General features: G+C 42.0%; 36 protein-coding genes, 2 tRNA genes, 3 pseudogenes and 1 riboswitch (1 of these 42 cut by a window edge). Of the genes and pseudogenes, 28 read left to right on the top strand and 13 right to left on the bottom strand.

Translation table 11 applies throughout. The features are described from left to right. On the top strand, positions 1-199 hold the end of the coding sequence (locus Bealeia2_RS08045; RefSeq protein WP_331256529.1) for a shikimate kinase. It extends 359 nt beyond the left edge of the window; 199 of the gene's 558 nt are visible here — the last part of the coding sequence; its start codon lies off the left edge, out of view; it ends in the stop codon at positions 197-199. Positions 200-202: 3 nt separating this feature from the next. Beyond that, entirely contained in the window at positions 203-1,483 is a 1,281-nt protein-coding gene (locus tag Bealeia2_RS08050) for an HlyC/CorC family transporter (protein ID WP_331256530.1), read from the top strand. 61 nt (positions 1,484-1,544) lie between these two features. Here Bealeia2_RS08050 and Bealeia2_RS08055 read toward each other — a convergent pair whose 3' ends face one another. After that, positions 1,545-3,809, bottom strand: a complete 2,265-nt coding sequence (locus tag Bealeia2_RS08055; protein ID WP_331256573.1) for an Rne/Rng family ribonuclease — start codon at positions 3,807-3,809, stop codon at positions 1,545-1,547. A gap of 569 nt (positions 3,810-4,378) precedes the next feature. On the opposite strand from Bealeia2_RS08055, the gene Bealeia2_RS08060 reads away from it, so the two are divergent. Then, a tRNA-Ser gene (locus tag Bealeia2_RS08060) sits at positions 4,379-4,468 on the top strand. Positions 4,469-4,599: 131 nt separating this feature from the next. Here Bealeia2_RS08060 and acnA read toward each other — a convergent pair. The 3 genes from acnA to Bealeia2_RS08075 form a co-directional block, all read right to left on the bottom strand. Then, positions 4,600-7,311 carry an aconitate hydratase AcnA gene (gene acnA / locus Bealeia2_RS08065; RefSeq protein WP_331256531.1) on the bottom strand — a complete coding sequence of 904 codons (2,712 nt, stop codon included), beginning with the start codon at positions 7,309-7,311 and terminating at the stop codon, positions 4,600-4,602. Between the two features lie 42 nt (positions 7,312-7,353). Then, complete coding sequence (locus Bealeia2_RS08070; RefSeq protein ID WP_331256532.1) at positions 7,354-7,968, bottom strand: energy transducer TonB; 615 nt, start codon at positions 7,966-7,968, stop codon at positions 7,354-7,356. A gap of 197 nt (positions 7,969-8,165) precedes the next feature. After that, complete coding sequence (locus tag Bealeia2_RS08075) at positions 8,166-10,040, bottom strand: TonB-dependent receptor plug domain-containing protein (RefSeq protein WP_331256533.1); 1,875 nt, start codon at positions 10,038-10,040, stop codon at positions 8,166-8,168. A gap of 189 nt (positions 10,041-10,229) precedes the next feature. Next, positions 10,230-10,421, bottom strand: a riboswitch (cobalamin riboswitch). Between the two features lie 123 nt (positions 10,422-10,544). Here Bealeia2_RS08075 and Bealeia2_RS08080 point away from each other — a divergent pair. From Bealeia2_RS08080 to Bealeia2_RS08090, 3 genes are all read left to right on the top strand, one after another. Next, entirely contained in the window at positions 10,545-10,838 is a 294-nt protein-coding gene (locus Bealeia2_RS08080; RefSeq protein ID WP_331256534.1) for a hypothetical protein, read from the top strand. Positions 10,839-11,114: 276 nt separating this feature from the next. Continuing rightward, on the top strand, positions 11,115-15,950 hold the full coding sequence (locus Bealeia2_RS08085) for an NAD-glutamate dehydrogenase (protein WP_331256535.1): 4,836 nt from the start codon (positions 11,115-11,117) through the stop codon (positions 15,948-15,950). A gap of 37 nt (positions 15,951-15,987) precedes the next feature. Beyond that, entirely contained in the window at positions 15,988-16,203 is a 216-nt protein-coding gene (locus Bealeia2_RS08090) for a hypothetical protein (protein ID WP_331256536.1), read from the top strand. Here Bealeia2_RS08090 and Bealeia2_RS10600 read toward each other — a convergent pair. Both Bealeia2_RS10600 and Bealeia2_RS10605 read right to left on the bottom strand, forming a co-directional pair. Further along, positions 16,112-16,405 (bottom strand): transposase, encoded by a 294-nt coding sequence (locus Bealeia2_RS10600; protein WP_414437859.1) that lies wholly within the window; start codon positions 16,403-16,405, stop codon positions 16,112-16,114. The two genes, Bealeia2_RS08090 and Bealeia2_RS10600, sit on opposite strands and share 92 nt — an antisense overlap. 92 nt (positions 16,406-16,497) lie before the next feature. Further along, the gene (locus Bealeia2_RS10605; protein WP_414437871.1) at positions 16,498-16,866 is read right to left on the bottom strand and encodes a winged helix-turn-helix domain-containing protein; all 369 of its coding nucleotides are present in this window, start codon (positions 16,864-16,866) and stop codon (positions 16,498-16,500) included. 315 nt (positions 16,867-17,181) lie between these two features. On the opposite strand from Bealeia2_RS10605, the gene Bealeia2_RS08095 reads away from it, so the two are divergent. The 5 genes from Bealeia2_RS08095 to rsmD all read left to right on the top strand — a co-directional run bounded on the left by Bealeia2_RS08095 (position 17,182) and on the right by rsmD (position 21,131). Beyond that, positions 17,182-18,111: a peptidylprolyl isomerase gene (locus tag Bealeia2_RS08095; RefSeq protein ID WP_331256537.1), complete on the top strand. Its 930-nt coding sequence runs from the start codon at positions 17,182-17,184 to the stop codon at positions 18,109-18,111. Between the two features lie 166 nt (positions 18,112-18,277). After that, positions 18,278-19,150: a BUD32 family EKC/KEOPS complex subunit gene (locus tag Bealeia2_RS08100; RefSeq protein WP_331256538.1), complete on the top strand. Its 873-nt coding sequence runs from the start codon at positions 18,278-18,280 to the stop codon at positions 19,148-19,150. Continuing rightward, positions 19,129-19,845: a gamma-glutamyl-gamma-aminobutyrate hydrolase family protein gene (locus tag Bealeia2_RS08105; RefSeq protein WP_331256539.1), complete on the top strand. Its 717-nt coding sequence runs from the start codon at positions 19,129-19,131 to the stop codon at positions 19,843-19,845. The genes Bealeia2_RS08100 and Bealeia2_RS08105 overlap by 22 nt, the downstream gene beginning before the upstream one ends. 3 nt (positions 19,846-19,848) lie before the next feature. After that, positions 19,849-20,580, top strand: a complete 732-nt coding sequence (locus Bealeia2_RS08110) for a pseudouridine synthase (RefSeq protein WP_331256540.1) — start codon at positions 19,849-19,851, stop codon at positions 20,578-20,580. Beyond that, positions 20,577-21,131 carry a 16S rRNA (guanine(966)-N(2))-methyltransferase RsmD gene (gene rsmD / locus Bealeia2_RS08115; RefSeq protein ID WP_331256541.1) on the top strand — a complete coding sequence of 185 codons (555 nt, stop codon included), beginning with the start codon at positions 20,577-20,579 and terminating at the stop codon, positions 21,129-21,131. Before Bealeia2_RS08110 ends, rsmD begins: the two co-directional genes overlap by 4 nt. A gap of 376 nt (positions 21,132-21,507) precedes the next feature. Here rsmD and Bealeia2_RS08120 read toward each other — a convergent pair whose 3' ends face one another. The 3 genes and pseudogenes from Bealeia2_RS08120 to Bealeia2_RS08130 all read right to left on the bottom strand — a co-directional run bounded on the left by Bealeia2_RS08120 (position 21,508) and on the right by Bealeia2_RS08130 (position 23,543). Next, the gene (locus Bealeia2_RS08120) at positions 21,508-22,491 is read right to left on the bottom strand and encodes an IS5 family transposase (protein WP_331255236.1); all 984 of its coding nucleotides are present in this window, start codon (positions 22,489-22,491) and stop codon (positions 21,508-21,510) included. A 190-nt stretch (positions 22,492-22,681) separates the two neighbouring features. Further along, positions 22,682-23,146, bottom strand: a pseudogene (locus tag Bealeia2_RS08125) (IS630 family transposase). Positions 23,147-23,204: 58 nt separating this feature from the next. Further along, complete coding sequence (locus Bealeia2_RS08130; RefSeq protein WP_331255365.1) at positions 23,205-23,543, bottom strand: IS630 transposase-related protein; 339 nt, start codon at positions 23,541-23,543, stop codon at positions 23,205-23,207. 192 nt (positions 23,544-23,735) lie between these two features. On the opposite strand from Bealeia2_RS08130, the gene Bealeia2_RS08135 reads away from it, so the two are divergent. The 4 genes and pseudogenes from Bealeia2_RS08135 to Bealeia2_RS08150 all read left to right on the top strand — a co-directional run. Next, positions 23,736-24,011, top strand: a complete 276-nt coding sequence (locus Bealeia2_RS08135) for a helix-turn-helix domain-containing protein (RefSeq protein ID WP_331256542.1) — start codon at positions 23,736-23,738, stop codon at positions 24,009-24,011. Between the two features lie 146 nt (positions 24,012-24,157). Next, complete coding sequence (locus Bealeia2_RS08140) at positions 24,158-24,313, top strand: hypothetical protein (RefSeq protein ID WP_331256543.1); 156 nt, start codon at positions 24,158-24,160, stop codon at positions 24,311-24,313. 76 nt (positions 24,314-24,389) lie between these two features. Further along, positions 24,390-24,548, top strand: coding sequence for a hypothetical protein (locus tag Bealeia2_RS08145; RefSeq protein WP_414437873.1), 159 nt, complete (start codon positions 24,390-24,392; stop codon positions 24,546-24,548). A gap of 822 nt (positions 24,549-25,370) precedes the next feature. After that, a pseudogene (locus tag Bealeia2_RS08150) lies at positions 25,371-25,733 on the top strand (tetratricopeptide repeat protein); the annotation flags it as partial. Between the two features lie 63 nt (positions 25,734-25,796). Here the strand turns inward: Bealeia2_RS08150 and Bealeia2_RS08155 are convergent. Then, positions 25,797-26,768 carry an IS701 family transposase gene (locus tag Bealeia2_RS08155; RefSeq protein ID WP_422388038.1) on the bottom strand — a complete coding sequence of 324 codons (972 nt, stop codon included), beginning with the start codon at positions 26,766-26,768 and terminating at the stop codon, positions 25,797-25,799. Between the two features lie 74 nt (positions 26,769-26,842). On the opposite strand from Bealeia2_RS08155, the gene pgaA reads away from it, so the two are divergent. The 4 genes from pgaA to Bealeia2_RS08175 are packed head-to-tail and all read left to right on the top strand — an operon-like array spanning position 26,843 to position 32,237. Beyond that, complete coding sequence (gene pgaA / locus Bealeia2_RS08160; RefSeq protein WP_331256544.1) at positions 26,843-28,654, top strand: poly-beta-1,6 N-acetyl-D-glucosamine export porin PgaA; 1,812 nt, start codon at positions 26,843-26,845, stop codon at positions 28,652-28,654. Between the two features lie 23 nt (positions 28,655-28,677). Beyond that, positions 28,678-30,621, top strand: a complete 1,944-nt coding sequence (gene pgaB / locus Bealeia2_RS08165; RefSeq protein ID WP_331256545.1) for a poly-beta-1,6-N-acetyl-D-glucosamine N-deacetylase PgaB — start codon at positions 28,678-28,680, stop codon at positions 30,619-30,621. A gap of 7 nt (positions 30,622-30,628) precedes the next feature. Next, positions 30,629-31,015 carry a hypothetical protein gene (locus tag Bealeia2_RS08170; protein WP_331256546.1) on the top strand — a complete coding sequence of 129 codons (387 nt, stop codon included), beginning with the start codon at positions 30,629-30,631 and terminating at the stop codon, positions 31,013-31,015. Continuing rightward, positions 31,008-32,237 carry a glycosyltransferase gene (locus Bealeia2_RS08175; protein ID WP_331256547.1) on the top strand — a complete coding sequence of 410 codons (1,230 nt, stop codon included), beginning with the start codon at positions 31,008-31,010 and terminating at the stop codon, positions 32,235-32,237. Before Bealeia2_RS08170 ends, Bealeia2_RS08175 begins: the two co-directional genes overlap by 8 nt. On the opposite strand, the gene Bealeia2_RS08180 is transcribed toward Bealeia2_RS08175, so the two are convergent. Then, positions 32,238-32,313: transfer RNA gene (locus Bealeia2_RS08180), tRNA-Lys, on the bottom strand. A gap of 70 nt (positions 32,314-32,383) precedes the next feature. Continuing rightward, a complete protein-coding gene (locus Bealeia2_RS08185) occupies positions 32,384-33,262 on the bottom strand; it encodes a DMT family transporter (protein ID WP_331256548.1) in 879 nt (292 codons plus the stop codon). A gap of 46 nt (positions 33,263-33,308) precedes the next feature. Here Bealeia2_RS08185 and Bealeia2_RS08190 point away from each other — a divergent pair, with 46 nt between their 5' ends. The 3 genes from Bealeia2_RS08190 (at position 33,309) to Bealeia2_RS08200 (ending at position 36,711) form a co-directional block, all read left to right on the top strand. Next, the gene (locus tag Bealeia2_RS08190) at positions 33,309-33,608 is read left to right on the top strand and encodes a hypothetical protein (protein WP_331256549.1); all 300 of its coding nucleotides are present in this window, start codon (positions 33,309-33,311) and stop codon (positions 33,606-33,608) included. A 154-nt stretch (positions 33,609-33,762) separates the two neighbouring features. After that, the gene (locus Bealeia2_RS08195; protein ID WP_331256550.1) at positions 33,763-36,000 is read left to right on the top strand and encodes an FtsK/SpoIIIE family DNA translocase; all 2,238 of its coding nucleotides are present in this window, start codon (positions 33,763-33,765) and stop codon (positions 35,998-36,000) included. A 24-nt stretch (positions 36,001-36,024) separates the two neighbouring features. Further along, complete coding sequence (locus Bealeia2_RS08200) at positions 36,025-36,711, top strand: LolA family protein (protein WP_331256551.1); 687 nt, start codon at positions 36,025-36,027, stop codon at positions 36,709-36,711. Here Bealeia2_RS08200 and Bealeia2_RS08205 read toward each other — a convergent pair. Continuing rightward, on the bottom strand, positions 36,708-37,235 hold the full coding sequence (locus Bealeia2_RS08205; RefSeq protein WP_331256552.1) for a winged helix-turn-helix domain-containing protein: 528 nt from the start codon (positions 37,233-37,235) through the stop codon (positions 36,708-36,710). The two genes, Bealeia2_RS08200 and Bealeia2_RS08205, sit on opposite strands and share 4 nt — an antisense overlap. 200 nt (positions 37,236-37,435) lie before the next feature. Between Bealeia2_RS08205 and Bealeia2_RS08210 the strand changes: the two genes are divergently transcribed. The 6 genes and pseudogenes from Bealeia2_RS08210 to Bealeia2_RS08230 form a co-directional block, all read left to right on the top strand. Beyond that, a complete protein-coding gene (locus tag Bealeia2_RS08210; protein ID WP_331256553.1) occupies positions 37,436-38,863 on the top strand; it encodes a porin in 1,428 nt (475 codons plus the stop codon). Positions 38,864-39,036: 173 nt separating this feature from the next. After that, positions 39,037-40,515: a porin gene (locus Bealeia2_RS08215; protein ID WP_331256554.1), complete on the top strand. Its 1,479-nt coding sequence runs from the start codon at positions 39,037-39,039 to the stop codon at positions 40,513-40,515. A 160-nt stretch (positions 40,516-40,675) separates the two neighbouring features. Further along, positions 40,676-41,077, top strand: a pseudogene (gene tnpA / locus Bealeia2_RS08220) (IS200/IS605 family transposase); the annotation flags it as partial. A gap of 34 nt (positions 41,078-41,111) precedes the next feature. Then, entirely contained in the window at positions 41,112-41,219 is a 108-nt protein-coding gene (locus Bealeia2_RS10610) for a transposase (RefSeq protein WP_414437872.1), read from the top strand. Between the two features lie 47 nt (positions 41,220-41,266). Beyond that, positions 41,267-42,268, top strand: a complete 1,002-nt coding sequence (locus tag Bealeia2_RS08225; protein WP_331256555.1) for a methyltransferase domain-containing protein — start codon at positions 41,267-41,269, stop codon at positions 42,266-42,268. A 6-nt stretch (positions 42,269-42,274) separates the two neighbouring features. Next, positions 42,275-42,838: hypothetical protein (locus Bealeia2_RS08230; protein ID WP_331256556.1), on the top strand; the 564-nt coding region annotated here is incomplete at its 3' end.

Consider the following 42,838-nt stretch of genomic DNA (forward strand, 5'->3'; position numbering starts at 1 on the left):
TTTACTCGAGCGCGTTGTCAGACGTGATACACGCCCCCTTCTTCATGAAGGGGATCCCAAAGAAATTCTCGAGGGGATGATTGAAAAACGCTATCCCATTTATAGTGAGGCCAATATTATTGTTGATAGTAACGACGATGCCCATGACGCCACTGTTGAGCGCGTAATGGAATCGCTTAAGGACTATGTATACGATTAAGCGATGAGCATTATATCCCTCATTCTCACTTTCATTATTGTTCTGCTCCTCGTCGGCCTTTCGGGTGTCTGCGCAGGATCGGAAGCTGCGATTTTATCGGCCTCCCGAATTCGCCTTCATCATTTAGCGAAAAAAGGAAACCCTCGGGCGTCCATTATTCTTGAAATTCAAAAAAGTTTAGGGGCTTTTATCAGCGCCCTTCTTTTTGTCAATACCTGGCTAAACATTGCGGTCACAGCACTTGTGACAAGCATTATGACCGAGGCTTTTGGTCCTGTGGGTGCGGTTTATGTCATTCCCATCATGGGATTTTTAATTACGATTTATGCAGAAGTTCTACCAAAAATTTATATCTATAATGATCCCGAACGATCCGTGATGGCATTGGCGCCCATCTTCAAACCCTTTTATATGATTTTTTCTCCCATTACCCAATTTATAGATAAAATCGCAAGACTCTCACTGCGACTTGTGGGAATGAATGGCGCTTCTGAAAACCAAGAGGACTCCTCCCAAGAGGATCTTCGCGGCGCCATTGATCTTTATGGCGGCCCCAATGTGCAAACGCGCCATGAACGCGCCATGCTCAGAAGCATCTTGGATTTAGCTGATGTTGAAGCGTCTGAAATTATGACTCACCGCAAAAAAATGCTCATGTTGGATGCGAGCCTTCCGCCGGATCAAATTGTCGACAAAGTCTTAAGTGCACCGTACACACGGATTCCCATTTGGAAAGATCAAATGGATAACATCATTGGAGTTCTTCACACGAAGGATCTTTTGCGGGCTGTAAGATCCCTAAAAGGTGATCTCACTAAATTTGATATTACAAAAATTGCAAGTCCCGCTTGGTTTATTCCTGCAACAACAACTCTTTTTGCCCAGCTTGAGGCCTTTCGTGAGCGTCGAGAGCACTTTGCACTCGTAGTTGATGAATATGGGGATCTGGAGGGCATGCTCACACTTGAAGATATTCTTGAGGAAATTGTGGGTGAGATCGTTGATGAACACGATGTGGAACTTCCAGGAGTCCGACTCACACCAGAGGGCTCCTATCTTGTGGACGGATCAGTCACCATTCGAGATCTAAATCGCCTTTTTGATTGGAATTTATCCGATGAGCATGCCTCCACCATTGCAGGACTGATTTTGCAAGAAACCAAGCAAATCCCAGAGGTCGGACAGACATTTATGATCCATGGATTTAGGGTAGATATTTTAAGGCGCCAACGTCATCAAATCACCCAAGTAAAATTAACCCCTCCTATTCATACCGCAGAATAAGATCCACAGGGGAAAAACCCCTGCGGAATGTTTATTATACACCTAAGGATTCAATGATCGCTTATTCTCCACCTTCAATAAGGCGCTGCCACCACCCTTTACGAGAAGCAGCCTGTTGAGCTGCCTTTGGAGTTTTCGGCTTTTCAGAAGACACAGCTGGACTTTGAGGTGCATTTTCCCTTGATTTGGTGGGCGCTGAAGGCATCACAGGTTTTGGAACGTCTGAAGAGGCTGCGCGGATTTTAAAATCTTGTGTGGGAGCACTAACCGTATTTTGAGGACTGGTTGATTCCAAAGAAGCGGGAGCGCCCTCTCCTTGAGCCGCAACAGCCCCGTCACGACGCGGCCCTTTACGACCGCGCCTTCCATAGCGGGACTTTCTAGGCCGCTGAAAATCACGCTGGCCCTCTGTCATTGGTTCAAATGGAGACGTTTCTGAAGTTTCAGAAGTCACAACAGGGGAAGACTCTACGGGCTGCGCAACAGTTGGAGAAGGCGTTGCCGGAGGCAGGGGCCTTTGATTCTCAGGACGACGGGGCTGAGGAGGTCTGTTATGCGGACGTCGTTGAGGATTTCTGTGACTTGGCTGCTGGAAAACTTCTGGAGCAAGAACTTCCTCATCCTCTTTTTCGTCCTTTAGAATCGAAGCCACTTCAGGAACGGCCGTAGTTATGGGTTGAAGCGTTCGGAGCCTCTCAATTCTAAAGTCTGGAGGAATTAAACTATCGTCACGGGAAAGCATCACTCGCAATCCCATTCGATTTTCAAGCTCGAGTAAATTCGCACGTTTTTGGTTCAAGACATAAAGGGCAATTGCAGTTGGAACAAAAACATTCACTTCTTGAGAACGTTTTGAAGTGGCCTCTTCCTCAAGGCTGCGCAAAAGATGAAGGGCTGAGGATTCCACAGAGCGCACCATTCCGGTTCCGCGACAATGATAACAGGGTGTACTCGTTGATTCCAAAATATTGGGACGCAGGCGCTGACGCGAGAGCTCCAAAAGTCCAAAAGGACTAATCCGACCCACTTGAACACGGGCTCGATCAAAACGCATCGCGTCTTTGAGTTTGCGCTCAACTGCCTCATTATTACGGTTTTCGTCCATATCAATAAAGTCAATGATGACAAGGCCGGCCAAATCCCGAAGGCGCAATTGACGGGCCACTTCTTCAGCGGCTTCTAAGTTGGTTTTGTAAGCAGTTTCTTCAATGTGACGCTCACGGGTGGCTTTTCCAGAGTTCACGTCAATGGCGACAAGAGCTTCCGTTGTTCCAAAAACCAAATAACCTCCGGATTTCAAGGTGACGATGGGGTTATAAATCGCATCAATCTGGCGCTCGATTCCAAATTTTGTAAAAAGAGGCACATTGTTTTGTTCATAGTGCTGTATTTTTTTGACATGACTTGGCATCAACGCCTTCATGAGAGATTTGGCCATTTTGTGACCTTCATCACCTTCGATGATAACTTCATCGATATCCCGCGTGTATTGATCACGGAGCGCTTTTTTAATGATGTCGCCTTCTTCATGGACCAAGCACGGCGCAATGGAGCTGAGAGTTTTCTCACGAATTTCTTGCCACAATTTCACCAGATAATCGCAATCGCGTTTAATCTCAGGTTTTGTCCGCTCAATCCCTGCAGTTCTTACAATAAGAGCCATATTGGGAGCTAAATTCAGCTCTTCAATAATACTCTTTAAGCGTTTTCGATCTTTGACATTCGTGATCTTACGAGAGATTCCACCGCCACGCAATGCATTGGGCATTAAAACGCAATAACGACCGGCCAAGGAAAGATAACTCGTAAGTGCAGCACCTTTGCCGCCCCGTTCTTCTTTTACGACTTGGACCAACATAATTTGGCGACGCTTGATGACTTCTTGGATTTTATATTGGCGAAGGGGTTTTGCGCGCTTGGGTTGTGTTTCAACTTCTTCGATATCCTCACCCCCCAAAACCTCGACTTGTCCAGGTTGAGGTTGGGAGATTTCAGGCTCTTCTTTTTCGTCCTCAACGTCAATCTCAATCGTATTTTCGGGCGCAAGGGCGGCCTCAAGAAGGGCATCACGATCTTCAATGGGGATACGGTAATAATCAGGATGGATTTCAGAAAATGGTAAAAATCCATGACGATTTCCGCCAAATTCCACAAAGGCTGCCTGCAATGAAGGCTCAATACGGATAACCTTTGCAAGGTAAATATTGCCTTTTAATTGTTTTTTTGTGGTGGTCTCAAAATCATATTCATCAAGACGGTCACCTTCTAAAATTGCCACGCGTATTTCTTCTTTATGCGCAGCATCGATTAGCATTTTCCGCGACATCAAACGTAACTCCATAGTTGCCCTTCTTGGATTTGCCAAAAAAGGAGTGTTAGGCGTTTGATTCTAAAGAGATGAACAATATAAGAGAGAAGACCTAGGTGATCTCCCTACTTGCACGCGCGGAAAATAGGGGGGCGAACACTCGAAAAGAAAGGCCTCTCCTCAAGGAAAGATCATTTTTCAAGGTGTCGCAAGGACAGATGTCATTTTTAATATCGCGGCGCATTTTTCTTTTGTTCACAAAACTCTAGTTTCAAAACGCAATTCTTGAATCATCCTTTGGTCCGGGAAGAAAGACAAGGGAGCCACTGCTCCACCAAAGCTTCGCCACACCAAAAGGTTTATGTTCAGTTGGCATCATAGCCTGATTGAAAAAAAATAACAATTCAATTTTGTGTAGTGTAGGAGTTCATATAAAATGAGATTTAAGAGATCTCACGCCTTTGCAGCATATTCACAACCATATTCTTCAGCCCTCCTGAATCTCATTTTATATGAACTCTTACAAAGTTGAGAAAACCCATTGCCTTTTTTGCGAGATTTGAGTTAAGTTGCCCCAATTGATTTGCGGAGAGGTGGCCGAGCGGTCGAAGGCGCACGATTGGAAATCGTGTATACGGTAAAACGTATCGAGGGTTCGAATCCCTCTCTCTCCGCCAGACCCTTTAGCCCTCCTGCTTTTTTTTTGCATTCGGCGAATTTTAAATTAACAGAAATTTGTCATCCTGAAAGAGCCACTCCCAAATGCAAGGGGACTCGTTTCTCAGGATTCTTTAAAATATTAACGCCCTTAAGCTAATGCTCTCTTTTTTTCTGAATTTCCAGATTTCAGCAAATTCCTCATCACATAAGGCAGGATTCCGCCGTGACTATAGTAAGAAACCTCATTTTCCGTATCAATGCGGCAAACAAGCGGAATTGTCTCCTTGCGACCGTCTTTTCGGGTAATGGTGCAGTTCAAAATCATCTTTGGCGTGATTCCGGCTTCAACACCTTGAATATCAAAAGTCTCTGTCCCCTCAAGACCCAAAGACCTATGTGTCATACCTTTTGTGAAAACAAGAGGCAAAATTCCCATACCCACAAGATTAGATCTGTGAATGCGCTCAAAACTTTCCGCAATCACCGCCTTAACGCCCAAAAGAGCGGTACCTTTGGCTGCCCAATCGCGAGAAGAGCCTGTGCCATATTCTTTTCCAGCAATAATTACAAGGGGGATTCCTGCCTCTTGATAGCGCATAGATGCGTCATAAATGGGAAGAATTTCGTCGTCCAAAACATTGCGCGTAAAACCGCCAGTAATATCATGCAGCATTTCATTTTTAAGGCGAATATTAGCAAACGTTCCTCGCATCATCACCTCATGGTTCCCACGACGGGATCCATAGGAGTTAAAGTCCACACTCTGAACATCATGAGACAAAAGATAAAGTCCGGCAGGGCTGTCTTTTTTAATACTCCCTGCAGGTGAAATGTGGTCCGTTGTGACACTGTCTCCCAAAATTGCAAGAACACGTGCGCTCTTGATATCTTGAGGATCTGTGGGTGTTTGTGCCATATTTGTAAAATAAGGCGGATTTTTAACATAAGTGCTTTTGGGTTCCCAATTAAATGTCAGGCCAGCCTCAACGGATAAGCTTTTCCATTCTGTATCACCTTCAAAAACATTCTTATATCGATCGGCATACATCTTTGGTGTTAAAGAAGATTTCATAACGGATTGAATTTCTAGAGAAGAAGGCCAGATGTCTTTTAAATAAACGGGCTTTCCATCTTTATCCGTTCCCAAAGGCTCCACAGTCAGGTCAACGAGAGTCGACCCCGCTAAAGCATAGGCCACAACCAAAGGCGGAGAGGCTAAATAATTGAGTTTGACTTGAGGATGAATTCTACCTTCAAAATTTCGGTTTCCGGACAAAACGGCTGCCACGGTGAGCTCATGATAATCAATCGTTTGGGCAATGGCCAAAGGAAGAGGTCCTGAGTTTCCAATACATGTCGTGCAACCGTATCCCACAAGTTCAAATCCCAAAGCATCGAGATCTTTTTGCAATCCTGCCGCTTTTAAATAATCGGTAACGACTTGGCTTCCTGGTGCTAAAGACGTCTTGACCCAGGGTTTGCGGGTGAGTCCTTTTTCTCTGGCTTTTTTCGCCAAAAGCCCTGCCCCAATCATGACAGCCGGATTGGAGGTGTTGGTACAGCTTGTAATTGCTGCAATCACAACATCCCCATGACCAATGGTATATTCCCCTTCTTCGACTTCATAGCGTTTTTGAGGATCTGACTTTTTATTATCGTTCATAAGCGCTGAGAGAATGGAGGCGGGAACATCATCTAATTTGACTTTATCTTGGGGACGCTTGGGTCCGGCAAGACTTGAGTCAACATCTTCAAGATTGAGAAAAACCGTATCTGTAAATATAGGGTCTACTTTTGCGTCTCGCCAGAGACCTTGCTCCTTGGCATAAGCTTCCACCAAAGCAATCCGATCGCGATTCCGTCCTGTAAAGGCCAAATAATCGAGAGTTTCTTGATCTATGGGGAAAATACCACAGGTGGCCCCATATTCAGGTGCCATATTGGCAATGGTAGCTCTATCGGCAAGGCTTAAATGCGCAAGTCCTGGCCCATAAAATTCAACAAATTTACCAACTACGCCCTTTTCACGCAGCATTTGTGTGACGGTCAAAACCAAATCTGTTGCAGTGCGACCTTCGAGAAGTTGTCCTTCCAAACGAAATCCTACAACTTCGGGAATCAGCATGGAGACAGGTTGACCAAGCATTGCAGCCTCAGCTTCAATCCCACCCACACCCCATCCCAAAACACCCAATCCATTGACCATAGTGGTATGGCTGTCTGTTCCTACAAGCGTATCCGGGTAGGCAAATGTTTCTCCGTTTTGGCTTGAGGTCCAAACAACTTGGGCCAAATACTCAAGGTTCACCTGATGACAAATCCCCGTTCCAGGAGGCACCACGCGGAAATTATTAAAGGCCTTTTGACCCCATTTTAGAAATTTATATCGTTCTTGGTTGCGTTGGAATTCCAGTTCCACATTGCGTTTGAATGAATCTGCACGGCCAAAACTATCGACCATGACCGAGTGATCAATGACAAGATCTACGGGCGCTAAAGGATTGATGAGAGAGGGATCCCCACCCATGGATTTCATGGCTTCCCGCATCGCGGCCAAATCCACAACTGCCGGAACACCTGTAAAATCTTGCATCAAAACGCGGGCGGGATTATAGGCGATTTCGTGATTTGAGGATTGAGCTTTGAGCCAACCTGCCAAGGCTTTTATGTCTTCGATTTTTACAGTAACACCATCCTCATAGCGTAAAAGATTTTCGAGAAGAACTTTCAAACTATAAGGAAGGTGGGAAATATCTCCCAAGGTTTTTGAAGCTTCTTGAAGGGAGTAGTAGATGTACTTTTTCCCTCCAACTTCAAGTGTTTTTCGCGTTCTCAGTGAATCCAGAGCCTTGGCGGTCATTGACTAGTTCTCCCCAATAGAAAAATATTTTCACAAAGCTTATCAGATCTTAACCCCCTCTGTAAGACGAAAGGTGATAGAAATCTCAAGAAATCCATAAATTTTTTCAAAATCCTTTTGGGCCGGTTCAAAAACCCAAGAAGAAAGTACATTTTGTGCAGCCTGATCTAATCTTTCGTGCCCCGAACTTTCTCTGATCTCAACCTGTTCTGGAAGACCCTCAGGGCTAACTTTGACAGAGCAGGTGACTTTACCCTCCTCACCACGTCGTCTTGAGACATAAGGATAATCTGGCAAAGGATTCTCGCGGCTACCTGCGTGGTACCGGGGGGAAGAAATGTTTAGTTCCCCGCCATGCTGGGCCGGTTGCAAGTTCTTTTTTTGAGGCTCTGAATACTCTCGGACCAAACCCGGGAAAGTTTCGGGGTGACTGTTGTTGGAAATAGCTTTTACGGCATTGTCCTTCTGAGATTGCTTTGACAGTTTTTTTTGAGATCCTGACCGATCTGAAGTTAAGGGAACCCCCTTTTCCCTATTTTTCTCCGCTTTTAAAATAGTGTAATTTTTTTCTGAGTGTTTGATGAAAATTTCTTTTGCTTGAATGGGACTCCTTACAAACGAAACTGCAATAAGGGAAGGTTCTGGAGCTGCCGGCATTAATGAGGGGTCCCTCAAAAACAAAACAAGCGCCCCCCCATGAATGAGGAGTGAGAAGAAGAGGCCGAAAGAGGCAGATAAAAATCTTGAAATTATCTCCAACACTTTCATCCCAGACAATGATCGAACGACAAGACTTGTCTTGTATTTCAAAATCATCTGATCCAGGGATGACGATGCGTGATGGAAAACTCTGCTCACGTCCGCACCTCAAGACCCATGAGGAAAAGACGTCCCCGCACGCTATATCCAAAGACTTCCTCGTACTGTCTGTTTGTTATATTATCAATGCGACCAAAGAGAGAAACGTGCTCATAAAAATGATACTTCCCCCCTACATTTACCTTAGTAAATGGCTTGAGAATTTTGGACGTCACAGCATCGATTTGTGAGCTTTTGCAAAGTGTTGTTACAAAAAGCTCAACCTTCTGAAAAGGCTTCCAGAAGGCCTCAAGGGTACCTTTTAGAACTGAAATATTGGGGGCACGTTTTTGAAGATGGTGATCATAGGCACGGGTTAGCGTTGCGGAAGTCCTCAATTTTAAAGTCTCAAAAGGTTTATGTGCTAAAGTCCCTTCAAGGCCGCGTGCCGTTCTTCGTCCCCCATTCACACGTTGAAATTGATTACCCACGCGCTGGCTTATGACGATATTTTCAATGCGATTATAAAATACAGTAAAGCTCCCCTCAAATTTTTCATTGAGTTTATGATCAAATCCCATATCAAAACTGTGATTGGTTTCGGCTTTTAGCTGAGGATTAGGTAATGCAAAAGGTCCTATATTAAACATATCAGAAAGAACAGGGGGTTTGAATCCCGTGCCAAAACTCGACCGGAGCCTTGAATTTCCAAATGTGTGGGAAGCTCCCAAACGATAATTCACACGACGTCCCCCAAATGAATAATGATCATACCGAATGCCGCTTGTGAGCTCAGTAGATTTCCACGGCTTAAATTTTTCCTGGAAGAAAAGGGCATGTTGATCTCGATCATGCTTTCCTGAAAATGAGTCTTGTACTTTTTCATGCCCCAAATCGAAGCCCAACGTAGAAGTTGTCCACGACGCCCAATTGAGATCTTCATAGTATTTAAGGTGAGAATTCTGGCCTTGCGTAAGAGATGAAAAACCAGGCGTCGTCGTTTCTCGTTTTGTACGTGCTGCTCCCAATATAAGATGATGTTCCCAAAAATTATCGAAAGAATTTAGGTCGCCATGAATCCCCCCTAATGTTGTTCGCGTATGGGAAAAGGAATCGGAGGCAAAGGGAAGATAAGCATTTTCCAATGGCACAAACTGAGAATTATCAAATTGTACATTCGCATCCATTGACCGAACGAATCCCCCAATTTCCGTATTATCATTGGGAGTCATCCCTAAACTTGAGGAGACTGTGGAATTCCTATAATAATCACTCTCAATATTATTGTGGACCTTATTGCGAAAATCACCCTTTCCTGATTTATATCCTGTACCACTCCCATAAAAATTGAGATTATGAAATTCTCCTTGGGCCTCAATATGACCTTGTTGAGTTTTAAAATTTCCCGCCCCACCTTTAGCAAGGCCACGTGGTTTTCCACGTCCCTTTTTAGTTTTGAGATGAATAACACCCCCCAAAGCATTCGCCCCATAAATCACACTATTGGCGCCAGGTAAGACCTCAATTTCCTCTAAATCCTCAACGAGCAAATCTGCAAAATCAAATTTTCCGCCTGATGCAGGATTATTCACAAGAACACCATCCAAAAAGACGGCATTTTGAGAGGATTTGGCACCTCGCAATGTATATTCGATCGTACGTCCTTGAGGCCCCGTTGGCGTTATATTGAGGGAGGGCAACCTCTCTAATTGTTTTTGCGCAAAAGGCTCTTGAATAGATTCCAAATCTTTAAGATTAAGATTTTGAGTGTCCCCTCCTGTATTCTTTTCCGAAAAAAGAGAGGTAGAGATGACTTCATAGGATTCGGTGGCAGAAAGGGACGTCGCCAGAAAAAACCCAAGAACTGTAATTTTGATTATTTTAAGCAGATACTTTTTTTGGTCATGCTGAACTTGTTTGGCTCGCGCCATTGTTCCGGTTAGCATCTTTTTTATGAAATCCTGAAACACATTCACGATGACAAGAATTGGAGAAAAACATAAAAATAAGGCGTACAGCAGCATCAGGAGCTCCATAAAGTTAGCGATAACGACAAAGCGTCACCACTAACGAAGTCGCCCGAAAGCATATCCGTGACCTTTGAGCCCACCGCTCAGAAGGACTGATGACTCATCGTGGCAGGTCTCCTGACTTCGCGGGTCTTTATGATTCCTTCACCTTCCCAGATTTCACTCCAGTGGCATCCGAAAGATCACTCGCCGCCTACAGTTACGGGGGTAGTCACGGGATTGGACCGTGTTCCCTTTTCAGTCGAATTTTGAAATTCAACAACCTCGATTCGATTTTAGAAAAACAGATACCGCCCTCTCCGTCAAGGGGGAGAAAAATTCCTTAATATTTTCTCTTTGCAGTTGAGTTTATATCGGGTAGAATTGAATTCTAACAATAACAATAAAATAAAGGGAGATATTTTAATGTCAAAATTCATGCAAGCTGCAATCCTGACTTTATGTTTCAGCGCGCTGTCTCAACCCGTCTTTGCCGTGGAAAAAGAAGGTGCCGACGACAATGAAAAGACCACCACAGTTCCTCAGAAGGTGACAGAAAATCCCCATCCTGAAACGAATACAACAACACCTACAAGTACGATTTCAAACGTAACGTCAACTAATCCTACCACGACAAATACAACGTTAAATACAGTTCCAATTGATAATTCGACAACGTCTACGGACAAAAAAAAGAAAACCTGCTGCAATATAATTTAACCGTTCCTTCCATTAAAGTAGGAAAATGTTTTTACATGTCTATCCCGGAAATCTTCTGAGCCTCAGATAGTCCTGGCATTAAGGAAGATTATCCGGGTCGAAGTGAGTGTTTGTTTTTTTTATGAGCACTCACCAGGGGCAAATTTTCCATGAAACGTTTCTAGCGTTTTCTCACACCCCTCTTCTCTTAACGAAAAATTTATTCTATGGCTTCATACTATTCTCGGTTATCCTTGATGCAGAAAAATTTAATACATTTTCAGAAGGTCGAATTCTATGGAACTGGCTCAAAAACAAACGTATAAAAACGAAACCATACAAGATGTGATTGCAGGTGTGAACGCCGGGATTAAATCCAATCTCAAGACTTTTTCAACCTTTTTTATCGAACGTTATTTTTCGAACGTGGCCCCTGATGATCTTTTGGGAATGCACGCTAATGAATTAACCCTATCCCTTTTGGGATATCTTGAGTTCATTGAAACACGTGAGAAAGGCAAAGCCAAAATTCGGCTGGTTCACGAAAAGGTCGAAATCCATACGGGAGCCACCAACCACACCGTTGTTGAAATCGTGAATGATGATATGCCGTTTCTTGTGGATTCACTATCGGCCGCCATTAATAATTTGGGATATACTCTTGATTTTGTAGTCCATCCGGTTTTGAAAGTAAAACGCAATTCGAAAGGCGGACTCGAGGGGCTTTATCCCAAGGATCAAGACGTTGAAGGTGCTTATTATGAGTCCTTTATTCGGTGTCAAATTTCTGAGCGGTTATCTCAAAAACAACTCAAAGCGCTTGAAACCGAACTTATTAATGTCTTTAATGATGTTCGATTGGCGGTGCGCGATTGGCGCCAAATGATGGTTGAATTGGATAAATCCATTGTGGATCTCAAATCCAACAGGCCTAAAAAAACAACAAATGAAACCATCGATGAATCCTTAGAATTTTTAGAATGGCTCAAGCAAAATAATTTTACGTTTTTGGGCTATTGTCAGTATGATTTAGGCGGAAATCCAGAGCACTCCACAGGACGTTTGAATGCGGGGGAAGGACTCGGCGTTCTTCATGACATTGAAACCCACAAAGTGGCACGCCTTTTCCAAGGCATTGAGATTACTCCGCAAAACATTCGTTTCCTGCTTGAAGCTGAGCCCATCATTATCACGAAAACTTCTGATGTTTCCCTGGTGCATAGGCGAGATCCAATGGATTCCATTAATATCAAGCGCTATGATGACAATGGTAACGTCATTGGGATCACACAATTTTTGGGACTTTTTACTTCTGTTGTGTATAAAAAAAGTGCCCGTGAAATCCCCATTTTAAGGCGCAAAATTCAAAAAATCATCGAACAATCCGGATTTTCTCAAGAATGGCATGACGGCAAAGCCCTAATCCATATCCTTGAATCTTTCCCGAGAGATGAACTTTTTCAAGGATCTTTGGAGTGGCTCTCAGAAACCAGCATTTCCATTCTTCAACTTCAAAATCGCCAAAGGCCAACGCTCTTTTTAAGATCAGATAAATTTGGGCGAACAATTTCTTGTTTGGTTTATGTCCCCCGGGATAGGTATGACACAGAACTACGTCTGAAAATCGAATCCATTTTAAAAAGAGAACTCAATGCAACCACGCGCTCTTGGAATACAGAGTTAGGCGAGCTTGCTTTTGCGCGCGCCCATTTTGTGATGCTTTTACAAGACAAGGCCCCTGAGGCTTTCAACAAAGATAAAATCGAAATCGAACTTATTGAGGCCACATTAACTTGGAAAGACCGCTTGAGAACAGCGCTCAACATGTCTCATGGCGAAGTAGCTGGCATCGAAATTCTTGAGGAATTTGGGCAAGCCTTTTCCAAAGGCTATCAAGAAAATGTAGCACCTGAAGAATCCGTTCTCGATATCGAAGAAATTCAAAAAACGGTAGAAGAAAATAAAATCCGCATTCGACTTTTCTTGGACACAGATCATCCGATCCGTTTTAAAATTTACAGCCCGCAAGAGGCTATCCCCTTGTCCCAGATTTTGCCAGTGCTGGAAAAACTTGATTTTCATGTAATAAGCGAGAGGCCCTATAAAGTTTCTTTGGATCAGAATCAAAAAGTCATCTGGGTTCAAGAATTTGAAATTGTTCCTTGCGAAAAACCTGCATTTGATATGGAAACACTGACCGAGAATTTCCTCGATGCATTTCAAAAAATATGGCGGGATGAAGTTGAAAATGACGGATTCAATCGTCTCATTATTCGCGCAGGGCTGACCTGGAAAGAGGCGCAAATTTTGCGCGCTTACTCCAAATATCTTTGGCAATTACGTGTGAATTTCAGCCAATCGGTTATGGAAGAAACTCTTTTGAATCATGGTGCAATTGTCAGGCATTTCATTCAACTTTTTTATGTGCGCTTTGATCCCTGCCTTTCGGGCGATCGTAAAAAACAATCTGATGAGATTTTGGGCATCATCCTTAAAGAAATTGATGAGGTCTCAAATCCAGATGAAGATAGGCTTTTAAGGCGCTTTTTAAACCTCCTCACCTCAACCATTCGTACAAACTATTTCCTAGAGGCTGAGGGCCAAAACAAGCCCTACTTTTCTTTTAAAGTACAATGCGCTGCCATTGAAGAAATGCCTTTGCCTCGCCCACTTTATGAAATCTTTGTTTATTCACCACGCTTTGAAGCGGTGCACCTGAGAGGCGGAAAAATTGCCCGTGGGGGGCTTCGTTGGTCTGATCGTCGGGAAGATTTCAGAACAGAAGTCTTGGGGTTGGTTAAAGCTCAAATGGTCAAAAATGCAGTCATTGTGCCGACTGGATCTAAAGGTGGATTTATCTTAAAAAAGGCACCTCAAGGAGATCGCGAAGCTTTTATGAAGGAAGGAGTTGCTTGCTATCAAAACTTCATTCGCGGTCTTTTGGATATCACAGATAATTTGGTAAAAGGAAAAGTTGTCTCTCCTGCAAATGTTGTGCGCTGGGACGAAGATGATACTTATCTCGTGGTGGCTGCCGATAAAGGGACTGCAACCTTTTCCGATTTTGCGAATGGGGTTTCTCAAGAGTACGGATTTTGGCTTGGGGATGCTTTTGCATCTGGTGGATCTCAAGGATATGATCACAAAAAAATGGGCATCACCGCCAAAGGCGCCTGGGAATCCGTGCGGCGTCATTTTCGAGAGATGGGAATGAATGCCGATGAAGATCCCATTACTGTTGTAGGCATTGGTGATATGGCAGGAGATGTTTTTGGAAATGGTATGCTTTGCTCCTCTCATATGAAGTTAGTCGCAGCCTTCAATCATATGCATATTTTCATCGATCCAACCCCAAATCCTGAAATTAGTTTTCAAGAACGCAAACGCCTTTTTGAACTGCCTCGCTCTTCATGGGCAGATTATAACGGAAGTCTGATTTCTAAAGGCGGTGGCATTTTTGAACGGCGTTCAAAATCGGTCACATTAACGCACGAAATTAAACATCTTTTAGGACTTACCCAAGATTCCATCCATCCTGATGAATTGGTGCGCACCATCATGAAAGCTCAAGTTGATCTGATATGGTTTGGTGGAATTGGAACTTTCATTAAAGCCCGTGAAGAAAGCAATGCAGATGTGGGAGACCGAGCTAACGATAATTTACGCGTCAATGGACGAGAGATCCGAGCCAAAGTTATTGCAGAAGGTGCAAATTTGGGCGTCACACAATTGGGGCGTATTGAATATGCCAAGTCCGGTGGACGCCTCAATACTGACGCTATTGATAACTCGGCCGGAGTCGATTGTTCTGACCACGAAGTCAACATCAAAATCTTGCTCGGGCTTTTGAGAGAATCTGGCAAAATTAATCTTGAAAAACGAAATGAAATATTGGTCGAAATGACTGATAATGTTTCAAAACTCGTTTTAAAAGATAATTTTTTTCAAAACCAAACCATCAGTTTGGCCCAGTCTCAAGGCGTTCACCTTTTGGACGAGCAAGCTCGCCTTATGCGGGATTTAGAACAACAAGGGCTTCTCGATCGCACAATGGAAAATCTTCCAGATGATATCGAAATCTCAAGGCGACTTGCGGATAAACATGGCCTGACGCGTCCTGAACTTTCCGTCCTTTTGGCATATGCTAAAATCGCGTTGAATAAAGCTCTTGGGAATGCGGATATTTTGGAATCATCCCTTCTGGAAGAACGCGTTCAACAGTATTTTCCAGCCTATATTCAACAACATTACCCTGAGGCGATTCCCCTTCATCCTTTGAAGCGAGGGATTATCAATATGCGAATCACCAATGCTGTCGTAAATCGTATGGGCATGACGTTTGTCAATGAAATGCACAATGAGACGGGTCGTGAGATTCCCCAAATTGTTCAAGCCTATTTAGTCGTGCGAAAACTTTTGAACTTAAGCCAATTGTGGCGAGATATTGAGTCCCTTGAAGCACTCTCAACAACCACACAAAATGAGCTCATGCTTTATGTCTATAAAGTTGTGAAACGCTTTACAGGATGGTTTTTGCGCGGCGAAATTCTCAATGATAATCCAGAACGTCAACTTCAAGACTTTGAAAAAGGCTTTGTATTTTTAGAGGCAGATCCTTTTTCATATCTCCCCATTCGTCATCGCGATAAACTGAAAAAGAAATTGGCAATCTATGCTGATTATGGACTTCCTGAGGCTTTAGCAATGAAACTCATTTCATTGGATCCTTTAATTTCAGCACCTGATATTAGTGTTCTGACCCAAAAAACAGGGCAGGATATGAAATGGGTCGCTCAAATTTATTTTGCCATTGGGGAGTCTTATGGCTTTGATTGGGTCCGCGCCATTGCAGGTGAAATTCCAGGGGAAAACCGTTGGCAGAAGAGTGCGGTTGCAACGATTATTGACGAGCTTTACTTAAGCCAAAAATCACTTACGCTCAAAATCATTTCCTCCCACAGCCCTCAAGACTGTCTCTTGACGACTTCCGGACATTTCAAAGAAGAGTTCTTGAAATCACCCAATGTTGAAAAATTATTGGCAGATCTCATGAGTGCCCCTTCCGTGGATTTGGCCATGTTAACAGTAGCCAACCGCGAGCTTGGGCGGTTTGCCGAGGGAGGATTAGTTTAGGTCTCTATACCCATCGCGAATAAAAAATTATAGATAAATGTTTGAAAAACATTTGGAAATGTGTCAGCAAAGAAAGGTGAAGAATTTTTTGACACCAAAAGAAAGAGCCAGTCTAAAAGTCCAACATCGTCGTGAAAGGGACAGACGCATCTGTGACCAAATCAGGGCTGTAATTTTAGCAGATGAAGGATTGAAATGCTTGCAGGGATCTTTATTTTTTGTGTTGCATGCCAGCCGGCTCGATCCATTATAACAACAGCATGCCTCCCTTCGGGAATATGATGAGCTATCTCTTTTAAATGTTCTTCAAGAACGAATCCGTTGGCACAAGGAGCAATAATAGCAGCACTTTTCTTTTGTGAGGGACATACAGCGCCAAAAATATACCTGAATAAAAACTGCTGTTGCCTAACAGCTCGAGGACGAGTTCCCTTTATAGCCCAAATCCGTGTCAAAGAACCTTGTTGACCTATGCGACTTTCATCTTGAAACCATAAGTCTACTTTATCTAAAGAAACATCTTCTGGAAGAATATCTGTTATTGTTTTCAGAAGTTTTTTTTAAAGTCTTCTTGTGCTTGTGGATCTCTTTTTGGGTGTTGAGAACGAGAGGTAATCCATGAGAATACAAGCCGATGCAAGAGATGATACATGCCAGATGTGCTATAGATGACATTATATTTTTGGGCAACCATATCAACAATATTTTGACATTTAATCCGACCTCCTGAGCAATTGCTATGAAGGGATAGAATATCCTCCCGTAGAGTTTCTAGGTTTGCTATACGAGCTTTTTTTCCTCGTCCCTTACGAATACTTAAGAGAGACTCTAACCCGCCAGATTCGTAGGATCGTCTCCAGATAAGAATTATTTTATGGTTTTTTTCAATGAAAGCGCAAACCACCTCTTCACTCATTCCTGATTGAATTTTCCAAAGCGCTAACAAACGAATGCCGTACTTTTGTTATCCGTGTTGTTTGTATACTTCTTCAAAGTTGTCTGGCCAGTTAACTTGCATCCCTTACTCCTATCATATTTTAGGGAAGGTCAGCATATTTTTGTAAAATTTGTTACTTATTTATAATAAATGGTATAAGTTGCATTTCGATTTTGAATTCAGCCCACTTGTCCTTCATTGAAAATTATGTTTTATTTTTGAATCAAAGGTGTCGCTAGGATGGCGCGATACTCTGAACTCAGCCCAGCCATCATAAGAAAGAGAATTAAGACTATGAAACTTCATTTATTAGCTTCAACAGCTCTCATTGCGGGTTTTGTTTTGGGTGCGCCTTTAAATGCCGCTGATCCAGCTTCCGATACAATCGTTGCCAAAGTTGATGGTAAAGATATTACTTATTCCCAAGTCATGGCTGAAAAAGACAAGCTTCCTAAAAAAGCTCAAGAGCTCCCTGCGGAAACACTTTTCCCCGTGCTGCAAAATCAAGTGGTTGATGTCAAGTTGATTGAAAAAGCAGCAGCAGGATCTGGCCTTGCTAATGATCCAAAAGTCAAAGAGGCTGTTCAAAAAATGACGCAACAGCTCATTGATCAGGCTTATTTGGCCAAGCAAATTGAAGGTGCCGTGACAGACGCAGCCATTAAAGCGAAATATGACGAAATCGTCAAAAATTTCCCTAAAGAAAAAGAAATCAAAGTGCGCCACATTTTGGTTAAAGATGAAGCTACAGCTAAACAAATCGTCAAAGCCCTTAAAGGTGGATCTGACTTTGCGAAACTCGCCAAAGAAAAATCTACAGATGGTACAGCCAAAGACGGCGGTGAATTGGGTTACATCACAAAAGACGCTGTTGTGAAAGAATTCAGTGATGTGGCTTTTGCTCTTGAAGTTGGTGCTTACAATGAAACACCTGTAAAAACTGACTTTGGATGGCATGTTATTAAAGTTGAAGACAAGCGTGACGCTAAAGCCCCTACATTTGAAGAAGCCAAAGAAGAGCTCAAAGCGCTTATGGCGGAAGAAGCGATTTTGAAGCTTTTGAAAGATTTGCGTGCTACGGCTAAAATTGAACTTTTTGATAAAGACGGCAAGCCTTTACCAACGGCTCCTGCACCTGCAGCACCTGCTGCGGTTCCTGCGCCTGCGGTTCCTGCATCTGCAGCTCCGGCAGCTCCAACTCCAGCTGAAGCGCCAAAAAAATAATAAGTCACTCAGTTTAATAAAAAAAGCCTCGGGGAATCTTTCCTTGGGGCTTTTGCTTTTAAAATGAATTTAATCTGTCTCAGTGTAGATAGAAGTGAGTGTTAGGGGAAAGGTGATACCAGCCTATCTCACTTTTATTTGAACTCAGACAGAAACCTTTTGATAAATGAGGGCGCATGCTATAAGCAAAGTCATCATGAGACTTGATCATTTTTATTCCGTTTTGAAATTCGTTTTTTTCCTGAGTGCTGGACTTCAGGGAAATGCAATTGCAAATCCAGTGTCTCTTGAGACATTTCGAGGAGAGCACATTGTCTCCATCGATTTTAATGCTCAAAAAGCCTGGGCCAAACGACCTGATCCCTCAAAATCAGGTCTGAAAGGGTGCCTAAAAAAAGCCCTGGTGGATTTGATACCCATTCCTTTTTTTCGTCCGACTTTTTCGTGTTCGCCTGCTCAAACTTTAAAAGCAGAAGTTGATCGAATTCATCACCTTCATGCGCAGGATGTTTTTGTTCCCAATATTTTAGAGAAAACGTCCCAGTGGATTGTCTTAAGTGATTTGGGACCAACGCTTGACTCTTTAATGGCACTCGCGTCTTTGGAAGATAAAAAGAAGTTGGGAATTCAAGCCGCTGGTGCGCTTGCCGCACTCCATCAAAAAGGGCAATGGCATGGACGTGGTGAAATTCGTGATATGACACTTACCACTTCGCGCGAAATTGGATTTATTGATTTTGAAGAAAATCCAAATGGACCATTGTCTGTGAAGCAAGCCCGAGATTTTTTATTATTTCTTTTTTCGCTCAGTGAGTTTTTTGAGGACCCTCAGGACATGGTTGCCATCGTTCAAAATTATAAAAACCAGGGACCGCGTTGGTCATATCGCATTGCGCGGGTAATCTTTCAAATTGTCTCCCCTTTTGTTAAAGTCTTAAAAATTGTACCCTTGGGTCGAGATGGCGTAAGACTACTTAAAGCCATAACCCTTATTGAAAGCACGTTAAAGGTGATCGAATGTCCCAAAAACCCATCATAGGAATTACCGTTGATTCTCAAGGACCCGGGAGTTACTCAAAATTTCCCTGGTATGCTCTTAGGGAAAATTATGTGAGTTCCGTTCAGCAGTTGGGCGCAATTCCACTTCTTCTTCCTCATGAACCTGATCATGTGACTGATTATTTGAATCTTGTACAAGGTCTTATTATCACCGGTGGAAACTTTGATGTGGACCCCTCATATTATGGGGAAGAGACGAAATCGGAGACCGTTCAGCCCAATCCAAAACGCACAGCTTTTGAATTTTCACTTGGGAAAATAGCCTTAGAGAAAAACATCCCCATTTTAGGAATTTGCGGGGGGATGCAACTTTTAAATGTGGTTTTAGGGGGAACCCTCATTCAACATATTCCAGATGCTATATCTACTGAGATTCCTCACGAACAACCCAATCCTCGCAATGAAGTCAGCCATACGGTGACAGTTTTGGAAGACTCAATCCTTCATAAAATCACCAAGGCTTCCGAAATTTACGTTAATAGCGCCCACCATCAAGCCATTAAAAATCCAGGTCGAGGAATTGTTTTTAATGCTCATGCACCTGACGGCGTTGTCGAGGGATTTGAAGTGCCTGAAACCCGTTTTTGTTTAGGTCTGCAATGGCATCCCGAGTTTTTCATCACCCCGCAAGACAGAGCCATTTTTGAAGCTTTCCTTGCTGCAGCGCAAAGTTAAATTATGACCAAAGAACGCATCGCTAAAGCCATCGCTCACGCAGGGCTGTGTTCGCGACGAGACGCCGAAAAACTCATCCTGGAAGGTCAGGTCATTTTAAATGGTGCGCTTGTCACAACACCTGCAACTTTGGTTTCGGCCGAGGATAAAATTGTGGTCAAAGGCATGCCTTTGGCCAAGCCAGAGGCTCTTCGTGTGTGGCGTTATTATAAACCCGTGGGACTTGTGGTCAGTCATCGAGATGAAAAAAATCGTCCTACCATTTTTGATGCCCTTCCCTCAGATCTTCCCCGCGTGATTTCTGTGGGCCGTCTTGATCTCAGTTCTGAAGGACTCATTCTCCTCACGACAAGTGGTGCTCTTTCTCGCAAGCTCGAACTGCCTTCAACGGGGTGGAAACGCCGCTATCGCGTGCGTATTTATGGAACGCCTACGCCGGATCAGCTCTCAAGTTTGAAATCTGGAATTACTGTTGAGGGCATTCACTATGGCCCTATTGAAGCCCAACTCGACCGTCAACAAGGCCACAATGCCTGGATTACAATGACCTTAACAGAGGGAAAAAATCGTGAGATCCGAAAAATTATGCAGCATTTTGGATGGAGCGTGAGTCGTCTAATTCGCCTCAGTTACGGCCCCTTTTTATTGGGCAACTTAACGCCAGGGGAAATTTCTGAAGTTTCTAAAAAAATGCTGCGAGAATCTTTGGGCAAAATGCTTGAGGGTGTTCAATGAGAGTTGTAGGGGGTACACTTCGGGGCAAAAAATTAATCGCCCCTGAGTCGCTCCAAGCTCGTCCCACCTCAGATCGTTTGAGGGAAACTCTCTTTAATATTTTAGCGCATAATCCTGAAATGGGACGACTGCCAGGACCTAATACGCGGGTTTTAGATGCTTTTGCAGGCACAGGAGCTCTCGGACTTGAGGCGCTCTCAAGAGGGGCCCTTGAGGTCACATTTGTGGATTACAATTCAGATTTGGTGCGCAACAATGTTCTCCAATGTCATATGGACAAGAAAGCAACGATTATCTCAGGTGATTTCCTTAAAACGCCCCTCAAAGGCTCATTTGATCTTATATTTCTGGATCCACCTTATGGACAAGGGCTCATTGAAAGTGCCCTTTCCCATTTGATTTCTGCGCATGTGGTGACGGAAAAAACAATCCTTGTTCTTGAATTTCAAAAAGATGAGAAAATTGAAATTCCAGATCTATTTGAAATTATTGCAGAAAGAAATGTGAGCATTTCAAATGTTTTATTTTTAAAAATGTCCGAGTTCAGATAGAAGTGAGACAAAATTGGGAGGGATGGAGATGAGCTGAGCGCGCCCCCAAATTGCGCTGTAGCGAGGCTCATCTCCATTGCCATACCCAAACCAGGCCTCAAGAATAGGAAATGTAAAAAACCTATTGATGGAGGACTGGATGAGGATCCACGGATTACTGAAAATACACCTAGTCGCCCCTGAAATATTTCCTAACACGTTGAATCAAATTGATTTTATGCTGAAAATTTGATAGTAAAGGCCATTGCATAATTAATAAAAATTCCAACTGAGGTCCTGAAAAGCTAATTTTTGAGTTTTTTAAATTGAGGGGGATGATATTTTTCTTCGTCTCTTTGTTCTTTTTTTGCTCAAATACTCACTTAACTCGCCTGATTTATCCATAAGCAACCTTATTTGTGGCCTTTAAGAGGTTAAAGGCTATGGCTTTTAGGGCCATTTGTCCTTGAACTTTGGGTGTTGTAAAATAGGATGCTCTCGTGAATTTGAATTTTCGTTTTAAGGTTCCAAATCCTTGTTCCACCCTATATCGAATCTTCGAAATCATCCGGTTAAATACTTTTTGCCAATGGGTTAAGGGCTTATTTCTTTTCGCTTTCTCCATCAACCCGTTCTTAATCCCCTTAGACCTCAGCAAGTCTTTGTTTCCTTGGGAAGCATACCCTTTGTCTCCATAAAGCCTCTTATCTCGACGCTTCTTCACAACCTCTTCCAACTCTCTCACTTCAGAGACATGCGCAGGCGTCACGTGAACCTGATCAATATATCCGTCCTCCTGGTCAATGACCATAAAGCCTTTGTACCCAAAATAGCTCCGTTTCCCCTTCTTAAGCCATGTGGCATCTGGATCTTTGGAAAGGGTTACCTGCTCTTCAACAGCATATTCCTTGTCTTCTTCACGATCAACAGCCATCCCCTCCATTTCTTTCCGAGGACGTGCCGCTGATTCGATAAGCGTCGCATCTATAATCGCTCCTTGGGATTCTTTCACTTTTAATCCCTTTTGTTCTAGTTGATAATTGATCATTGCAAGGAGGTATTCCCAAAGGTTTTGACTGATCAACAAGTTGCGAAATCGACAGAGCGTCGTATGATCAGGCACCTTTTCCAACCCCGTGATGACCATAAAGTCCAACCGAACCCTCAAGGCTTCTTCCAACCCCTCATCGCTTAAGCTATGCCAAGCCTGCAAAATCAACGCCTTCAGTAAATTGACTGGTACGTACCCATTGGGGCCATAGCCAGATCTTCCTAGTTTCCCCATATTTTGCTTTACACTCTCCCAGTCGATAAGGCTAAAAGCTTGGATAAGTTGACTGTTCTTTAAACGCTCTCTGGCTTCACGATTTAAAAAGGACATTTTCGATCACTCCTGCTTTTCGGACTTTCCTCAGTATATCCTTTCTCTCCTCATCCCTCAATTATGCAATGGTCTTTAGTATAATTGCAAGAAATGAGGATCAACGGATCGAAAGCTTGCAATATGAAACCGTCAAAAACAGATACATCTTAAACTGAACTTGTACGAGTTCATATATAGTACTTCTCCATTATATTGATAGAGATTGGCTGAGGAGTTTATCAAGGAGTTGATGAAGGTTTTCTGGGTTTTGCTGGACGAGGGGGCGGAGGATGGATTTGATTTTGTGCCACCAATGTTCGATAGGATTGAGGTCAGGAGAGTCAGTTGGGAGAAAGAGGAGATGGCAGCCAAATTTCTCAATCAAATCTTTCGTTTTTGGCGATTTGTGAAAGGCGGCATTGTCCATAATCAGGGTGGTATTTTTTGATAAACCCGGCAATAAAACCTACTCAAGCCAAGCATTAAAAAGATCTGCATGACATCCACCTTGAAAGGTGAAAGGCGCCACGAACGCACCCTTCATGAGACCGCCAATGATACTGACACGCTCTCTTTTTTGGCCCGGGATCTCCGCGTAAACCTTTTGCCCGCGCGGCGCCCAGGCATGCTCTCGATAAAGGCGATTATCAATCCCAGCTTCATCAATCCACACGATTGTTTCAGGATCTATTTTCTCAAGCTGTTTTATAAATTCGGCCCGCTTGTCTTCGTTACGTTCTTTGTAAAGCGTCGTCTTTTTTTCGTGTAATGTTTAAACGTTTAAGCCATTTACTCACGTTTTGGAATCTCAACCCCAAAGCTTCGGCGATTTGTTTGAGCGTATGATCCGGATTTTGAGCGACGTAGTCTCTGAGTTTTTGCTCATCGACTTTACGCGGATAAGAAGTGCGTTTTTTCGGTTTAATATCCCCTTGTTTATGAAGACATATCCATCGATAGATCGTGGCTTCTCCAACGTTAAAAACCTTTGCAGCCTCCCGCTTACGGCCGCCGCTCGTAATGGAGGAGATGACCTTTTTTCGCAGCTCTTCCGAATATGCTTTTGCCATACGCTCCTTATACCTAAACTTTTCCTAAAAATCTATCTATTTATAGGGGAAGGACTATAAAACTCTGACATTTTAAAGTCATCCTGTATTATAATAAAATTATCTCGCCTTTGCTATATACCGCTCGGCAATGAAGAAGCCTTGTTAATCAGAGGAATGAACGAAACAACCGTTGTAATTCAATAAAATTTTATGTATAAATGGGGCATGAGAATTGAACTGACAAATAAAGAAAAACAAGATCTAGAATTTCAGCACAGTAAAGAAAGAGATCGTCGCGTGGCTGATCGCATCAAAGCCGTTTTGTTAAATGCGGAAGGATGGACTCAAAAGCAAATCGCTCAGGCTTTGCGTATTCGCTATGAAACTGTTCAAAATCACCTCAACGATTACAAGAATAGCAAAAGCTTAATCCTGAAAATGGTGGCTCTGAAAGCCATCTTACCCCGCATCAAACTTTGCAGCTGATCAGCCATCTTGAGGGCAACGAATGAACAAATAGCTCATTCGCAACAATTTTTCTTTCAAAAAACTAAGGGCACACCTTCGAAAGCTGATCCAGTAAAACAAGCTGAGTTTATCCAAATCTCTTGGGTTCCATTAATTTGGAAACGATGGATGTGACTATTGCAGCCCCTAAAACCATTGATAGCAAGGCCATGGAAAAGCATTTTGCCGCCTTGCGAAAGAAATATCCCAAGGCCCCAAAAATTCACCAGATTTTAGATAGGGGCCCTTATAACATCAGCAAAGACACAAAGCGCCGCTGAAAAATATGGGATCGTTCTTCATTATTTGCCGCCATACAGTCCAAACTTGAATCCAATTGAGCGATTATGGAAAGTGATGAACGAGTACGTACGCAACAATCGTGTCTTTCAAAGTGCTGCTGAATTTAGGGATGCCATTGACGCATTCTTTGCTACGTGGCCTCAAATCGCCAGCTCTATGGTTGACCGCATTAATGATAACTTTCAGATCCTTAATAAGGCATCTTCAAGTTAAAGGAGTATATCTCAAAAAAAAAATGACTTTACCACCGCTGTAAAATACTTTTTTGACAAAACTGTTCATGAAATTAAAGACGTGATTCAAAGCCGTGTCACAGACAGCTTCGAACGACTTAACACCCAATTTTCATTTTGATTGGATGTAAAATTAAAAAAGACTCGCCTTATTTGTTTCCTCGAAATATAATTTTTTCAAAGGATAATAAACAGGGAAGGTTAAAATTTAGGGATGTTGCTTCAATTTTCGTTTCTTTTATTGATCACCGTCAGTTTTTGCTTTGGGGCTCAAGCGCGCCTTCCCGAACATGATAAGGCTGTTGATCTTGCGCGAAATAACAAATCATCAGAAGCACTTCAGATTCTTGAAAAATTGCATAAAGACAATCCAAAAGATACAGAAATTACTCACGACTTAGTGACTGTTGCGCTCTGGGCGGGTCAAAACAAAAAAGCACGGGACACTTTTTTTTCTGAATTGAATCCGCAGAATGTGCCTCTTTATGCTTTAGAATCTGCCGCAAAAGCTTCCCGTAATTTAGGCCGTTATGAAGAAGCCAGACGGCTTTATGAAATTGGGCAACAACGCGATCCCAAAGCTGAAGTTTTTCAAAAAGGCCTTCAGGCGGTTCTTGAAGACGAAAAATCTAAAAAACACAAAAATCCCGCAAAGAAAAAAAGTGATCTTCATCCCGAACATGAAGAGGCCCTCGCTCTGGCCAAGGCCGGGAAAGTTGAGGAGGCTGTAGATATTCTTGGTCTTTTACATGCGAGATTGCCAGAAGATAAAAAAATAACGAATGATCTTGTCGTTTTGGCTATGTGGGCCAATCAAAATGAGTTGGCGCGAGACGTTTTTTTTCAAGAGCTTTCTCCTAATACGGCTCCACTCTATGTTTTATCGGCAGCAGCAAAGGTCTTACAAAATTTAGGGCAGCAGGAAGAGGCGGCACGCCTTTATCGTCTAGGCCTTCAAAGAGAGCCACATAACAAAAATCTCATCATTAACTATATCTATTTTTTATCAAAATCAGAAAAATATAATGACGCCCTTACTCTTTTGAAGTCTTTGAGAAGACAATTTTCCAAAGATACAGAAGTGCTTTTTGCCATAGCCTATGCTTATGAAAAAGGGAATTCCTTTTTAGAGGCGATGGGAACGTACGATAAAATTCTTGAAATTCAGCCTGAGAATAAAAAAGCTATGAGGCACGAGTTACGCAGTTTGCAGCAAAAGGGTGGGAATCTAAGCGAAAGACATGAGTTTTGTTATTTCTCTAGAGATATCATGCTTAATAACATCCCACTGCTGCTGATAAAAAGAGAAGCCTCCAGCAAGTCGTCTTTTAAATCTTTGAATCCAAGCCGAAATGGCAAGAAATATATGATTTCTTTGGGCTCGTCCCGTGCGAGACTGACAGCGTTCAAGACCGCATGTTTGCTTTAATTCCCGATGATAAACTTCGATTTTCCAACGCGATTTCATGACCAGTTCAATATGATCACGAGAGGGATTATCCCTATTGGTTCCGATATAATCCGTGCGACCGTTTTTGGCAACAAACCGGAAAACAGTAATCCATCCATATCCGCGTAAGTGAACTTTCAGTCCTTCATCTGGAATGTCCAGCTTTTCAAGAGTTTCTCCACGATTCACTTTCCTGTTTTTCTTCAACCCCATCACCCATGTCCAGCCTATGGATTCAATGGCCTTCAGATTATTCAAGCTCGAGTACCAAGCGTCTGCAACCACGTCATCCGGATTTATCCCTCTGTCTTGAGCCAGCTTTAACATTTCCCTGAAATGGTCATTCTTGCTTTTGCCATCGCTGGCTTTATCATAAATACGATAATCAACAGGAATAGAGTCATGACTCCTCAGGCCATGCCATACCAAATTGACAAGACCTATCCCCGCAATAACATCATGGGCATTCCCAGAATACTGATAATGCACAAGCTCTATCTTCTCGCTCCGATTTTTATCCAAAATTGTATCGTCACATACTAAAAAACAAGGTTCTTTCTTGTTAATAAGAGATTGAGTAAGATTCCACACTCCGCTCGGACGCAATGCACTAGAACTCAACCATCGATTGACGCTGTCATGCGACAATGGAATCGGTGACACCTCCGAAAGTGCCAACCCTGAATAGCGCACACTGCTGGCTTGTAAAAATGAACGATAAAGTGATTTTGTGCATTTGTGTCGAGACATCATTTCTTCTCATTTAATAAATATTCCCTCTCACCTTATCTCTTCTCTCTTCTCCTGCAAACTGCGTAACTCGTGTGAGGGCCAGAATTGAAGCGTTACGCCAATCGGGTGCGCCTTACCGCGCTCATGAGTTGGCGCTTCAATCTCCCGAGCTTTTTCAAAAACAAGACTTAGAAAAATATGAAGGGGACAAAACAGCGGTTAGAATCAGATGGGGAGAGGATGGAGGTCCAGAGCCCTTAAAACGATATGACCATACAGATCAAGCGATTCGGGATCTTTTGAGGCATAAAAAAGAAAATCTTTCTGCGCCTGAGAAAGAGCGCGCCCAATCAGATCTCATTCAAGCCTTTCATAATCGATTAGAAATGAAGAGAGCAATAATCGAGTTTGAAAATTACAAGGGCAAAGGGAAATCCATCAATGCTATTCCATCCTATGTTTTAATTGCCGCGGGTGAAGCTTATTTACAATTACGGGAACCCCAAAAAGCAAGAGAGATTTTGGAAGAAGTTCATCGAAAAAGTCCGTTAAATTATAAAAACAACGTTCTTCTTTATTATGCGCACGAAGAAACAGAAGATCATGATAAAGCTCTTGCATTTATTAGAAATTCTATTTTGTATGAACCTAAGTGGATCTTAGGAAAAACGGAAAACTCTTCTCGAAAAGAACTTGAGCAAACGTTAGCAGCCTCACCTTTTTATTCTAACTTAAACAATGAAGGACAAAAAACTCTAGAAGATTTCAATAATACGGCGCCAGCCAATCTTGAAATATTAAGGCTTTTGAGTGACCTTTATAATGCAAGAGGGCTTCCTCGTGCATCTCTCGAAAAGGCAGAGCTCGGCCTTGCCCTTGAACCTCAAAATATTGAATTACAAGTTGCTAAAATTAAAGCGCTTATCAGTCTCAATCGTATAGAGGAAGCTAGGTATGAAAAAGAGCAACTTGTGAGGCTTTATCCAGAACAATCTAACGTTCAGGACTTAGAAAAAGAATGGAAAGTATTTGATAAATGGGAAATTATAAGTGACTTTCAAAATGAAAAAAGTTCGGGAACGACTTTTGGATCTAAATCCTCTCAACTTGACACCAAACTCTATTCCCCCCCTATTTATAATCACTATCGTGTCTTTGCACATGATGTCATAGGACGGGCCTTGTTTCCCGAAGGCATGGAGCGTCTTTATCGTCAAGGCGCGGGGGTAGAATATCGAGGGCCCGATTGGGAGATTGAAGGTGAAGTTGATCATAATGCCTATCCCACACAACGGCCCTCCTTTCGTTTAAGCACAACGTGGAATCCGCAAGACGAATGGTTGTATTCTGCTCAGGGTGAATATTTTTCACTGGATACTCCGATGAGGGCCTTAAAAAATCATATTTTTTCAAATAAATTTAAAAGCGGTGTGACCTATCAAAAAAATGAAGATTTTTCAGCTGGGATCCAAAGTTACATTCAAAATTTTAGTGATAGAAATTTGTGGGGGGGTGTTTCTGGATTTATGAAGAAGGATATTCTCGTGCATCCCAAGCGAAAGATTGATTTGCGTGCAGATGTAGGAACTGATTTTTCTCGTTTAACCAATGTCATTTATTTTAGCCCTAAGCGAACTCTGAGTTATTCTTTGACAACGTCTGCTGTGGATCAACTTTGGAGACAATATGAAAATGAATTTCATCATCGTGTCACTATGAGTGGTGGGTTCTATTCTCAAAAAGGTTTTAAAACTGAGTTTGTGGGTAAAATTGGATACCAGCATGAGATCAAACTTAATAAACTTTATGAATTGATTTATGGGGTCGAGCGAGGTCGCAATGTCTATGACGGAGGTCTTGAGTATTCAAACACCGTATTTATCAAACTTAATGCGAGATTTTAAAAATGTTGAAAAAAATATTCATATTGATTTTTCTATGTATTAACAACGAAACAGCTTTAAAAGCCTTTGAAAATAATAATTTTATTATTCTTTCTTATCACAACATTACAGATCAGGTAACTACTGATAATTTTCAACAAAGTGGGGAAGACTATTCTCTTCCCGCTCAACAACTAACGGCACAATTCCAATGGCTTTCTGAAAATGGATATACAGTCATTTCCATGGATGATGTCCTTCAAGCCAAAAGGGGTGAAAAAACGCTTCCTGAAAAGGCCGTTCTTTTGTCATTTGACGATGGTTATCAAAGTTTTTATCAAGAAGCCTTTCCACTGCTGAAAGCTTTCAATTATCCTGCAGTTCTTGGAATTGTTGGAAGCTGGATTGAGGTTCCTGAAGGTCAAGATGTCAAATATGAAGAAAAGAAAAAAATTCCGCGGGACAAATTGATGACTTGGGAAGAGATCAAAGAAGTTCAAGATTCGGGACTCATTGAAATTGCCAATCATAGCTATGCACTTCATAAAGGAATTCCTGGAAATCCTCAGAAAAACCTTGAACCTGCGATTGCAACACATCAATATTTACCTAACCTAGGAAAATATGAAAGCGATCATGCCTACCTCAAAAGAGTTCATGAGGATCTTAAAAAAAATTCAGATTTATTTCATCAAAGACTTGGGAAAAAACCACGTATTATGATTTGGCCTTATGGAGCCACAAACATGAAAGTTGTTAAAATAGCTCATGATTTGGAGATGCCCATTACTTTTACCCTTGAGGATAAAATCAACACTGTTGATAATCTTACGCTTTGCGGTCGAAAACTTGCTATGTCGTTCACTACTTTAGGTGATTTTATTATAGATATTTACGACCTGTCTCACCCTCCTTTAGATCCTTTCCGAACAGTTCGGGTGGATCTTGATTATGTGTATGATCCTGATCCAAAAATTCAAGAAGAGAATCTGTCCAAACTTGTTCAACGGATTTATGAGATGCAAATTTCAGCCGTCATTCTTCAAGCTTATGCTGATCCAGATGGCAGCGGGAATATTAAAGAAGTTTATTTTCCAAACCGCCATTTGCCAATGCGGACAGATTTATTAAATCGATTAACCTGGCAACTTCGTACACGTGCTGGAGTTGAAGTCTTTGTTTGGATACCCATGTTGGCGTTTGATATAAATCGCGAGGACCTTCTTGTGAAATCGTATGATCCTCAATCAGCTAAGCTTTATGTAGATAAAGAAAGATATCGTAGACTTTCACCTTTCCATCCGAAATCCCAAAAAATCATTCATGAGATTTATGAAGATCTCTCTAAAAGCAGCTTTTTTGCAGGTATTGCTTATCATGATGATGGTGTGCTGTCAGATTTTGAGGATGCCAATGACTTTGCATTTCAAGAATTTTTGAGGGACTCTCACCTTGAAATCACACTCTCTGAAGCTATTCAAAATCCTGAATATCGAAAGGCATGGGCGTCTTGGAAAACTCAAAAGCTGATTGATTTTACAAAATCCCTGACGGAAACCGTCAAAATTTACAATCCCTTTGTCAAAACGATGAGAAGCCTTTTTGCACTTCCTATTTTAAATCCGGATAGCGAAGAATGGTTTTCTCAAAATTTCGATTCATTCCTAAAAACGTATGATTATACGGCCATTATGGCGATGCCCTATATGGAAGGGGCCGATGATCCTGAAGGCTGGATGAATGATCTTGTGGAAAAAGTGAAAAATCACCCTGAAGGCCTGAAAAAATCACTTTTTGAACTTCAATCAGTCAATTGGCGCACAAAAAAACTAATTTCTACAGAGGAGATTGTCAAATGGATGCAAAACCTTCAAGTCCGTAAGGCCATTAATTTTGGGTACTATCCCGATGATTTTCATCAAGATCATCCTCAAGCCGATATTGTTCACAGAGGAATTTCAAAACAAAATTATCCTTTTAGGTTATAGGAAAAAAATGTCAGAACGCCCTCCTCTTAAGACATATCAAGTTATCATTCACACTGTGATGATCATCATAGGGTGGTTGCTTTATATTTTTGCATGGATTTATGTTTTTAAATATTATCCAGAGCATCTCAATATAGGTGGAATTTTAATTCTGATCAGTTTTTGTTTGGGGCTTTCCGTAACTGCCTTTTGGGTTTACCATAATATAGGTATCCATAAACGCAAGGGCTCCCGAAAATCCATAAATGTCACGACTTACCAATATGCTCAAGATTGGAACGAACATAAAATTCATGCCATTTGGGATGAGGTCAAAAAAGCAAGCCAAATTCACATCCATATTGACCCTGAGAAAAAAGAGAAACATTTTCTAATAAGAAAATTATATGGTTAACTTCTTTATAGACATTTTTGGACCTATTTATCTAGGAGTTGTGCTTTATGTCGCCATTTATCCAGTAACAACATCAATCATTTGGATTTTAACTGCGCTCATTTATCGCTATCATTGGGAAGATAAAAAATTAGAATCCAGTTTAGAGTTCTACCAACCTTTTGTTTCTGTGATGATTCCAGCCCACAATGAAGCACAAATTCTCCCCCATTCTTTGCCCGCGATTACATCTATGGACTATCCTCACTATGAAGTCTTACTTTTAGATGATGGGTCCACAGACAACACACTGGAGATTGCGCGAGAATTTGTTGAATCTGGAAAACTAAGGATTCTTCATAAATCCAAAAATCAAGGTAAAGCTCTGGCGTTGAATGATGGATTTCCCTGCACAAATGGAGAAATCATCGTCATTTTTGATGCGGATGCGGAACCTCATCCTCAATTTTTAAACCATATGATTAAACATTTTCAACATCCGCGTGTGGGGGCGGTCACAGGACATCCCAGAGTCAAGAATACAAATACATTTTTGGCAAGACTTCAATTGGTCGAATTCACATCAATTATTGGACTTTTGAGAAGGTCCCAACGGATTTGGGGACGGATTGTGACAATTTCAGGGATTGCCTCTGCGTTCCGACGGGAAGCACTTCACGATATGGGTGGATTTAGTCCTAATGCTTACACCGAAGATATCGAAATCACCTGGCGTCTTCAAAAACACTTTTGGGACGTCCGATATGAACCGAAAGCCACCGTTTGGATGCATGTTCCTGAGACATTTACAACATTTTTCAGGCAACGTTTGAGATGGACGCATGGACTCATGCAAGTTCTCAAATGGAATGCGGATGTGATGACGCATTTGAAATGGCGGCGCATGTGGCCTGTATTTATTGAAGCGGTGCTTTCGACATCTTGGGTTGTGGCATTTGCCCTTGTTCTTATTTTTGAACTTCTGACGTGTAAACTGGAGGGGGATTATAGTCCTTATTTTTTGAAGTGGGGAATCGTAGTTGCAACCGTTTCATTAGTACAACTTTTTACAGGCCTGATGGTTGACTCTCGCTATGACAAAGATGTTCTCAAATTTTTCCCGTATGCGATATATTATCCCCTCATTTACTGGATTACAATGGTGGCTGTAACACTTTGGGCATTGCCAGTTCTTTTTAAAAATTCAAAAGAATCGATTCGTTGGAAAACGGGAAGAAAATAATGGTGGGCGCTGCAGGATTCGAACCTGCGACCCTCTGATTAAAAGTCAGATGCTCTACCGACTGAGCTAAGCGCCCGGAAACACACTGTGTGTGAGTCCGTATGGCCGCCAACATACGACCAAAGACTCAAGAGGTCAATATTTTCTTACACACTTTTTATCTGAGGGGCCTTAAGTTCCCGATAAACAATGAAAAGACCGCTTGAAATGACGACTGCACATCCCAAAAGAAGGTGCGGGGTGGGGTAATTTCCGTAAAGAAAAATATCCAAAACGGCACTCCAAAGCATAGAGGTATAAATTATGGGGGCCACAGTGCCGGCGGAAGCATTTAAATACGCATGACTAATGCACAGTTGTCCAATGCCACCACCAATCCCGAGCATCATGAGTGAAATCCACCCTCCAAGGTCCGGCTCTACCCAATAAAAAGGCAACACAAATAATGTGAAAAGCCCTGGAATTAAGGATCCCCAAAAGGTTAAGGACAAGGGATCAATGGAAAGGCTCAGTTTGCGTCCAAAAAGATTATAGGCCTCCTCAAGGCCGGCGCCTGCAATAATTCCTAAGGCCGCCCAATGCATCACATCCCCAGAGGGCTTTGCAATAATCAAAACGCCTATGAATCCGATCGCTACCGCTCCCCACTGTAATGATTCGACCTTTTCTTTCAAAATCGGGTAAGACAAAATCACGAGGAAAAACGTTGAGGAAAAATAAAGAGCAATGGAGTTGGCTAAAGGCAAGGGCCCGATTCCCCAAAATAAACTTGTCAGGGCCACTGCCAACAAGATTCCACGAAAAAGATGAAGTTTTCCGGATACAAGAGGAGATGAAATACGCCTGCCTTTGAAAAACATAAGTCCCACACAAAAAAGTGCGGCAAATAAGCAACGGAATGTCACAAGTTGAATGGGAGGGTAAAGTGTCGTTGTGTCTTTGACAATAGCGTTCAAAATAGAGAAAACCAACATCGCAAGACACATATAAAACATTCCCCAAAGGGGTGATTGAATTTTGGGCATACATTTCCCTGTCTGTGAATGCATTTATAAATACAGTGAATTACTTATGTTGCAAAAATTACCTACGTCAAGAAAAATCCCTCTTGCATTTTCAAAAGACTCTGATCATATTGCCTTGCCCCTGATGTGGGGGTGTTTTTATTTAATGGAGAATATACAAATGAAAAATATCGCTTTGGCTCTCGCCCTCGTTGCTGGTTTCGCTTCTGCTGCAGTTGCTACAGAAGAAAAAGCTACAACTTCCACAACTGAAGTTGCTGTTGATTCCACAAAAGCTGCTACTGAAGGTACAGTTGATTCTTCTAAAAAAGAAGCTTCTTCTGAAGAGACAACAAAAGCTAACTAATCTCTTTGAGATTTAGCTTTTTGAAAAAGAGTGTAGGTTATCTGCCTACACTCTTTTTCTTTTTTAAAGATCCCTCTAAGATACGTTAAATTATTTTTTTGGAAGTTTTGAAACGACAATGGCCCCATCCGCCCGAGAATTCTGGAAATCTTTTGTGTACGAACGCTTTCAAGAGGGATTTGGACTTTTGCTCTTAAGTTTTTCGGCTTGGGTTTTTATTGTTCTTTTTTCTCACAATCCCTTGGATCCTTCCGCTAATGTCGCAATTAACGCCGACATTCAAAACTGGGGTGGAGAAGGCGGGGCAAATGTAAGCGATATGTTATTGCAACTTTTGGGTCGCAGTGCTTATGCAGTTCCTTTAGGGTTGGTGCTTTTGGCCTTGGGCACAATGAAAAAAACGTCTTTCTTAAAATTGGTGTCTTTGAGTACACTTTTTCTTCTCTCCTTTCTTCTTTTAAGTCCAGGTCTTCTCGTCATTCATTGGGGAGGTGCATTGGGACATATGATGATCTCGGTCATTTTGCCTTTAAGCGCTTATCTCATTTCTCTCAACATCACCATTTTGATATTCAGTCTTTTGGGAAGTCTAGGTCTTGTGATTGGATTTTCACTCATTGGTTTGCATCCCGTTCAAAGAACGAAAGAGATTTTGTCGGGTCTTTACGAATTTGGGATAAAAATTATTTCGTTTTTCAACTGGGTCCGTTTAAAATTTCCCCATTCCCGTGGCAAAAAACGGATTGATCCCGAATTTGAGGAAGAGATGGCACTTCCGGTGCCAGACGATAAATCCTTAAGGCTTCAAGACTACATTCGCCCCGCTTCTGAAAAGCCAATGCCGTCTAAATCACCAAAAGTAAAAAAGGAAATGCCTGCGCCCCTTCTCGATTTGGCTCAGGATGATGATTATCAATTGCCACCTTTAAATCTTTTGACGCCGCCTGAAAAAGTCTCCCGCGTCCATGAAGTTTCAACAGAACAGCTCGAGGAAAATGCAAGACTTCTTGAGGAAGTTCTCAATGATTTTGGAGTCCGTGGCGAAATTGTTAAAGTTCGCCCGGGCCCTGTTGTGACATTATATGAACTCGAGCCAGCACCTGGAATTAAATCCTCACGGGTCATTAGTTTAGCTGATGATATTGCTCGGTCTATGAGTGCTTTGGCCGCTCGTGTGGCAGTAATTCCTGGCAAAAATGTTATAGGTATTGAACTTCCCAATAAGACACGTGAGATCGTTCATTTGCGTGATCTTCTTGAAAGTCAAGAATATGAACACACCAAAACTCACTTGACTCTGGCTCTTGGAAAAGACATCGGAGGCACACCTGTTATTGCAGATCTTACCCGCATGCCTCATCTTTTGGTCGCGGGTACGACGGGGTCTGGTAAATCTGTGGCCGTCAATGCGATGATTTTATCCCTTCTTTATCGATTGCCACCTGAAAAATGCAAATTCATTATGGTCGATCCCAAAATGTTGGAGCTTTCCATTTATGACGGAATTCCTCATCTTTTGGCGCCTGTGGTCACTGATCCTAAAAAAGCGGTAGTGGCTTTGCGTTGGGTTGTTCGTGAGATGGAAAGCCGATACCAAGCGATGTCGAAACTCAACGTGCGTAATATCGAGGGTTATAACATCCGCATTCAAGAAGCCATTGAAAGTGGGGAATCCATTACAAGGCGTGTTCAGACGGGATTTGATCCCGAGACGGGAAAACCACTTTTTGAAAATCAACCGCTCGCCATGGAGCAAATTCCCTTTATCGTAGTTGTCGTCGATGAAATGGCTGATTTGATGTTGGTTGCCGGAAAAGAAATTGAAAGTACCGTCCAGCGTCTTGCCCAAATGGCGCGTGCGGCGGGAATTCACCTCATTATGGCCACCCAAAGACCCTCAGTTGATGTGATCACAGGAACCATTAAAGCGAACTTCCCAACACGTATCAGCTTCCAAGTAACCTCTAAAATTGATAGTCGTACAATTTTAGGGGAACAAGGCGGTGAACAACTTTTGGGTCAAGGTGATATGCTTTACATGGCGGCAGGTGGTCGAATTTCTCGTGTGCATGGGCCCTTTGTGTCTGACAGTGATGTCGAGCGCATTGTGAAATATCTCAAAATGCAAAAAGAACCGGATTATATCCAAGACATCACCGCTTCCGAAGATGGACCGGGGTTGCCCGGATTTGAGAATGACAATGAGGGCGATCAGCTATATCAGCAAGCGCTTGATTTGGTGATGCGGGAAAAAAAGGCCTCCACAAGTTTTATACAACGCCATCTTCAAATTGGATATAATAGAGCCGCACGGATTATGGACCAAATGGAATCTGAAGGTATTGTAAGCCCCGCCAATCACGTGGGCAAACGCGAAGTTCTCGTCAGTTAGAGATTTTTTGAAAGGAAAAAAGTGGTGGAAACATCTTTAGAACAAGGCCGTTATCCTAAATTTATTTCAAGATCATTTTTTAAGATTCAGCATGGCAATGGGGAAAGAATGCTTTCCTACATAAGAATAACCCTTCTCACACTTCTTCTTTCAACCTTTCCCCTTTCTGCCGAGGAGGCCCACGACTATAGCCGTTATGAAACATACTTGAATGGCCTCAAAACATTTCAAGGCAATTTCTCCCATATCTCAAACGGAAAAGAAGCTTCAGGTACACTCAAAATGTCGCGGCCTTGGAAAATGCGTTTAGATTACAATCCCCCACAAGCGCTCATTGTGGTTACAAATGAGAAGTGGCTTTTGACTTATGATAAGGATTTGGAGGAATCAAATTATCTCTCTCTTTCTTCAACACCTGCAGAATTTATTTTGCGACCCCACATTCAATTTTCAGGTGATGTTGAAGTTACCAATATTGTGCGCCGCAGAGATGATACGACAGAAATCACCCTTGTTAAACGCGAAGAGCACGATGCTGGACACATTACCCTTATCTTTAAAGAAAACCCCTTGTCTTTGAAGGAATGGACCATTGTGGATGCGCAAGGCTCAAAAACCACTGTAAGTTTGGAAAATGTCAAAACAGACGTCACATTTCCCGATAAGCTTTTTAAATTCCCTAAACCTAACGTTGTTCAACAAATTTTTTAGGGTTGAAGAGTATACCCCCCCGGAGTGGTGATTAAAATCTCCGGGGATTTGGGATCTTCTTCAATTTTTTGTCGCAAGCGATAAATATGAGTTTCAAGGGTATGGGAATCGACGCCTTCTTTATAGCCCCAAACATCTTTAATGAGTGTTTCACGTGAAACCTCTTCCCCTTTGTATTTCAAAAAATACAAAAGAAGCGCACCTTCTTTTTCCGTCAGAAGTGTCAGCTTTTGAGAAACTTCATTATGAAGATGCCTCAGGCGCGGGTTGTAGAGAAAATGAGAAAATGTCACCAAACTTGCTGTCATCTTCTTCTGTATGCTTTGAAGCAAAAGATCAAAATTAAGGGGGGCGGATGTGTCAACAACACAGATCTTAGGGTTGGAATAATCTTTCCCCTGGTCGGTCAGAATAATTTCCGCCTCATCTTCTGTTTGCACCAAAGAATACGTTTCAATTTGGGTCATCACTTCTTTGAAGCTTTCCAGAAGGAGGGTGTCGTGAATATCGAGAAAAAGCTTCATTTTACAAATCTTTCAATAAGTTAAATAGCTTAAACTGTGGCAATGGTGTCACAACTCTTATGAAAAGGACCTTAATTTTTTGAGTCCTCATTGTTTCATGAATCGAGGTGTGGTTTCAATAATGCGTGTGATTCATTTCAAATCACTATTTTGTATCAATCTGTAGGAACACTTATATCCTACACCTGGAGGAACGATAAATGAAAAAATTTCTTTTAGGCTCTACGGCTCTTCTCGGTGCTGCGCTTTTCGTAGGCGAAGCGAAAGCTGCTGAAGCTGTAGCCCCAGCAATGTCAACGCCAAAATTGACAATTTCTGGACAATCCACTTTCAACGCTTGGTGGTTCACCAATAAGCAACAAAAATTCCGGAATGACGGTGACATTGGTAACGGTTCTGCCCTCGCTGATGTTGTTAACGGAGTCGTTCCTGGAACAACACCTCTTACAGGTGATGATAGCCGTGGTTATGGTCGTGGATATCTTTTCACGATGGACGACAGTCGCTTGAAATTTGATGTCAGTGGAAAAACAGATCCAGGAATGGATTACGGTTTTGCCGTTCTTGTGAATACAAGCACAGAGCAAACATCTTATGATAAAACTATCAAAGAAAGCTATATCTGGGCTGGTGGTTCATGGGGTCGCCTCACATTCGGTAACACCGATGGCGTTGAAGACATCATGGCTTTCGGTGGATTTGATCCATTGGGCGGTACAGGCGGTTTTGACGGTAACTTCGACCGTGTTGTGAACTTTGTGACAGGTACGGTCACTTCTATTGACCTCGTTGGTGACACAGGAAAATCCACAAAAGTCATGTATCAAACACCACGCTACTATGGCTTCCAAGGTGGTATCAGCTTTACACCACAAACAGGTCACCAAGGCGAAGCTAAGATCAACAGCTCACGTGATTATGGCAAAAAAGGGGAGCTCAATGCTTTCGATCGTCGTAGCATCGCTGGTGGTTTGAACTTCCTCAACAAGTGGAATAATGGCTTTGAACTGGGTCTTTCTGGAACAGCTATTTTCGCAAAAACTCAACCTGAGTTTACGGGTGCGAATTGGGCAATTTTGGATAACACCAACACCGTTATTCCTGGTGCTTCTGGCAGTGCAAATCGTAAGAACACAGCTTCTTTTGCTTTGGGTACGATGATGCGTTATGCAGGATTTGAGTTTGGCTTTGAATATGGCAACAACGGAAAATCACAACAAGTTAAAAATTTCCAAAGTGCAACTGGGGTTAAAACAAACCAAGGTTGGTTTATTGACACAGGTCTTGCGTACAACTGGGGTCCAACAAAGTTCAGTGTTGGCTATATGTACACAAAGCGCAAAAATGCTAAGTTGAATGCCAATCAAACCGGCTTCTTGAGTGCGAAAAACCGTACAAACATTATCTCCGCCTCCATCGATCATAAGTTGGCGCCAGGAGCTGGTGTGTACTTTGAATACGCACACTATGACATGAAGAACGAAGGCTTCAACGTTGATGCAATGTTGCACAATAGCTTGCAGACCGACGGTAACTTTAACTTGGCAACAGGCGGTTCCCTTACAGGTCCCGTGGGTCCAAAGCAAAAGTCTGATGCTTTTGTCTTGGGTACAAAGGTTAAATTCTAATCCTTTTCAAGGATGAGGATAACTTAAGGGAGGGGGAAACCCCTTCCTTTTTTTATGTCGGGTCATCGTGATTTTTTTGCAACGCTGAACTTTAAAAAATTTCTAATTTATCAAATGAGTAGAAAAAAAAATACTCTCTGGTTAGAAATTAAAAAAACTAGGGGACCCTTAAAATGAAAAAAAACATACTCTTTACAACAATACTTCTTCTTTCCTCATCAGTAATCTTTGACGTGACTGCTAGCGCACCAATGGCGACGTCTCAAGCGCCCGTGATCACGGTTTCAGGACAAGCTTCTTTTAACGCCCGTTGGTTTCATAACAAAAATCAAAAAGTACGTAATGACAGTAATTTGGGGCAAAATTTTGCTGCGAATGCCACGACCAATCAAGTTATTAATGAACAAAACTTTCAGGTTTTCACACCTCTGCCTTTAAATCTCTCAACCGTCGAAGGTTATGGCCGTGGGTACATGTTCACGATGGATGATACCAGCCTTAAATTTGCTCTCGATGGAACTACCGATTACGACATGGACTACGGAGCTGTTATCATTGTCAATGGGGACACAGAACAAGTCTCTGGTGAGCTTACGACCTATGACAAAACCATCAAAGAAAGCTATGTTTGGGCCGGCGGTACATATGGCCGTATTATCACTGGAGATACGGATGGTGTTGAGAGCATGATGGCTTTTGGAGGCGCTGATCCCCTTGGAGGAACAGGCGGGTTTGACGGCACCTTCGATCGTGCTTTAAATCCTGTGACAGGGACGATTACCACTGTAGATCTTGTGGGTTCAACTGGAAAAGCCACTAAAATCACTTATCAAACCCCTCGTTTTTATGGTCTTCAAGCTGGTGTGACGTTCACACCACAAAATAATCATTTGGGTGAAGCAAAAGCCAACACGAGCCGCGATTATGGTTCTGATGTTGTCCTTGGACCCGTTGACAGAAGAAATATTGCGGGTGCCATAAATTTCCAAAATGAATTTGAGAATGGTCTTCAGCTCAATGCCTCTCTCACCGGAATTTTTGCAAAAACACAACCGGAGTTTACAGGGGCCCAATGGTTCCTTACGGATGTTAATGGCGTTATCGTTTCCCAAGGTAGTGGAAACCAGAAAAATACAGCCTCATATGCCATTGGTGGAGGTCTTAGCTATAAAGACTTTGAATTTGGTATAGAGTTTGGCGATAATGGCAAGTCTCACGAAATTAAAGATTTGGCTGCAAAAACCAAAGGTGTTCACAAAAATGCAGGTTGGTTTATTAACACAGGGGTTGCATACACGTATGGTCCCACAAAAGTCAGCTTTGGTTATATGTACGCGAAAAGGAACGGCCTGGGTTTGAATGGTACTGTTCAAAACAATAATGTAAACTACTTTAAAGCTAAAAATCGTACTAATATTTTCACCTTTTCCGTGGATCAAAAACTTTCTGCCGGAGCAGGCATTTATTTTGAATATGCCCATTATGACATGAAAAATGAGGGCTTTAACGTGGATGCAATGTTAATCAATAGCCTCAACTCTGTTCTTAGCAATGGAAATCTTTTCACCGCAAGTGGAGGCGGTCTTGCAGGTCCTGTGGGTCCAAAACAAAAAATGGACGCCTTTACATTGGGTACAAAGGTTAAGTTTTAATCTTTCAAAGGATGAGGATAAGTTAAGGGAGGGGAAAACCCCTCCCTTTTTTATCCGCGCGAAAAAACCACGGGGCTAGCCCCGTGGATGTAGCGCTCCCCCAAGCCTTCTTGCTATGATGCGAAGTATGCAGATAAGGAAGTAAGGACACTGCGCCTACCAATGTGAGTATCACCTGGTGATTGTGAGCAAATATCGACGGAAGATATTGAATGAAGGTAGTTTTGCGTATTTCACAGAAGTGATGAATCAGATAAGGGAGAAGATGCCTGAAGTCATCATCCTAACGATGAATTATGATAAGGATCATATTCACTTACACCTATCTATTCCCCCTAAGATAAGAGTTAGCGATGCAGTTCGAACCATAAAGTCCATGAGCGGCAGATTGTTGAAGAAAAAATTCGAGTATATGAGAAAAGCTTATTGGGGCGTGGATGGTATTTGGTCAGATGGTTATTTTGTATCCACAGTTGGGGTAAATGAGTACGCGATCAAGCGCTATATAGAGCATCAAGGGCAAGAAGACTTGGGGCAAGCGCAGCTTGTACTCGGCCTATAGGCCGACCGGGATACCACGGGGCTTGCCCCGTGGAGTGTTCACCAAGACACTCAAGAAATACCAGACTGAGATTGTGGGATATTTTAAAAACCGCTACAGCAGTGGTTTTGTAGAGGGCATTAATAGTTTTAAAGCCTTGTGAGGTCTGATTACATCCTCAAAGATGGTACAGCGTGGAATGTTTGCTTTATGCAAGGAAAGCCTTGTTTTTACGACATTTTATCAATCGATTCTTACCAAGACGGCCAGCCTTGGGAAGGACTCACTCAATTTCTACAAGAGTTCCTTTATCCGCTGATGATTCAGTCTTATCATGGTATTGATTTTCAACCTTTATGGAGAGCAACACAACATGGAATTCCCGTTTCACTCCTCTATAAAACACTATCGAAACGTGATTTGTTCAAAAGGGGTGTATTTAAGTACGTATTTTTACATGAAAAGCTTTATTCTCATAAAGCAGTTGCAGAAGCCAAAATAAAAAAAGAGTTTTCATCAACAACTTTTCCAAAAGCTGCTCTTTTAAATATGATCAGTAACCTTCGCCAATGTATTGTCTCCTTAACTATTACAAAGGATTCTTCGGTGTGGAAGAAATACGATGATCAAAACACATATGAATCTGAGGACGTCAAAAAAAAGGAGCGTTTTATAGATGAAGTTTTGAGTGAAATCAAACCAAATTCGTTATTAGACCTAGGCTGCAATACAGGGCGCTATTCATTTATAGCGACTAAAAAGATAGATAGAGTTGTTGCGTGTGATCTTGATCCCACTTGTGTTGATTATATTTATCATAAAGATAACCCAAAGATTTTACCTCTCGTGTTAAATCTTATGACCCCCTCACCTGCAATGGGATGGTGCCTTACGGAACGAAAAGATGTCTTCTCACGAATCAAAGTGGATTCGTTTTTGGCACTGGCATTGATGCATCACTTATGTATTACCTACAATGTGCCACTAGAGAGCTTCGTTAAATTTTTGAGATCAATCGCACCTTGTGGAATCGTTGAATGGGTGGATAAACAGGACCCCATGGTTCAGTTTTTGCTCAGAAACCGCACAGATATTTTTGAAAATTATACTTGGGAAAACTTTGAGTTGTACGTAAAAAAATATTTTGATATTAAAAAAATAGTGTCTTTAAATAAAGGCAACCGAAAAATTTTATTTTTAGGTGTGAATTAGAATAAAATGATGAAAAAAGTGTATTATTATATCTTGTTTATTGCTATCAGTGCATGGCCGTTTTTGAACTTTTACGGAAGTGAGGCGAATCAAGGATGCATTAATGTCAATCAATATTTAATTTTATTTTTGGCTTTCATTTGTGCGAGTTCTTTGGCATCAGAACTTTTGATAAAATTTTTAAGAATTGAGAGAGCTCGCTACCTTGTTGTTTATTTAGTTTTTGTAATTTGGTTTTTCAATTATACTAGATTTTGGGAAATGGTAAGCACAATTCACATTTTGTATGCCATGCCACATAAGTCCTTTGTATACCTCGCATGCTTACCAGTTTTAATTTATGGTTTTAACAAGCTCTCTAAATTTGATGGCGTTCAGAAAGCCTGCCAAGCTTTTATCGCTGTGGTTGTTGTTTTTAGTTTTTCTGAGGCGTTTTCTACTCATATAAATAAAAATAATAATAATGAAAAATTCTACAATAAATTTAGATATAATAAGCGAGGAGTAAAAAGAGAAGAACCTGTGGATTTTTCTTTTAGGAAAAAACCTAATATATATTTCTTGCTCTTA

The sequence above is a fragment of the Candidatus Bealeia paramacronuclearis genome (assembly GCF_035607555.1).
GTDB lineage: Bacteria > Pseudomonadota > Alphaproteobacteria > UBA9655 > UBA9655 > Bealeia > Bealeia paramacronuclearis.

What these genes read in the sequence shown, in the direction of transcription:
- Bealeia2_RS08050 (WP_331256530.1), top strand. Translation starts at nt 203, where the DNA reads ATGAGCATTATATCCCTCATTCTCACTTTCATTATTGTTCTGCTCCTC.
- Bealeia2_RS08055 (WP_331256573.1), bottom strand. Translation starts at nt 3,809, where the DNA reads ATGTCGCGGAAAATGCTAATCGATGCTGCGCATAAAGAAGAAATACGC.
- acnA (WP_331256531.1), bottom strand. Translation starts at nt 7,311, where the DNA reads ATGACCGCCAAGGCTCTGGATTCACTGAGAACGCGAAAAACACTTGAA.
- Bealeia2_RS08070 (WP_331256532.1), bottom strand. Translation starts at nt 7,968, where the DNA reads ATGCCGGCAGCTCCAGAACCTTCCCTTATTGCAGTTTCGTTTGTAAGG.
- Bealeia2_RS08075 (WP_331256533.1), bottom strand. Translation starts at nt 10,040, where the DNA reads ATGGCGCGAGCCAAACAAGTTCAGCATGACCAAAAAAAGTATCTGCTT.
- Bealeia2_RS08080 (WP_331256534.1), top strand. Translation starts at nt 10,545, where the DNA reads ATGTCAAAATTCATGCAAGCTGCAATCCTGACTTTATGTTTCAGCGCG.
- Bealeia2_RS08085 (WP_331256535.1), top strand. Translation starts at nt 11,115, where the DNA reads ATGGAACTGGCTCAAAAACAAACGTATAAAAACGAAACCATACAAGAT.
- Bealeia2_RS08090 (WP_331256536.1), top strand. Translation starts at nt 15,988, where the DNA reads ATGTTTGAAAAACATTTGGAAATGTGTCAGCAAAGAAAGGTGAAGAAT.
- Bealeia2_RS10605 (WP_414437871.1), bottom strand. Translation starts at nt 16,866, where the DNA reads ATGAGTGAAGAGGTGGTTTGCGCTTTCATTGAAAAAAACCATAAAATA.
- Bealeia2_RS08095 (WP_331256537.1), top strand. Translation starts at nt 17,182, where the DNA reads ATGAAACTTCATTTATTAGCTTCAACAGCTCTCATTGCGGGTTTTGTT.
- Bealeia2_RS08100 (WP_331256538.1), top strand. Translation starts at nt 18,278, where the DNA reads ATGAGGGCGCATGCTATAAGCAAAGTCATCATGAGACTTGATCATTTT.
- Bealeia2_RS08105 (WP_331256539.1), top strand. Translation starts at nt 19,129, where the DNA reads ATGTCCCAAAAACCCATCATAGGAATTACCGTTGATTCTCAAGGACCC.
- Bealeia2_RS08110 (WP_331256540.1), top strand. Translation starts at nt 19,849, where the DNA reads ATGACCAAAGAACGCATCGCTAAAGCCATCGCTCACGCAGGGCTGTGT.
- rsmD (WP_331256541.1), top strand. Translation starts at nt 20,577, where the DNA reads ATGAGAGTTGTAGGGGGTACACTTCGGGGCAAAAAATTAATCGCCCCT.
- Bealeia2_RS08120 (WP_331255236.1), bottom strand. Translation starts at nt 22,491, where the DNA reads ATGTCCTTTTTAAATCGTGAAGCCAGAGAGCGTTTAAAGAACAGTCAA.
- Bealeia2_RS08130 (WP_331255365.1), bottom strand. Translation starts at nt 23,543, where the DNA reads ATGGCAAAAGCATATTCGGAAGAGCTGCGAAAAAAGGTCATCTCCTCC.
- Bealeia2_RS08135 (WP_331256542.1), top strand. Translation starts at nt 23,736, where the DNA reads ATGTATAAATGGGGCATGAGAATTGAACTGACAAATAAAGAAAAACAA.
- Bealeia2_RS08140 (WP_331256543.1), top strand. Translation starts at nt 24,158, where the DNA reads ATGGATGTGACTATTGCAGCCCCTAAAACCATTGATAGCAAGGCCATG.
- Bealeia2_RS08145 (WP_414437873.1), top strand. Translation starts at nt 24,390, where the DNA reads ATGAACGAGTACGTACGCAACAATCGTGTCTTTCAAAGTGCTGCTGAA.
- Bealeia2_RS08155 (WP_422388038.1), bottom strand. Translation starts at nt 26,768, where the DNA reads ATGTCTCGACACAAATGCACAAAATCACTTTATCGTTCATTTTTACAA.
- Bealeia2_RS08170 (WP_331256546.1), top strand. Translation starts at nt 30,629, where the DNA reads ATGTCAGAACGCCCTCCTCTTAAGACATATCAAGTTATCATTCACACT.
- Bealeia2_RS08175 (WP_331256547.1), top strand. Translation starts at nt 31,008, where the DNA reads ATGGTTAACTTCTTTATAGACATTTTTGGACCTATTTATCTAGGAGTT.
- Bealeia2_RS08185 (WP_331256548.1), bottom strand. Translation starts at nt 33,262, where the DNA reads ATGCCCAAAATTCAATCACCCCTTTGGGGAATGTTTTATATGTGTCTT.
- Bealeia2_RS08190 (WP_331256549.1), top strand. Translation starts at nt 33,309, where the DNA reads ATGTTGCAAAAATTACCTACGTCAAGAAAAATCCCTCTTGCATTTTCA.
- Bealeia2_RS08205 (WP_331256552.1), bottom strand. Translation starts at nt 37,235, where the DNA reads ATGAAGCTTTTTCTCGATATTCACGACACCCTCCTTCTGGAAAGCTTC.
- Bealeia2_RS08210 (WP_331256553.1), top strand. Translation starts at nt 37,436, where the DNA reads ATGAAAAAATTTCTTTTAGGCTCTACGGCTCTTCTCGGTGCTGCGCTT.
- Bealeia2_RS08215 (WP_331256554.1), top strand. Translation starts at nt 39,037, where the DNA reads ATGAAAAAAAACATACTCTTTACAACAATACTTCTTCTTTCCTCATCA.
- Bealeia2_RS08225 (WP_331256555.1), top strand. Translation starts at nt 41,267, where the DNA reads ATGCAAGGAAAGCCTTGTTTTTACGACATTTTATCAATCGATTCTTAC.